Origin of the sequence: Frondihabitans sp. 4ASC-45 (assembly GCF_049472575.1) — a bacterium.
Classification (GTDB): domain Bacteria; phylum Actinomycetota; class Actinomycetes; order Actinomycetales; family Microbacteriaceae; genus Frondihabitans.
Genome location: NZ_JBCEBN010000005.1, coordinates 1 through 57,671 on the forward strand (window position 1 = coordinate 1; position 57,671 = coordinate 57,671).

The window sequence follows — 57,671 nt, forward strand, 5'->3', positions numbered from 1 at the left end:
GAAGAAGGCGTCGCCGGCGGGCATGTCGTCCATCCTAAAGCCGCGCGGCGGTGCGTTTCGGCGTGTGGGAGGGTGTTCCCCGCCGGTCGGCGGGTGTTGTTGAGAGTCGGCGGGCGCTCCCCGCCGGTCGGGGGGGGGGGCAACAACACCCGCCCACTCACCGTCAGCAACAATCAACGAGCGGCGAGCGCCCCCTGGTACAGGTCGCGCTTCGAGAGACCCGTCGCGGCCGACACCTCGGCGGCGGCCTCCTTCAGGCGGTCACCGGCAGCAACGGCCGCGAGCACGAGAGCGACGCCGGCCGAGAGGTCGACGTGACGGGCCGCGGATCCTTCGATCACGATGCAGATCTCACCCCGGACCCCCTCGGCAGCCCAGGCGACGAGCTCGGCCGCGGTGCCCCGCTTGACCTCTTCGTGCAGCTTCGTCAACTCGCGGCAGACGACGACGCGCCGCGACTCGCCGAGCGCCGACGCCACGTCGACGAGCGAGTCGGCCAGGCGGTGCGGAGACTCGAAGAAGACCATCGTGCGGCGCTCGCCCTCGAGTTCGCCGAGCACCCGCAGACGATCGCCCTGCTTGCGCGGAAGGAAACCCTCGAAGGTGAAGCGGTCGGTCGGCAGCCCTGAGACGGCGAGCGCCGTCAGCACGGCCGACGGGCCGGGAAGAGAGGTGACGGTCACTCCGGCGGCGGCCGCCGCTTCGACGAGCGGGAACCCAGGATCCGAGATGGCCGGCATCCCGGCATCGGTCAAGACGAGTACGTCGGCGTTCCGCGCCAGCTCCACGACCTCGGACGCTTTCTCGCGCTCGTTGTGCTCGTGCAGGGCGATGAGCCGCGGGCGGTTCTCGACGCCGAGGGCGCGCATCAGGTGGATGGCCGTGCGGGTGTCTTCCGCCGCGATCACCTCGGTGTTCGAGAGGGCCTCGATCAGGCGCCGGGAGGCGTCGCCGAGGTTGCCGATAGGAGTTGCCGCGAGAACGATCACCCGCCCATTCTCCTTCGTCGGGCCATCTACGATGGCCGAATGACATTTCGGCCGAGCGGCGACTTCGACCAGCTGGTCGGAAACGCGCCCGTCGAAGGCCCCGGCGGCGAATCCCCCCACGGTGCCGAGCCCGACCTGATCGAGCGACCGCGAAAGCCGGTCGCGCATCGCTGGGGGCTCACGCCGATCGACGCCTGGTGGGGTCGCGTACTCTCGACCCCCGCTCGCCAACGCGCCTGGCGCTGGGGCGGCCCGGCACTCGTCACCCTGATCGCCGCGCTGCTGCGCCTCTGGCACCTCGGCCACCCGAACACCCTGGTGTTCGACGAGACCTACTACGTCAAAGACGCCTGGAGTCTGCACAACCTCGGCTACGAGGGCACCTGGCCGGGCGACGTCGACTCCAAGTTCGCGGCCGGGCAGACCGATCTCTTCACGAATTCCGCCGAGTTCATCGCCCATCCGCCCCTCGGCAAGTGGCTGATCTCGCTCGGCATGGCCGTGATGGGGCCGGCGAATCCGGCCGGGTGGCGGTTGAGCACGGCGGTGGCCGGGATCCTTGCCGTCCTCCTCATCACGCTAATCACGCGGTACCTGCTCAAATCCGACGTGCTCGGAGTGCTGGCGGGGTTCTTCTTCGCCATCGACGGTCAGGCGATCGTGATGTCGCGGGTGTCGCTGCTCGACAACTTCGTGATGCTCTTCGCGTTGCTCGCATTCGGGGCCGTTCTGCTCGATCGCGCGCACAGCAAACGACGTCTGGACGCCTGGGTTCGACGAAGGAATGCTCGGGGGCGCGACCTCGCCTGGGGGCCGACGCTGTGGAACAGGCCGTGGCTGATCGCGGCCGGAATGATGCTCGGTGCCGCCTCGGGCGTGAAGTGGAACGGCATCTACTTTCTCGCCATCTTCGCGCTCTACACGGTGGCCGTCGACATGATGGCGAGGCGTCGTGTCGGAGTCGAGCTGTGGGGCACGGGAACGCTCATCACGCAGGGTCCGGCGACGTTCCTGCTGATGGTGCCCGCGGCGGCAGTCACCTACATCGCCACCTGGACGGGCTGGTTCGTCACCCGAGGCGGCTGGAACCGCACCTGGCTCGAAGACGGCAACGGGGCCACCCCGTGGAAGGGCCTGCTCGCCTGGGTGCCCGACGTCGCGCAGAACTTCTGGCATTACCAGGCGAGCATCTACGCGTTCAACGTCGGGCTGTCGACGGCGCACCCCTACCAGGCCAACCCGCTGACCTGGCTGCTGATGCAGAGACCGACGAGCATGTTCTACCTCGGCCTGTCAGAGGGCCAGAACGGCTGCACGGTCGACCGCTGCGGCCAGGCCATCAGCGGCATCGCGAACCCGCTGATCTGGTACGCCGCCGTGCTCGCCTGCGTCTACCTCTGCTACCGGCTGGCGCGCTACCGCGAGTGGCAGTCGGGGGCCATCTTGATCGGCGTCGCCGCCGGCTACCTGCCCTGGATGATGTACCTCAACCGGACGGTGTTCCAGTTCTACACGATCGCGTTCGAGCCCTATCTCGTCATGGGGCTGGTGGCCGCTCTGGGCATCATCCTCGGCAAGCGCACCGACGATCCGCTCCGACGCCTGAGCGGGATCCGCGTCGTGGGGGTGATCGTGATCGTGGCAGTCGTGCTGACGATCTTCTACTACCCGATGTGGACGGCGACCCAGGCGCCGTGGACCTTCATCAACCTGCACTACTGGGTGCCGAGCTGGAAGTAGCCCGCTGGCCCCTGGTCCGCGTGCAAATTCGAAGGAAAAACGCGCCTCGGCGACCGGAAACATGCCGATCCGGGGCCTCCAGCGCGAGTTTCTCCTTCAAATTCGGGCAACGGCGGCGAGCTGCTCCTCGAACTCGGGCACCGAGCCGACCGGCAGCCGGCACACGAAGTCGCGGCAGACGTAGGCCGTCGCGGCAGCTCCAGCACCGGCGGCGAGCACCCGCCCCTCGAACAGCTCGAACCCGGCGGCCGACCACTCTGCCGCCTGAGCTTCTGTCACGACGGCCACGACGGCGCCGGGCCGTCGCACTCGTCGGGCGGAGTCAGCGAGCGAGCCGTCGGATCCTTCGCTCCCGTCGGTCACGACGACGACCTGAACCGCAGGATCCGACAGCGCGACACCGACCGACAGGATCGCCCCGAAGGCGGTCGGGTTCTCGAGCGCCAGGTCGTGCACCGAGCGAACGGCGCGCGCGGCGGCCTCCCGGTATCGGGCATCGGCCGTGAGCTGCGAGAGGGTCAGGGCCGCCGAGGCCATGGCCGACAGGCCCGACGGGTACGCGCCCTCCGACGGGTCGCTCGCGAGCTGGAGCCCCTGCGCGGCGAGCACCGGGTCTCCGCCGCCGGGAGCCGCGAACACGCGTGCACCGCCGGATTCCGGGAGGCACTGCTCGACGAGGTCGCGCGCAGCCGTGGCATACGACACCTCGCCGGTCGCTGTTGCGAGCCGCAGCAGCCCGTCGGCGAGCATGCCGAAGTCTTCGAGGGTCGCGACGGCGTCGGAGGCACCCCGCTCGGACGTCGCCCGCAGCAGGACGCCGTCGGTCGACACCGAAGACCCGAGGATCCGATCCGCCGCCGCTCGTGCCGCCGCGATCAAGTCGGCTCGCCCCTGCCGCACCCCGGCCTCTGCCAGCGCGCCGATTGCGAGGCCGTTCCACCCCGTCAGCACCTTCTCGTCGACCTTCGGCGGTGTCGCCGCGGCCCGGCCGTCGGCGTCCAGCGCGTAGTAGCCGCCCTCGCCGAGGTCGCTCTCGCTGTCTTGGGCCGACCCGAAACCACCGCCCGGCCGCTGCAGCGTCGTCAGCAGGAACTCGGCGATGCCCGCGGCCACGTCGGACGATCCGACGCGGGAGTAGGCGTCGAGCAGCACGGCGTTGTCGTAGAGCATGCGCTCGTAGTGCGGCTCGTGCCAGTCACGCCGGACGGAGTAGCGGAAGAAGCCGCCCTCCACCGGGTCGCGGAGAGGCGACGCGGCCATGGCGTCGAGGGTGCGTCCGACCAGCGCTCGCGCGGCCGGTGCGGCCGGCGACGAACTCGTCGCTACGTCGACGAGCAGGCGCTGGACCGGCGCGATCGGAAACTTGGGGGCGCGACCGAAACCACCGAACTCGTCGTCTTCGAACGACGCGAGTCGGGCGACGATCGCCTGGATCTCGTCTGCCGTGACGTCGGATCCTGCGTTGTCGCCCGTGCCTGCGCCTGTGGTCGTCGACGCTGCGGCGAGCGCCGCGGCGATCTCACCGGCGTTCTGCTCCACCTCGTCGCGGCGGTCGGTCCAGGCCTCCGATACGGCATCGAGCACCTGACGGAACGACGGCGTGCCCTGCACCGGAACCGGCGGATAGTAGGTGCCCGCGAAGAACGCGCGGCCCTCGGGGGTGACGAAGACGGTCAGCGGCCAGCCGAGGTTGCCGGTGAAGGCGCCCGCCGCCGCGAGATAGCTGGCGTCGACATCGGGGTGTTCCTCGCGGTCGACCTTGATGGCGACGAAGCGCTCATTGAGGCGCGCGGCCAACTCGGGGTCGGAGAAGCTCTCGCGGGCCATGACGTGGCACCAGTGGCAGGTCGAATAGCCGATCGACACCATCACGGGAAGTCCGCGGCGGGCGGCCTCCTCGAACGGGGCGGCTCCCCACGCGTGCCACGCGACGGGGTTGTCGGCGTGGCTGCGGAGGTACGGGCTGATGGCGTCGCGGAGCTCGTTGGGCACGGGGCCACGCTACGCCGCCGGCCTGGCACCGGCTTTGGCCTCACCTACGCCGAGCCATTGCGACACCACCTTTCGGCCCCACCACCGCCGATGGGCGGCACCCTTCCCGAAACCCGGTGTCGCGCCCTGCCTCACGACGAGGGAACGTCGCGATACCCCTCCCCCACGTACTCGCTCAGCGGCCGGATGAGCGCGTTCGCACCGCGCTGTTCGACGACGTGCGCCGTCCAGCCGGCGACCCGCGCCGCGACGAACAGCGGCGTGAACACCTCGGCGTCGAACCCGAGCAGGTGGTAGGCGACGCCCGACGGGTAGTCGACGTTCGGCTTGAGGCCCTTCCGGTCAAGCACGCCCTGCTGAAGGGCGTCGTAGAGGTCGCGCAGCCGCTCGTTCTCCTGCCCGGGGCGCTCGTCGAGAAGCCGCCCGAGAGCAACCTCCATCGTCGGCACGCGACTGTCGCCGTTCTTGTAGACGCGGTGCCCGAACCCCATCAGGGTGCGCTTCTCGGCGAGGGCCGCATCGAGCCAGGCGTCGACCCGGTCGGGGTCGTGGATCTCTTCGAGCAGAGCCAGTGCTGCCTCATTTGCACCTCCGTGGAGCGGGCCCCTGAGCGCGCCGATCGCGCCGACGAGGGCCGAGTGCAGATCGGAAAGAGTCGAGGCGATCACGCGAGCCGTGAACGTCGACGCGTTGAACGAGTGCTCGGCGTAGAGGGTCATCGACACGTCGAACGCCTCGACGTCGCGCTTGTCGGGCTCTTCGCCGAAGACGAGCCAGAGGAAGTTCGCCGAATACCCGAGGTCGTCGCGGGAGTCCAAAGGATCCTGCCCTCGTCGTCGACGCTGGTCGTACGCGATCAAGGCCGGGATCTGCGCGAAGACCCGAAGAGCCCTCTCGTAGGTCTCGTCGGGCGACGGCTTCGCCGGTTCAGGATCCAGGGTGCCGAGTGCACTCACGGCCGTCCGCAAGACATCCATCGGGTGCGTGGACTTCGGCAGCGAATCGATCAGCGAGCGGAGGGTCGGCTCGAGCGCCCGGGCACCGCGCTCGGCAGAGCGGAACGCCTCCTTCTCGGAAGCGGTCGGAAGCTCACCGCGCCAGAGCAGCCACACGACGTCTTCGAACGGCACGGCACCGGCGAGCTGCTGCACCGGATACCCGCGATAGAGAAGGGAGTTCGAGGCGGCGTCGACTTTGGAGACGCGGGTCTCGTCGACGACCACGCCGTTCAGGCCCTTGTGGATTTCAGGTGCGGTGTCGGTCGATGCGGATGTCGTCATCGGTCACTCCTTCGTGAGGTCGAACGTGTAGATCGAGTCGTCGAACTGCGAGTAGCCCTCGTAGTCGATCAGGTCGTACAGGTCTCGGCGGTGCTGCATCCGGTCGAGGAGCGCCGCCTGCGTGCCGGCGGCGGCGATCTCGTCGAGACCGCGCTCGGCCTCGCCCATGGCCAGGCGCAACAGCGTGACCGGGTAGATCACGATCTTCACCCCCGCGCTCGCGAGCTCGTCGGCCGTGTGCAGCTCGCCCTTGCCGAACTCGGTCATGTTGGCGAGGATCGGCACGTCAAGAGCATCGGCCATCGCCTCGAACTCACGGAGCCCCTCGAGCGCTTCGGGGAACACCGCGTCGGCGCCCGCGTCGACGAGGGCCTTCGCCCGATCCACGGCCGCCGCGAGACCGTCGACGGCGCGCACATCGGTTCGGGCCATCACCAGGAAGTTCGGGTCGCGACGACCGTCGACCGCGGCGCGGATCCGCTTGACCGCCGTCTCGGCGTCGACGACGCTCTTGCCGTCGAGGTGCCCGCAGCGCTTCGGATTCACCTGGTCTTCGATGTGCAGGCCGGCGAGCCCGGCGTCTTCGAGCGTCTGGACTGTGCGCGCGACGTTCATCGGCTCGCCGAAGCCGGTGTCGGCGTCGACGATCGACGGCAGGTCGGTCATGCGGGCGATCTGCCCGGCCCGGGTGGCGACCTCGGTCAGGGTCGTCAGGCCGATGTCGGGCAGGCCGAGGTCGGCACTGATCACGGCACCCGAGATGTAGACGCCCTCGAAGCCCTTGCGTTCGATCAACCGAGCGCTCAGCGGGTTGAAGGCACCCGGCAGCCGCACCAGACCCGGGCCGTCGAGTGCCCGCCGCAGGGCGACGCGTTTGTCGGCAGCCGAGACCGAGGAGTACAGCACTACAGCAACCCCTCGCGCACGGTGAGCCCCTTGAAGTAGGCCGAATCGGGCATCACGGTCAGCCCGCCGAGCTCGTCGGCGGTCAGCTCAGGAAGACGCTCGGCCAGGTCGATGAAGGCGTCGATCGACGACGAATCGAGGATCCCACTGGCCAGGGTCCGGAACTTCGCCACGTAGTCCGCTCGCTGGAACGGCCGTGCTCCCAGGGGATGCGCATCGGCCACCGCGATCTCCTCCACGAGGGTGCCTCCGTCGGTGAACGTGACCTCGATGCGTCCGCCGAATGCCTGCTCGGCCGGGTCGAGCGAGTGGTAGCGGCGAGTCCACTCGGGGTCTTCGACCGTCGTGATGGAGCGCCAGAGAGCAACCGTGTCGGCGCGGGCGGCCCGCTCCGGGGCGTAGGAGCGCTCGTGGTGCCACTCGCCGTCCTGCAGCGCCACGGCGACGATGTAGGGGATGGAGTGGTCGAGGGTCTCGCGGCTAGCGGTGGGGTCGTACTTCTGCGGGTCGTTCGCACCGGAACCGATGACGCGGTGGGTGTGATGGCTCGTGTGCAGCACGATGCTCGCCACGCGCGCGGGATCGCGGAGTTCCGGGTGCTCGCGGCCGAGTCGGCGGGCAAGGTCGATCCAGGCCTGCGCCTGATACTCGGCCGAGTGCTCTTTCGTGAAAGTGTCGAGGATGGCGCGCTTCTGCTCGCCCGCGGCCGGCAACGGCACCGAGTAACCCGCCTCGACGCCGTCGAGAAGGGTCGCGATCACGCCGTCTTCGCCCTCGTAGATCGGTGACGGGCTCGTCTGGCCGCGCATCGCGCGGTCGATCGCCTCGATCGCCTGCTTCCCGGCGAAGGCCGGCGCATAGGCCTTCCAGGTGGAGATGAGGCCCTTGCGCGACTGCCGCGTCGCGGTGGTCGTATGGAGGGCCTGGCCGATCGCCTGGTAGATCGTCTCGGCATCGAGGCCGAGGAGCGTGCCGAGGCCCGCTGCAGCGCTCGGGCCGAGGTGCGCGACGTGGTCGATCGTGTGGCGGTGCAGGCTGATCGCCCGAGCGAGGTCGACCTGGATCTCGTACGCGGTCGCGATGCCACGCACCACGTCGGATCCTGAACGGCCCGCGTGCTGCGCGACAGCCAGCAGCGGCGGGATGTTGTCGCCCGGGTGCGAATATTCGGCGCTGAGGAAGGTGTCGTGGAAGTCGAGCTCGCGGACGGCGACGCCGTTGGCCCAGGCGGCCCATTCCGGGGCGAAGCGGAGGGTCGGGTCGGTGCCGAATACGGTTGCTCCCCGGCGCTTGGGGTCTGTCGCGGGGCTGATCGGATGTGCCCCGGCCTGGGCGCGCGCCGCAACCACCGACGCGCGACGAAGCGACGCGGTCGCTACCGCCGCGTTATCGATGACGCGGTTGATGATCATCTCGGTGACGTCGTCGGCGACGGGCACCGGGTCGACGGCCAGCTCGGCGAGCTGCCAGGCGAGCTCCTGCTCTTTGGGGAACCCCTCGTCGCTTCGGTGGACGCGGACCTCGACGTCTCTCACGCGTGAGCCGGGGCGAATCGCTGGACGAGCTCGCGCTTGAGGACCTTGCCGCTCGGACCGAGGGGCAGGGCGTCGAGCACGTGCACGACGCGGGGGTACTTGTAGGCCGCGATCTCTTCGGCGACGAAGGCAATGAGGTCGTCCGGGGTCGTCGTGCTTTCGGGCGCCAGGACAACGGCCGCCTCGATCTCTTGACCGTGGGTCTCGTGAGGCACACCGAACACGGCGGCCATGCGCACGTCGGGGTGGCTGGCGAGGACTTCTTCTACCTGCCGGGGATACACGTTGTAGCCGTTGCGGATGATCATGTCTTTCGTTCGGTCGACGATGGTGAAGTAGCCGTCGTCGTCTTTGGTAGCGAGGTCGCCCGTGCGGAACCAGCCGTCGACGATCGCCTTCTCGGTGTCGTCAGGGCGGTTGAGGTAGCCGTTCATGATGTTGTGGCCGCGCACGACGATCTCGCCGATCGAGCCGTTCGGCATGAGCACGATGCTGTCGGAGACGCTGGGGTCGGCGACCTCGACGTCGACTCCCCAGATGGCCGTGCCGATCGTTCCGGGACGCGGCGTGCGGCCGACGTGGTTGAAGGTCGCGACCGGCGACGTCTCGGTGAGGCCGTAGCCCTCGTGGATCTCGGCCCCGAAGATCTCGCGGAACCGATCGATGATCGCGACGGGAAGCGCGGCACCCCCGGAGATCGCGTATTTGAGACTCGGCCGCGACTCGGTGCGGGTCGCCGCGTCGAGCAGAGCCATGTACATCGTGGGGACGCCCATGAAGATGTCGCAGTGCTGCTCGACCATCACCCGGAGGGCCGTGTCGCCGTCGAACTTCGGCACCATCACCATGGTGGCGCCCGCCCGGAAGGCGACGTTCATGGTGCAGGTCTGGCCGAACGTGTGGAACAGCGGAAGCGCACCGAGAAGGCGATCGCCAGCTTCGATCTTGAACGTGGAGAGAAGCAGAGCGTTGGTCTGCTCGAGGAGGCTGAAGTGCGACCCCTCGGCGCCCTTGGGCTGACCCGTGGTGCCGCTCGTGTACAGGATCGTCGCGGTGTCGAACGGATCGCGGGGCACATACGTGTCGATCGGCTCGGCCGCCTCGGCGAGCGCCTCGAGGCGATCGAAGCCGGTGACGAGATCGGGCGGTGCCAGAACGGTGACCACGTCGACGCCGGCGAGACCGGCGCCGGCCGCCCCTTCGCCGAGGAGTGGTGCGGCGCAGACCAGCATGGCCGATCCGCTGTCGTGGAGGACGTATTCGATCTCGTGCTGCTTGAGCAGAGCGTGGATCGGAACGGCCACTGCCCCGAGCGAGAGAATCGCGTAGTAGACGCGGGGGAAGTCGGTCGCGTTCGGCACGAGCATGGCGACGCGGCTGCCCTCGGTGACGCCCTTGGCCCGGAGAGCGCCGGCGTAGGCGCGGGTCTCGGCCCACAGCTCGGAGTAGGTCGTCTCGGTCGGGCCGACGACGACGGCGACCGCATCGGCGTGGCGATCGGCCGACTCTTTGAGGATGGAAGCGACCGACGCGGTGGCACGAGAGGGGGAGGTGCGGGAACTACTCATTGGAGCTCCAATTTCGTCTTCGTTGACGACTCGGGTTCGAGCGGTGATCACAGCATACGGATCGCTCCTGATCGTCGCGAGCGCCTCATTCGAAATCCCAGATCGCCTCCTGCCAGTCGCTCCATTCCGATCGACCGCACTGCTCAGGGGGTCGAGTCGACGTAGCGGCGGTAGGCCCGCGTCACAGCAGCCACAGCGGCGTCGACCCGAGGCTGAAGCCACGGCCAGGCGAACCAGACGCCCACTGCACAGGTCAGGAGCGCGAAGAGCCGCGAGACCCAGAACAGACCGTCGGCCGCGATCTGCACGTCTCTCGGGGCGAGAGCGGCGAGGGCGACGTACGGAAGCACGGAGGAGACGACCGCAACGAGAGCGAGCGCGACCAGGCCGTTCCGAGCGCGGGCAGACGCGTCGGGAGCTCGACCAACCAGGATCGCGCCAGCGACGAGAAGAACCAGCGCCGCAAGCTCGACCACCAGGAAGGCCCATGAAAACGCCTGAAAGGCCGGCGACTCGAACGTCTCGGAGGGCACGCTGCCGAAGCTCGATGCGATGCCTGTCGCGAGCGAGAGCGAAGCCGCTCCCACCAGTAGCAGCCGCACCGCCCTGCCGGAGCCGAAGACGCCCGCCCTCCCGGGGAGCCCCAGGGCAAGCACCGCAAGCCCGACCGACCAGGCCAGCGCCCCGAGAAGGAAGGCACCTGAGACTCGACCTGCCCCCACCGACGCGACGCCTGCCAGGAACACCGCCCCGCCGCCGACGAGGGCCACGACCGGTTCCGCTTTCAGCTCCACTGCCTCCATGCGCGCCAGCATGGCATAAATATCGCGTATCGGCGACCCCCGGCCTACCCCGCCCTCTTCTGCAACTTCAGGAGCGCGAAGGGCTCCCCCAGCGTCTGACTCTGCATCAGGTCGTCTAGACGACGACCGTCTTCCGACCGGATGAACCGCCTTGCGCTCTTCTTTCGTACCGGGTCGGCACTCCGGGCGTCCCATGCGCTGTCGAGAGCGCACTCCAGCAGGTCGGCCTGGGCATGGTCGCCCGCCAGGCGCAGCCCGACCAGATGCCGACGAGCTGCGGCGAGTTCGTCTCGGAAGCGAGCCTCGTCGAGACCTCGGTAGCCGCCCGAGCGTTCGCGCGTCACGAAGTCGTTGCGCACGAGATTCTCGAGCACCTCCCGTGCGTGCGAGGTCGGGATGCCGAGCCGGCCGGCCGTCCGCTGCGTGAGGTCTTTCTCGCTCGTCACGCCGGTGAGGAGCAGGTCGAGCAGGTGCAAGACGGCGGGGCTGAGCAGGAGGATCAGGGCCCGGCGGTCGGGCGACATCATCACGCGCGCGCCCCCTCGGCTGCTCCGACGGCCGAGACGTGCCCGAGACTCCGGGCCTCGAGCCTCGCGGCGTGCCGACGACCTGCCGCCGACGCGCGAAACTGCGCCGCGCTGAGCCGTTTCGCCGGATCGGCGCTGCGGGTGTTCCAGGCGGCGTCCAGCGCCACGAGGATGTCGTCGACCTGGCGCCCCTCTCCCTTGGATCGCAGCCATTCCAGCTGATCCATCGCCTTCTCGAAATGCGCGGCGAAGTCGTCGAGCCCGAGATCGGCGATCTCGGTGAGACCGGCCCGCCCGATGTACCCGACGCCGATCAACCCGTCGAGCACCGCGGCGGCGTGCTCGACCGTGACGCCGATGCGCTCGGCGGCCCGCGCGGCTATCTCGGACTCGGAGGTGAGGCCCTCGTGCACGAGGTCGAGACAGTAGACGCAGACGGGATCGGTGAAGACGATGAGGGCTTGGACGCCCTCTGAACTGGAGTCGAACGAAGAAGTCATGCGACGAGGATGGCAACCCGGGCGACTCCCCCGCTGGCCCCGACCACCACCCTGTGGATAACTCCTCACCGACCCGCGCGCGGTAAGCTGGAGGGCTCATGATTCCTGCCATCACCTTCCCCCCGGAGCTGCCGATCTCGCAGCGTCGCGACGACATCGCGGCTGCCATTCGAGACAACCAGGTCGTCATCGTGGCGGGTGCGACAGGCTCGGGCAAGACCACCCAGCTGCCCAAGATCTGCCTCGACCTCGGTCGCGAGATGATCGGCCACACGCAGCCGCGCCGTATCGCCGCCCGCACGGTCGCGGAGCGCATCGCCGACGAGCTCGGCAGCGAGATGGGCGCCCTCGTCGGCTACCAGGTCCGGTTCACCGACCATGTCAGCGACGCGACCCGCATCAAGCTGATGACCGACGGGATCCTTCTCAACGAGATCCACTTCGACCGTGACCTCACCAAGTACGACACGATCATCATCGACGAGGCCCACGAGCGCAGCCTCACGATCGACTTCCTGATCGGCTATCTCAAGCAGCTCCTGCCCCGCCGCCCCGATCTCAAGCTGATCATCACCAGCGCGACGATCGACCCGGAGTCGTTCTCGAAGCACTTCGACGGCGCCCCCATCATCGAGGTCTCCGGCCGCACCTATCCGGTCGAGGTGCGCTACCGGCCGTTGGTCGCCGATGAGGTCAGTGCTGACGGAGAAACCGAAGGATCCAGCACCGACCCCGATGACCTCGACGCCCGGGGCGACCGACCGGCCCGAGCCGACGACCGCGACTACCTCCAAGGCATCAACGACGGCCTCGACGAGCTGGCCCGCGAGAGCTCCGGCGACGTGCTCGTCTTCCTCTCGGGCGAGAACGAGATCCGCGACGCCGAGGAGTCGATCCGCGGCCGCAACCTGCCCTTCACCGAGGTGCTTCCCCTCTACGGCCGGCTGAGCGCCGCCGACCAGCACCGCGTCTTCGAAACCAGTCGCACCCCGGGAACGCGTCGGCGCATTGTCCTCGCCACCAACGTCGCCGAGACGAGCCTCACCGTGCCCGGCATCCGCTACGTCATCGACGCCGGCACCGCGCGCATCAGCCGGTACTCGACCCGGGCCAAGGTGCAGCGCCTGCCCATCGAGGCGATCTCGCAGGCGAGCGCCAACCAGCGATCCGGCCGCTCCGGCCGCACGAGCGACGGCATCGCGATCCGCCTCTACTCCGAGCAGGATTTCGAGAAGCGACCGGAGTTCACCGAGCCCGAGATCCTGCGCACCAACCTGGCTGCGGTCATCCTCCAGATGATCTCGCTCGGCCTCGGCGCGATCGAGAAGTTCCCCTTCTTGCAGCCGCCCGACTCGCGCGGCATCAAAGACGGTGTCGACCTGCTGCGCGAACTGCGCGCCGTCGAGTCGCGGGGTGCGACCGACGAGCCGCGGATCACCCGGCTCGGCCACCAGATCACGCGCCTGCCGATCGACCCCCGTCTCGCGCGCATGGTGCTCGAGTCGAAGCAGCACGGCACCACCCGCGAGGTCATGGCCATCGTCGCAGGGCTCAGCATCCAAGATCCGCGCGAGCGTCCGCTCGAACGCCGCGCCCAGGCCGACCAGCAGCACGCGCGGTTCACCGATCCGTCGGGCGACTTTCTCAGCCTGCTCAACCTCTGGAACTACCTCGAGGAGCAGCAGAAAGACCTCGGCTCGAGTGCGTTCCGCCGCCTGTGCAGGGCCGAATACCTCAACTACCTCCGCATCCGCGAGTGGCAAGACGTCTACCGCCAGCTCGTGCGCGCTTCGAAAAACCTCGGGCTCCACGTCGGCGAGCCGAGCGCCAACCCCGACGGCGTGCACAAGTCGCTCTTGGCCGGGCTCCTCAGCCAGATCGGCCTGAAAGACCTGCAGAAGAAGGACTACGTCGGTGCGCGCCAGTCGCGCTTCGTCATCTTCCCCGGATCGGCTCTCGCAAAGAAGCAGCCGAACGCGATCATGGCCGCCGAGCTCGTCGAGACCTCACGCCTGTTCGCCCGGGTCGCCGGCTCGATCGATCCCGCGTGGGCCGCCCCGATCGCGGGCGACCTGGTCAAGCGGAGCCACTCCGAACCGCACTGGGAGAAGAAGCAGGGCGCGGTCGTCGCCTTCGAGCGGGTCACGCTCTACGGGGTGCCGATCATCCCGCGCCAGCGAGTCCAGTTCAGCCGCATCGACCCCGTGTATGCCCGCGAGCTCTTCATCCGGCACGCCCTCGTCGAGGGCGACTGGGAGTCGCACCAGAACTTCCAAGACGCCAACGACCGCCTGATCGACGAGCTGACCGAGCTGGAGGAGCGCACCCGCCGCCGCGACATCCTGGTCGACGGCGACGCCGCGTTCGAGTTCTACCACCGCCGTATCCCCGCCGATGTCGTCTCGACGCGCTCGTTCGAGGGCTGGTGGCGCAAGGCCCGTGCCGAGACCCCCGACCTCCTCACCATGCACGCCGACGACCTCCTCGGCGACGACGAGCCCGAGGTCGACGAAAAGGCCTACCCGACCACGTGGCGGCAGGGCGACCAGGCGCTGACCCTCCGCTACCGCTTCGAGCCGGGCTCGCACGACGACGGCGTGACCGTGCTCGTGCCGCTACCCCTGCTGGCATCGCTCAAACCGGTCGGCTTCGACTGGCAGGTGCCGGCGTTCCGCGACGAGCTCGTGACCGCACTCATCAAGTCGCTGCCGAAGCAGCTGCGCAAGAGCGTGGTTCCTGCAGGCGACTGGGCTGCGAAGATCACCGCGGAACTGCCTGACGAACCGCAGGATCCGCAGGTCCCGTTCACAGCCACCGTCGCGGGCGTGATCAAGCGACTTACCTACGCCCCCGTAGCTGAGACCGACTTCGATGTGTCGCGCGTGCCCGCTCACCTGCGCATGACGTTCGCGGTGGTCGACGAGAAGGGGCGTGTGGTCGGGATCGACAAAGAGCTCGGCGCGCTGCAGCGCTCCCTCGCCGCCGACACGCGCCGCAGTGTGGCCCGGGCGACCGAGACCGCTCCCGCCTCTCGGGTGACGATCCAGCGCGACGGCATCACGAAGTGGGATTTCGACGACCTTCCCGCCTTCGTCGACACCAAGCACGGCGACACGACGATCCGCGCCTACCCGGCGCTCGTCGATGATGGCGCGTCGGTGTCGATCCAGCTCATGGCCACGGCCGCCGACCAGGCTCTGGCCACCCCGCGCGGAGTCCGGCGGCTGCTCATGCTCGGCACCCCGTCTCCGATCGCCTATGTGCAGCAGCACCTGACGAGCGCTGAGAAGCTCATCCTCGCGACCAGCCCGTACCAGAACACCGCCGCGCTTTTCGCGGACTGCCTGACGGCGGTCGTCGACGACGTGCTGTACCGGGTGAAGCCCGACGGCATCATCTTCACGAAGAAGGAGTTCGAGACCGTGCGCGACCGGGTGTCGGGAGCCGTGATGGATCAGATGTTCCAGACCGTGTCGCTCGTCGCCCGCACGCTGACGGCCGCTCGCGACGCCGACAAGGCGCTGAAGCAGGCGACAAACATGGCGCTCCTGCCGGCGCTGACCGACGCGCGCGAGCAGCGGTCGCGCCTGCTCTACCCCGGCTTTGTGTCGGCCACCGGTATCGCGCAGCTGCAGCGCGTGCCGGTCTACCTCGTCGGCATCCAGCGCCGCGTGACGAAACTGCTCGAGAACCCCGCGCGCGACCGCGCCTGGATGGTCGAGGTGCAGCAGGCGCAGCAGCGGTACGTCGATGCGGGTGGGGCTTTCCCGCCCGCGGCCTCTGCACCGGCGCCACTCGTGCGGGCGCGCTGGATGATCGAGGAGTTCCGGCTGTCGCTTTTCGCGCAAGACCTGCGACCGGCCGAGTCGGTGTCGTTGCAGCGGATCCAGAAGGTGCTCGCGACGGCGTCGGCCTGACCCTGCCCTGCCGAATTTGAAGGAGATCCGGCCCCGGCGAGACCGATTCATGCCGATCGGCGGGGTGCCAGCCCGGGTTTCTCCTTCGAATTCGGAACGCGCCCGCCCGCACCGCCCCGCTAGCCTGGCCGAATGCGCGCAACCGTTCGAGACGTGGCGACCCGGGCCGGGGTCAGCCCGAAGACCGTCTCCAACGTGGTCAATGGCGTCGTGTTCGTCCGGCCCGAGACGCGCGAGCGCGTCGAGGCCGCCGTCAAAGAGCTCCAGTACGTGCCGAACCTCAGCGCACGCGGCCTCCGCAACGGGCGCACCGGCGCGATCGCCCTCGCGTTCCCCGACCTCGGCACCATGTACACCGCCGAAATGCTGCACTGGTTCGTCGAGGTAGCCCACGAGTTGGGCTGGGCCGTGCAGCTCGAAGAGACCGGTCGGCGCCCTGAGCGCGAGCGCGAGCTGCTGTCGCGGGGCCGGGAGCACCTCGTCGACGGCCTCGTGCTCAACCCGGTCACCCTGGAGGCCAGCGCCATCGTGGGTGCCGACTCGCTCCCGCCGGTGGTGGTGATCGGCGAGGTCGAACAGACCCTCGTCGACCAGGTGTCGGTCGACTCGATCTCCGCCGCGCGTGACATGACCGCGTACCTGCTGAGCCTGGGGCACCGCCGCATCGCTGCGGTGGGAGCCGTGGGGCCGGCGTTCAACAGCGCCTCTAATCGACAGCGAACCGAGGGCTACCGGCAGGCGATCGCAGCAGCCGGGCTTCCGTCGGATCCTGCGCTCGAGCTCTCGGGCGAGTGGTCGCCCGAGTCGGGCCGTCACATGGTGCTCGAGGCGCTCGACCGGGGGCTCGACGTCGACGCCTTCTTCTGCTTCACCGACTCGATGGCCCTCGGGGCGCTGTCAGCGCTGGCTACCCGTGGCATCAGCGTGCCGGGCGACGTCTCGGTGGCGGGCTTCGACGACATCGCTGACTCGCGGTTCTCGACGCCGCCGCTGACCACCGTCACGTTCGACAAACGGGCCTTCGCCGACCAGACGCTGAGCCTGCTCGCCGCTCGGGTGTCGGATCGGACCCTGGCGCCGCGTTACGTCGCGATCCCGCACGACATCGTGTCACGGGCGTCGACCCGCACGCGGCACTGAAACCGCCCGTGGGCCGTTCGCAGGCTGCATGAGAACCGCCCGCGGGCTGTTCTCATGTAGCCCGCGAGCGACGATTCGCGTAGAGCACTTGACGCAGGGTTACAACGATGTAATAGTCGTCACCAGCGCAGCGCGGCGCAGTCGACACTCCCCCGACGGCGGCACCGCAGAGCACCAGTTGCCCACCGACAAGGAGGTCGAAATGGCACCCCGTCCATCGTCCACGTTCACCCGGCGCAGTCTGCTCACCGCGGGTCTCGCAACGGCCGGAGCGGTGGCCCTCGCCGGCTGCTCCAGCACCCCGCTCGGCGCGGGCCTCTTCGGCTCGCCACTCAACCCCGAGCAGCTCATCTTCTGGAACCTCTTCGGCGGCGGAGACGGCAGCCGCATGCAGACCATGGAGGCCGGCTACCGCAAGGCCAACGGCGGCACCAAGTCGCTGCAGGCCACGGTCTTCGCCTGGGGCAACCCGTACTACTCGAAACTGACCCTCGCCACGGTCGGCAACAAGCCGCCGGACGTCGCGGTCGCCCACCTCACCCGCGCGAAGCCGCTCTACGACGGCGACATCCTCGAGCCCATCACCGACGCCGACCTCGCCTCCGTCGGGCTCTCGGCCGACTCGTTCAACGCCAAGTCGTGGGACGCCCAGAAGACCGACGGCAAGAACATCGCGATCCCCCTCGACACCCACCCGCTGGTGATGTTCTACAACAGCGACGTGATGAAGAAGGCGGGCCTCCTCGACAGCGACGGCAAGCTGAAAGACCTCACCGGGCTCGACACCTTCGAGGCAGCTCTCGCGGCCATCAGCAAGGTGACCGGTGGCACGGCGATCACGGTCGCCAACGTCAGCGAGACCGCGACGCCGTGGCGCGTGTTCCAGACGCTGTACTGGCAGATCACCGGGGCCACCCCCTTCCTCTCCGACAACGGCTCCAAGATCACGGTCAACGACGACGCCTACGCGAAGGTCATGGAGCGGATCGCTTCCTGGGTCAAGAAGGGGTGGCTCAACAAGGGCCTCGACTACGCCGGTGCTCAGACTGCGATGTTCACGGGCAAGTCCGGTTTCTTCCTCCAGGGAGAGTGGGAGATCACAACGGCGCAGTCGATCAAGGGCCTCAAGTTCGGCATGGTTCCCGTGCCGACCCTGTTCGACAAGCCGGCCGCGCAGGCCGACTCGCACACGTTCGTGCTCCCCCGCAAAGACCGCACGCCGGCCCAGCGCAAGCAGGCGATGGTGTTCATCAAGTCGATGCTCGACCAGAGCCAGACCTGGGCGATGGGCGGTCACGTTCCCGCCTACCTGCCGACCCTCGACAGTTCGGCGTACAAGACCCTCGAACCCCAGGCCGACTACTCGAAGGCGGCTGAAGACGCTGTCTACGACGACCCCGCCTGGTACGGAGGATCCGGCTCGACGTTCGAAGTGACAGTCGGTGCTCAGCTGGCTCTCGTCCAGCAGCTCTCGAGCTCGCCGCAGGCCGCACTGTCGGCCATCAAGGGCCAGCTCAAGGTCTACACCAACACCCCCAGCCCGCTGTGAATCCCCGCACCCCGACCCCAGGAGGTACAACGTCGTGACCGCCGCTCCCGCTCTCACCCGCCGCGCAGCGGCCGCCCCAGAAGCCCGACCGAAGAGGCACTCTGTGCTCTCGCGCGGCGACGGCCGCGGCGCGTGGCTGTTCCTCGCCCCGTTCGGTCTCTTCTACCTGGCGTTCCTGCTCGGGCCGACCGTCTGGATGTTCGTGACCAGCTTCTTCAACACGTCGACGGTCCGCACCGGGCTCGGGTCGTTCGCGGGTTTCGCGAACTACGCCGAGATGCTCGGTCGCGCGGATTTCTGGAGCTCGATGTGGCACACGCTGCAGTTCACGCTCTACACGACGCCGCCCCTGGTGGTCCTGGCGTTCTTCCTGGCCATTCTCACCAACCGGGTGCGCCGCGGGCAGTGGTTCTTCCGCCTCGCGTTCTTCCTCCCGTACATCCTGCCGTCGGCGACCATCTCGCTCATCTGGGTGTTCATCTTCACGCCGGGGTCGGGCCTCTGGGCGAGCGCGCAGAGCATCTTCGGCATCACTCCGGGAGCCGGCGTGCTGGCCAGCCCGAACACGGCCATGATCGGCATCGCGATAGCCACGATCTGGTGGACGCTCGGCTTCAACTTCGTGCTGTACCTGGCCGGTCTGCAAGAGATTCCGCGCGAGCTGTACGAAGCCGCCGCGGTCGACGGAGCGACGACCTGGGAGCAGATCCGCTACATCACGCTCCCGCTGCTGAGCCGCACCACGACTCTCGTTCTGCTGCTGCAGATCGTCGCCAGCCTCAAGATCTTCGACCAGGTCTACCTGATGACATCCGGCGGTCCCGGTATCTCGACGTCGGTCGCCCTGACGCTCGTCACGGGCACGGGCTTCACCGACAACCGTCTCGGCGCTGCCTCGGCCGCGTCCGTCCTCCTCCTCATCGTCATCATCGCGATCGCCGTCATCAGGCAGCTCGTCGACCGCGCGGCAGTCCGAAAGGCGGCCTGATCATGGCCCTCACCACAGCTCCCGAACGCCGCACCAAGTCGCCGCTGTCTGCGGCGGCCCCGGCGGCCCGCCCGACCGGCGCCCGCATGGGCACGAGCGGTCGCACCTTCGGCATCGTGTCGGCGATCGTCCTGACCGTCTTCGCGATCGTCTGGCTGATCCCGAGCGTCTTCGCTCTGAAGACCTCGCTGTCCGACAACGGCACCGCGGCCCTCGGTGCGAACGAGATCCTGAAGACCTGGAACCCGACGCTCCACTCCTACGCCGCGCTGTTCCAGGCCGGAGACATCTGGAACTGGTACCTCGCCAGCGGAGTCACGAGCGTCGTCACCGCGGCGATGACCGTGCTCTTCGCCTCGATGGCCGCCTTCGCCCTGTCGCGGTTGAAGTTCCGCGGCCAGAACGCCGTCTTCCTGCTGATCATCCTCGGCATCATGATCCCGAGCCAGGTGCTCATCGTGCCGATCTTTCAAGAGCTCGGCGCCGTCAACCTGCTCAACACCTACTGGTCGGTCATCTTCCCGCAGGTGCCCGCCGTCATCGCGGTGTTCATCTTCAAGCAGTTCTTCGACGGCATCCCGAGAGAGCTCGAGGAGGCGGCTCGCATCGACGGCGCCGGCCTCTGGAAGGTCTACTGGTCGGTCATCATGCCGCTGTCCCGCCCCGTGATCGCGGCCGTGATCATCCTCACCTTCGTCGGCGTCTGGAACAACCTGCTCCTGCCGCTGTTCGTCCTCTCCAATCCGAACCTGATGACCATCCCGGTCGGTCTCGCCACCGTCCAGGGCAGCTTCGGTCAGCGCTACGCCGACATCCAGGCGGGCGCCCTCCTCGCGGCTCTGCCGCTGGTCATCCTCTACCTGGCGTTCCAGCGTCAGATCGTCGAGGGGATCACGGGTTCCGGCCTCAAGGGCTGACCCCGAGTTCGATACGCGACGGGCGCAGGATCCGCAGCACCGGGATCCTGCGCTCTCGTTTCTTCTGCACCACACCACCCACCACCCACGTAAGGATCCCTATGCCCTCCGCGCGCATTGTCATCGACCGCGACTTCACGATCGGACCGGTGCCCCGCCGCCTGTTCGGCTCGTTCGTCGAGCACATGGGACGCTGCGTCTACACCGGCATCTACGAGCCGGGGCACCCCGAGGCCGACGAGCGCGGCTTCCGCCAGGACGTGCTGAAGCTCGTCAAGGAGCTCGGCCCCACGGTCGTCCGCTACCCCGGCGGCAACTTCGTCTCGGGCTACAACTGGGAAGACGGCGTCGGCCCGGTCGAGGAGCGCCCGCGCCGCCTCGACGGCGCGTGGCACACCGTCGAGACCAACGCCTTCGGCCTGCACGAGTTCGTCGAGTGGTCGAAAGACGCCGACGTCGAGGTGATGGAGGCGATCAACCTCGGCACCCGCGGCGTCGACGCGGCCCGTGAGATCGTCGAGTACGCGAACCACCCCGGTGGCACCGCGCTCTCCGACAGGCGCATCGCGAACGGTGCGAAGGACCCCTTCGACATCAAGCTCTGGTGCCTTGGCAACGAGCTCGACGGCCCCTGGCAGATCGGCCACAAAACCGCCGAGGAGTACGGCCGCCTCGCGCAGGAGGCCGGCAAGGCCATGCGCTTCGTCGACCCGTCTATCGAGCTCGTCGCGGTCGGCTCGTCGAACTCGGGCATGCCGACGTTCGGCTCGTGGGAGCACACGGTGCTGTCGCACGCCTACGACGAAGTCGACTACATGTCGATGCACGCGTACTACCAGGAGCACGACGGCGACGCCTCGTCGTTCCTGGCCTCGGCCGTCGACATGGACTACTTCATCGAGTCGGTCGTCGCGACGTGCGATGCGGTCCGGGCGAAGCGCAAGGCCAAAAAGTACATCAACCTCTCGTTCGACGAGTGGAACGTCTGGTACCAGACCGGCCTCGAGACCGACGACCAGCCCGGCGCCGTGTCACAGTCGTGGCGTGAGCACCCCCGCCTGATCGAGGACACCTACAACGTGACCGACGCCGTCGTGGTGGGCACGCTGCTCAACTCGCTGCTGCGGCACGGCGACCGCGTGTCGATCGCGAACCAGGCGCAGCTCGTCAACGTGATCGCCCCGATCCGCTCCGAAGAGAACGGTCCGGCGTGGAAGCAGACCATCTTCTGGCCGTTCGCCCGCATGGCGGCTCTCGCGCGCGGCGAGATCCTCCGCACCGCGACCACGAGCGACAAGGTGTCGTCGAAGCAGTTCGGCGACGCCGACCAGGTCGATGTCAGTGCCACGTTCGACGAGCAGAACGGTCGTGTCGCGCTGTTCCTGGCGAACCGCGGGCTCGACGAGGCGGCCGACGTCACGGTCGCGCTCAACGGCTTCGTCGGCGGCCGGGTGCTTCGCGCCGAGCTGCTCGAGATCCCGTCGGGTGGCACGCGCCTGACCGCGAACACGCTGGACGCTCAGGACGCAGTCGGCCTCGTGCCGCTCGACGGAGTCGTCGTCGACGGCTCGACCGCGACGCTGCGCCTGCCGGCTCTCTCGTGGGCGGTCGTCGAGATCGAGGTCTCGAAGGGCTAGAAACGCAGGTGCATCACGTGTAGGCCGACGGCTGCGGATCAGCATGCGCCGAGCGTAGTGCCCGGGTTCGGCGGTACCCCGACACCTCGATGCGTCTGCAGTCTGTTGGCCGTCATCGAGTGCCGCCTAATGCCGTCTGCGGCCTGGCCTCCCCGGCATATGGCGTCACTCGGGGCGCCGACGGTGACGCCGATCGGCGGACGAGCGGCCTGACGCGGACGATGTCGGCGGAGCACGGCAGGATGGAGTCATGCTCCTCACCTGCGACGACGCCTGGTTCGGCGGCTGGCGCGGGCCCAGCGCGCTGACCATCGAAGCCGGGCGGCTGCGATACGCCGGGCCGGCCGACGCGCGTGCCAGCGACCCGGGCAGCGACCCCGATAGCGACCCCCGGAGAGCAGAGCCCGACGGCCACCTCCGCGGCGTCGTGCTCGCCCCCTTCACCGACTCGCACGTGCACCTCGGCCTGATCGACGCCGGCGCCTTGGTCGCCGGTGGCATCGGGCGCGTAGTCGATCTCGGGTGGGATCCCGCGCAGGCGCAGAGCTGGCCGAGCCTCGGCGCCGACCCCGAGAGCGGCTGGCCCGAGGTGTCGATCGCGGGCCCGCTGCTCGGAGCACCCGGCGGCTACCCCAGCCGCTCGGCGTGGGCTCCGGCAGCGGCGGCCGTCGCCGTCGCAACCAGCGACGACGCGAAGCACGTGATCGACGACGTGAGAGCCGTCGGCGCGAGCATCGTCAAGATCACCCTGAACTCCGACGCCGGCCCCGTCTGGAGCGACGAGACCCTCGACGCCGTCGTCGGTGCCGCCCACGACGCCGGCCTCCCGGTCGTCGCCCACGCTCAGGGCCTCGGCCAGACCCGCCGCGCGGCCCGAGCCCGCGTCGACGCCCTGGCCCACACCCCGTTCTCGGAGCGCCTCGACGACGACCTCCTCGACGACCTCGCCCGCTCGATGACCTGGATTTCGACGCTCGCGATCCACGCCCGCCCCTCCGGCGCCAACGGCCAGGGCGGCGACGCCTACGACATCGCCGTCGACAACCTCGCCCGCTTCCACGCCCGCGGCGGCTCCGTGCTCTACGGCACCGACCTCGGCAATGGCGAGCTGCCGCTGGGGCTCAACGGCGTCGAGCTCGCGGGGCTCAGCGCCGCCGGGCTGACGCCCGACGCCGTGCTGGGTTCGCTGACGCCGGGCAGCGGTGAGCCCGGCTACGACACGCGCCTTGTGACGTGGATGCCCGATCGACCCGCGACGATCGCCGATCTGGCGACCAGTCGGATCCTGACTTTGCCCGCCCTCGTGAGAGAAGCCGAATGACGCACCCGACCATCGCCCCCGACAGCAGCCACTCCGATGAGAGCCACCTCGACGCCGCACCGCTCGACGCAACCGACCCGCTCGCGCACTTCGCCGAGCGCTTCGTGCCCGCCGAGGGCGTCGTCGCCTACCTCGACGGAAATTCGCTCGGCCGACCGCTCAAGGCCACCGGCGAGCGCATCGCGTCATTTCTCGCCCACGACTGGGGCACCCGCCTGATCCGCTCGTGGGACGACCAGTGGATGGACGCACCGACGTCGCTCGGTGACCGTCTCGGATCCTTGGCGCTCGGCGCAGCCGCCGGTCAGACCGTGATCGGCGACTCGACGACCGTGCTGCTCTACAAACTGCTGCGCGCCGCTCTCGATCACGGGCAGAAGTCGGGCCGCGATGAGATCGTCATCGACGACGACCAGTTTCCGACCGACCGGTTCGTGGTCGAGGGCATCGCGCGCGAGCGCGGCGGCTCGATCCGCTGGGTGAGCGTCGACCCGACTCTCGGCGTGACTCCCGAGCTGGTGGCCGAAGCGGTCTCCGAGCGCACGGCCGTCGTGCTCGTCAACCACGTGTCGTACCGGTCGGGCTACCTGGCCGATCTCACTGAGATCACGCGGATCGCGCACGACGCCGGGGCACTCGTCGTCTGGGATCTCTGCCACTCGGCGGGAGTCGTGCCGATGTCGCTCGACGACTCGGGCGTCGACCTCGCCGTCGGCTGCAGCTACAAGTTCTTGAACGGCGGCCCCGGCGCTCCGGCCTTCGCCTACGTGCGCCGAGAGCTGCAGGAGGTTCTCGAGCAGCCGATCCAGGGCTGGATGGGCGCCGCCGACGTCTTCGCGATGGCCGCGTCGTACGAGCCCGCGCCGAGCATCCGCCGCTTCATCAGCGGCACTCCCCCGATCGTCGGCATGCTCCCGCTCCGCGACATGCTCGATCAGATCGACGAGGCCGGAATCGAGGCGATCCGCACCAAGTCGCTCGCTCTCACCGACTACGCCTTCGTTCTGGTTGACGAGTGGCTCGTGCCGCTCGGGGTGCGTGTGGCGACCCCCAGAGACACCAGGATCCGAGGGAGTCACGTCACGGTCACACACCCGGCGTTCCACGAGATCCTGCCGTCGCTCTGGCAGGCCGGGGTGATCCCCGACTTCCGCAATCCCGACGCTCTTCGCCTCGGTCTCTCGCCGCTCTCGACCACCTTCGCCGAGGTGCGCGCTGGCGTCGCTGCAATTCGCTCCGCCCTCGCATAGGGCGCCCGTGAGACCTCAAATCTGACCGTCTAGCGGCGACAGGATCGGTTGTTTCTGAGGTCTCACGACCAGGCTCGAGTGGCACAGTGGAGGCATGACTTCCGGCGACGCCTTCGAACCCGACCAGCGACATGCAGCCAACGCGACCTCCTTCGGCGCGGCCGCCGACGTCTACGAGCGAGGGCGCCCGTCGTACCCGGCAGAAGCCGTCGAGTGGCTCCTGCCTGAGGGCGCCCAGCACGTCGTCGACCTCGGGGCCGGCACCGGCAAGCTCACCCGACTGCTGGTCGAACGGGTGCCGCGTGTCACCGCCGTCGAGCCGTCCGAGAAGATGCGCGAGACGCTCATCCGTGCCGTGCCTGGGGCGCAGGCGCTTCCGGGATCGGCCGAGCGCATGCCGGTCGACGGCGAAAGCGCCGATGCGATCTTCGCCGCCCAGGCCTGGCACTGGGTCGATCCCGAGCGCGCCGTCCCCGAGGCGGCCCGTGTGCTGAAACCCGGCGGCGTCCTCGCCCTGCTGTGGAACATCCGCGACACGAGCACCCCGTGGGCCGCGGCTCTCGACGAGATCATCGACGCGGCGTCCGAGAGCGAGCTCGAATCCGAGGATCCGCGCGTGGGCCCGCCCTTCCTCCCCGTCGAGCGGCGCGACGTCGCCTGGGTCAACCCGATGACGCACGACGAGGTCGTCGCCATGGTGGCCTCACGCAGCTACGTCATCACGCTGCCCGAGGCCGAGCGGGAGGCGCAGCTCGCCCGGGTGCGCGAACTGCTCGAGACGCACCCCGACACCGCGGGCCGCGCGACGGTCGATCTGCCGTACGTGACGCGCTGCTCGCGGGCCGTGCTCCCCGCCTGACTGCTTCAAGCCCAGTAAGGTCGCTCCGTGCCCGCTCGCCGTACTCTCGCCATCATCGGCATCGTCGTCGTGCTGGCCCTGTTCGTGAGCATCGGCATCGGGGCGATCCTCGTGGCCGGTCGCGAGTTCTCGAAGACCGACCCCCAGCGCACCGTGTCGCCCTCCCCCACTCCGACGTCGACGATGGCGCCCTGAGACCAGCGGCACCCTGAAGCCGGCAGGTCAGACGCCCGAGTAGCGGTGCTCGGGCCGCCCGGTGGTGCCGTAGTGCAGCCGCATCCGGGCCAGCCCCTCGGCCGACAGGGTGGCGAGGTAGCGCTGTGCCGTCGCTCGGCTCACCCCGACGCGCTCCGCGACCTCTGCCGCCGACAGCTCGACGTCCGGGGAGAGCACGTCGAGCACACTCCGCTCGGTCGCCGCGCGCGACGGTGATCCCGCTTTCGAATCGCCGGAGTGCAGGATCCTCAGGCCCCGCTCGACCGCCTCCTGATCGAGGGTTCCGCGGTCGTCGAGCACGTTGCGGAACCGCAGGTACGCGCGGAGTCGCTCGGCCAGCAGGTCGGCCGAGAAGGGTTTGATCAGGTAGGCGAGAGCTCCACGGCGAAGGGCCGACCGGACGGTCGCCGGATCGGAGGCGGCGCTCACCACGAACACGTCGGTGTCGAGGGTGCGGAGCAGGTCGAGCCCGGAACCGTCGGGCAGGTAGACGTCGAGCAGCACGAGGTCGACCGCTGTTTCCGCGACGACGCGCCTCGCCTGGGCCGCCGTGCCCACGGGGGCGAGTGCCCGGAATCCGGCAAGCTCGTCGACCTGCCGACGATGCAGGTCGGCCACGTAGAAGTCGTCGTCGACGACGAGGACGACGAGATCGGGGTCGTTCACGAGAGACCTCCCGGGGTCATGACGGCGACGAGGCGGGCGCAGAAGATCGCGCCGTGATCGTCGCCACCGGCGGATGCGAGCCACACGTCTCCGCCGCTGCGACGAGCCAGCTCGCGCGACAGGGGCAGACCGAAGCCGAGGCCGTGCGCGGGATCCTTCGCCCCCGGTCGGGGAGGCGTGTCGGTGGGGCCCGGCCGCCGCTCGAACGGATCCGTTGAGGCAGCACTCGGCCTGAAACCGCGGCCGGAGTCCATCACCGAGAGGTGCAGATCGGAGCCGTCGTCGAGCACTTCGATCTCGACCCACGCCGGGCTGACGTCGCCCGCTACCGCCGCGGCGACCGCGTTGTCGATGAGGTTACCGAGCACGGTCGTGACGTCGCCCGGCTCGGCGACGACGCCTGCGACGAGCGTCTCGGCACCGAGCTGCAGCAGCACGCCGCGCTCGGCTGCCTCGACGCCCTTCGCCCCGAGGAACGCCTGCAGATACGGCTCGGTCAGCCGGTCGGCGTGCTTCACGGGATAGCGGAGCGGCCCTCGCTCGAGAACGTCGGCGAGGTAGCCGCGCGCCTGCTCGACCTGACCGATCTCGAGCAGCCCCGACACCGCGTGCAGGCGGTTGGCGAACTCGTGCCGCTGAGCCCGCAGGGCCGTCGTCATCGCACCGACCGCGTCGAGCCGGCGCGAGAGCGCCTCGACGTCGGTCCGGTCGCGGACGACGGCCACGACCCCGAGATCATGGCCGTCGCGCGCAACGCGGCGCACATCGACGAGCAGCACGTGGGCGCCGACCACGAGCGTGCTGTCGCCCTCGGACGACGGCGAGCCGAGGATCCGACGGAACTCACCCGGAAGCGAGGCCTCCTCGATCGGGTGACCCGTCGGATCCTGAATTCCGAGTAGCGCGGCCGCCCTCTCGTTGCAGACCGTGACCACGCCCGTCGGTGACACCGCGAACACCCCCTCCCCGAACCCGCCGAGCACCGCCTGCTGGTTCTGCACGAGTGACACAAGGTCTTCGGGCTGGAGGCCGAGCGTGAGGCGAACCAGGCGTCGGCGGATAAGAATCGACGCGACGATGCCGATCAGAAGTGCGAGCAGGCCCACTCCGAAGACAGGAATCGCGTCGCGCATCAGCGAGTCGTACACGCGGGCTCGGGCGAAGCCGACGCTGACCTCGCCGACGGGCTTCGAGTCTGCCCCGGCACCGGACGCGTAGATCGGTACCTTTGCGCGGGCCGACTCGCCCAGGGTGCCACGATCCCACGACACGGTCTCTTCGCCGCGGAGGGCCGCTGCCGCACTCGTGCTGACGAGCTCGCCGATCCGGTCGACGTCGGGGTGGGCGAGACGGATTCCATTGTCGTCGGTGACGACGACGAACAGCGCGCCCGTGCGGCGGGCCGTGTCGAGAGCGCCCGCCTGGACGGGACCGTCGGCCAACGCCGCGCGATCGAGGTCGGTGCCGTCGACGCTCAGTCGAGCGACCTCGCTTCTCAGGTCGGTGTCGCTGGCGACGCTCTGTGCGATTGCCAGCGCTGTCGATTCGGCACCGGTCTCGAGGCGGTGCACTGCGATGCGGAAGAAGACGGCGCTGGTGAGACCGACCACGACGATCACGACGACGAGCTGGAGCACCAGCAGCTGCGTCGCAAAGCGCGCACCGCGGCGGGCGGGTCGTGCCGTCTCCGGCCTCGTCGTGTCAGCGTCGATCACGCGACCCAGCCTAGGCACTCTCGCCCCACCCACGTGAGCAGAATGCGCAGAATGCGGCCAACGCGCTGTACTCGACCAATGCGCAAAAGCACGACGCAGCCACGCGACCCCCCTAGCGTGCTGGGAGCACACCACCGGACAAAGGAGTCCTCGCAATGCTCGTCCTCCTCGGCTACGGCATGGTCATCGCCTTCATGGTGCTGATCATGACCAAGCGCCTCTCGCCCATGCTCGCTCTCATCATCGTGCCGACGATCTTCGGCCTCTTCACCGGGGCCGGTCTCGGGCTCGGCGACATGATCCTCGAGGCCATCGGCACGCTCGCGCCGACGGCGGCCCTGCTCATGTTCGCCATCATGTTCTTCGGGCTGATGATCGACGTCGGGCTCTTCGACCCGCTCGTCCGCTTCATCCTGCGGGTCACCGGCAACGACCCCGCGAAGATCGTGCTCGGCACAGCCCTGCTCGCTGGCGCCGTGTCGCTCGACGGTGACGGATCGACGACCTTCATCGTCGTCACGGCCGCAATGCTGCCGATCTACCTGCGTCTCGGCATGAGCCCCGTCGTGCTCACCTGCGTCGCCGGTCTCACCAACGGCACGCTGAACATCGTCCCGTGGGGCGGCCCGACGGCACGCGCCGCAGCGGCACTCAAGGTCGACGCCGCCGACATCTTCGTGCCGCTCGTGCCCTCTCTCGTCGTGGGCCTGATCCTCGCGTTCGGCTTCGCCTGGATCCTCGGCCTCCGCGAACGCAAGCGCCTCGGGCTGGTCGAGCTCGGCGAATCGAAGGTGCTCTCCGCCGGTCGCGCCGCCGGCCGTGTCGGGAAGTCGCGTGCTCTCACCCTGGCCGGGGGCGACGGATCCTCGATGTTCACGAGCTCGACGGTCGCTCTCGGGCTCCGCGGCGGAGTGGCCGATGGGCGTCGCGCGGGTGCCGACGGCACCGACGAGGTGGGCGACGGCGAAGGATCCGGCCCACGCGGTGAGGCTTCAGGAACCCTGGCCGACACGATGCTCGATCCCGACCGCCCCACGCTCCGCCCGAAACTGATCTGGTTCAACCTCGCGCTCACGGTCGCCGTGATGGTCGTGCTCGTGCTCGACGTCGTGCCGCTCGCCTACGTCTTCATGGTCGCGACCGCCATCGCCCTTTTGGTCAATTTTCCGCAGGTGAAGAGCCAGTCGGCCGAGATCGTGGCCCATGCGCCGAGCATCGTCGGCGTCGTGTCGATGGTCTTCGCCGCGGGCGTGCTCATCGGGGTGCTCGACGGCACCGGCATGGTCGATGCGATGGCCGACTGGCTGGTGCGGGTGATCCCCGACTCGATGGGCCCGTATCTCGCCGTCATCACCGGCGTGCTGAGCCTGCCGCTGACCTTCTTCATGAGCAACGACGCCTTCTACTTCGGCATCCTGCCCGTGCTGTCGCAGAGTGCTGCCGCGTTCGGCATCACCCCGGTCGAGATGGCCCGCGCGTCGGTAGTCGGGCAGCCGGTGCACCTGCAGAGCCCGCTCGTGCCGGCCATTCTGCTGCTGGTGTCACTCGCGAACGTCAACCTCGGCGACCACCACCGGAAGGTGCTCTGGCGTGCGGCCGTCGTGGCCTTGGCGATGCTCGCGGTGGGCGTGATCGTGGGGTGTATTCCGTTCGGCTGAGCTTGCTCGGGCTCAGGGTTCCGACGCACTGCACTACCCGACGCCAAACGGCCAAAACCACCTGCCGCGGCAGGTGGTTTTGGCCGTTTCGTGTCTTCTAGCGAAGAGAGCCGACTTGTTAGAAGTCCCAGTCTTCGTCTTCGGTGGTCTCGGCCTTGCCGATGACGTACGACGAGCCGGAGCCCGAGAAGAAGTCGTGGTTCTCGTCGGCGTTCGGCGAGAGGGCCGACAGGATTGCCGGGTTCACGTCGGTGACGTCTTTCGGGAACATCGGCTCGTAGCCCAGGTTCATCAGCGCCTTGTTGGCGTTGTAGTGCAGGAACTTCTTGACGTCTTCGGTCAGCCCGACCGAGTCGTAGAGGTCTTGGGTGTACTGCACCTCGTTGTCGTAGAGCTCGAACAGGAGATTGAACGTGTAGTCCTTGATCTCTTGCTTGCGCTCGTCGGAGGCGCCCTCGAGCCCCTTCTGGAACTTGTAGCCGATGTAGTACCCGTGCACGGCCTCGTCGCGGATGATGAGGCGGATCATGTCGGCGGTGTTGGTCAGCTTGGCGCGCGACGACCAGTACATCGGCAGGTAGAAGCCCGAGTAGAAGAGGAACGACTCGAGCAACGTCGAGGCGACCTTCCGCTTCAGGGGGTCGTCGCCGGTGTAGTAGTCGAGAACGATCTGGGCCTTCTTCTGAAGGTTGACGTTCTCCTCCGACCAGCGGAACGCGTCGTCGATCTCGGGGGTCGACGCGAGGGTCGAGAAGATCGACGAATAGCTCTTGGCGTGCACCGACTCCATGAACGCGATGTTCGTGTAGACCGACTCTTCGTGCGGCGTGATCGCGTCGGGGATCAGGCTGATCGCGCCAACGGTGCCCTGAATCGTGTCGAGCAGGGTCAGCCCGGTGAACACCCGCATGGTGAGCTGCTGCTCTTCGGGGGTCAGCGTGTTCCACGACTGCACGTCGTTCGACAGCGGGATCTTCTCGGGCAGCCAGAAGTTGTTGACCAGCCGGTTCCAGACCTCGACGTCTTTGTCGTCGTGGATGCGGTTCCAGTTGATCGCGCTCACGGCACGCACGAGCGGGATGCTCTTGCCGATGGCGTGGGCCGGGTCTGTAACAGTCATTTCAGGATCCTGTAGTCGTTATGCGATCAAAACGGGGGAAGACAACCGCGGGTGCGCCACACTCGGCGCCGCACCCGCGGCCGTCAGAGCAGGCTGAGCTCGTCAGCGTGCCGGGGCTTTACAGCATGCAGCTGACGCAGCCGTCGACCTCGGTGCCCTCGAGTGCGAGCTGGCGAAGACGGATGTAGTAGATCGTCTTGATGCCCTTGCGCCATGCGTAGATCTGCGCCTTGTTGATGTCGCGAGTGGTCGCGGTGTCTTTGAAGAACAGCGTGAGCGAGAGACCTTGGTCGACGTGCTGCGTTGCCGCGGCGTACGTGTCGATGATCTTCTCCGGCCCGATCTCGTACGCGTCGGTGTAGTAGTCGAGGTTGTCGTTGGTCATGAAGGGCGCGGGGTAGTAAACGCGGCCCAGCTTGCCCTCCTTGCGGATCTCGATCTTCGACGCGATCGGGTGGATCGACGACGTCGAGTGGTTGATGTACGAGATCGACCCGGTCGGCGGCACAGCCTGGAGGTTCTGGTTGTAGATGCCGTGCTCCATGACGCTCTGCTTGAGTGCGCGCCAGTCGTCTTGCGTCGGGATCGTCACGTCGGCGTCGGCGAACAGCGCGGCGGCGCGGGCCGTCGAGGGCACCCACTCCTGCTCGGTGTACTTGTCGAAGAAGGATCCGTCGGCGTACTTCGAATCTTCGAAGCCCCCGAAGGTGACTTTGCGCTCGATGGCAATCCGGTTGGATGCGCGGAGGGCGTGGAACAGCACCGTGTAGAAGTAAATGTTCGTGAAGTCGATCGCCTCTTCGCTGCCGTAGTGCACGCGCTCGCGTGCCAGGTAGCCGTGGAGGTTCATCTGGCCGAGGCCGATGGCGTGCGACGAGTCGTTGCCGACCTCGATCGAGCGGACGGAAGCGATGTGGCTCATGTCGCTGACCGCGCTGAGGCCGCGGATCGCGGTCTCGACGGTGCGGCCGAAGTTGTCGCTGTCCATCGACAGGGCGATGTTCATCGACCCGAGGTTGCACGAGATGTCTTTGCCGATCTCGTTGTACGAGAGGTCTTCGTTGAAGGTGGTCGGCGTGTTGACCTGGAGGATCTCGGAACACAGGTTCGACATGTTGATCCGGCCCTTGATCGGGTTGGCCTTGTTCACCGTGTCTTCGAACACGATGTACGGGTAGCCCGACTCGAACTGGATCTCGGCGATGGTCTGGAAGAACTCGCGAGCGTTGATCTTGGTCTTCTTGATGCGGCTGTCGTCGACCATCTCGCGGTACTTGTCAGAGATGGAGATGTCGCCGAAAGGAACTCCGTACACGCGCTCGACGTCGTACGGCGAGAAGAGGTACATGTCTTCGTCTTTTTTGGCGAGCTCGAAGGTGATGTCGGGCACGACCACGCCGAGGGACAGCGTCTTGATGCGGATCTTCTCGTCGGCGTTCTCGCGCTTGGTGTCGAGGAACCGAAGGATGTCGGGGTGGTGAGCGCTCAGGTAGACGGCGCCAGCGCCCTGGCGGGCTCCGAGCTGGTTGGCGTAGCTGAAGCTGTCTTCGAGGAGCTTCATGACGGGGATGATGCCCGACGACTGGTTTTCGATCTGCTTGATCGGGGCGCCGGCCTCACGGATGTTGGAGAGCGACAGGGCCACGCCGCCACCGCGCTTGGAGAGCTGCAGCGACGAGTTGATGCCGCGCGAGATCGACTCCATGTTGTCTTCGATGCGAAGCAGGAAGCAGCTGACGAGCTCGCCACGCTGCGCCTTGGCCGTGTTGAGGAACGTCGGCGTCGCGGGCTGGAAGCGCCCGGCGATGATCTCTTCGACGAGGTCGACGGCGAGCTTCTCGTCGCCCTGGGCGAGGCCGAGAGCCGTCATCACCACGCGGTCTTCGAAGCGCTCGAGGTAGCGCTTTCCGTCGAACGTCTTGAGGGTGTACGAGGTGTAGTACTTGAAGGCGCCGAGGAAGGTCTGGAAGCGGAACTTCTTGGAGTAGGCGAGCTCGTTGAGCTTCTCGATGAAGTCGAACGAGTACAGGTCGATCGTGGCCTGCTCGTAGTACTGGTTCTCGACCAGGTAGTCGAGGCGCTCCTTCAAGTTGTGGAAGAAGACGGTGTTCTGGTTCACGTGCTGCAGGAAGTACTGCTTCGCTGCCTCGCGGTCTTTGTCGAACTGGATTTCACCGTTCGGGCCGTAGAGGTTGAGCATGGCGTTGAGCGAGTGGTAATCCATCCCGCTGTTCGGCCCGGCGATTACCTCGAGGTCGTCGACTGCTGTGTCCAAAATCGATCCAATCCTTCTTGCACTGCTTGTACGTCGTCTGGCGTGCCGAAGACCTCGACACGGTAGAGCAGGGGCACTTGGCACTTGGCGGCGATGATGTCACCGGCGAGGCAGTACCCCTCTCCGAAGTTGGTGTTCCCGGCCGCGATGACTCCGCGGATCAGGTTTCGGTTGCCCTCGTCGTTGAGGAACCGGATGACCTGCTTGGGAACGGCACCTCGCCCTTCGCCGCCACCGTAGGTGGGGAGGACGAGGACGTAGGGGTCGCGCGCCTGAAGCGGCTCTTCATTGGGGAAGAGCGGAATGCGCTCAGCGGGGAGCCCTAGCTTCTCGACGAATCGGGCGGTGTTGCCCGAGACGCTCGAGAAGTAGATGAGGTGAGTCGACGTCGTCGCGAGTTGCACGGCCAGACTCCTCTCGGTCGGTGGGGAAAGAAACGCGCTCTAGGCGATCGCGGCGGCGAGGCCGGCGATCTTGTCAGGGCGGAATCCGCTCCAGTGGTCTTCGTCGGTGACGACGACGGGCGCCTGGAGGTAGCCGAGTGCCTTGACGGTCTCGAGGGCCTTCTCGTCGACGGAGACATCGAAGATCTCGTACTCGATGCCCTTGTTGTCGAGGGCGCGGTAGGTAGCCGTGCACTGGACGCAGGACGGCTTGGTGTAGACGGTGATCGCCATGGTTCTCCCCTAGAAAAGAAGTGCGGTGGGTGGTGCCGAGTGGTGTTTGCTCGTGTGCTTCGATACTACATCTAGGGGCCGACATCGGGAGACACAACTAGATGATGTGTTACACCGCTGTAATTACCCGAGGACGATTATCCACAGGGGTTCTCCACAGAAGCCCCGGCTTATCCCCGGAAAATCGGCGTTGTCCACACCTTCCTCCCCACCACCGACACTCGGATCTGTGGATAACCATTTGCGCCTGGGCGCCGTCCCCAGTTCGGGGCACGGCGTGTCGCGACCTGCGACGCAAGGCCGGCAGTGGAACGCAACCAGCGTCGGATCCTCGGCCGTTCTGGGGCGTGGAGGAGCGTGGCGGAATGTCGACGCGGATCCGTAGACTTGTTCCCTTGTGGGCGCCTATTCGAATCTTCTGAAGACGCCGGGAGTCGCACGGATCATCGCCGCACAGCTGACTGCCCGGTTCCCGTTCGGCATGCTGTCGCTGGCGTTCCTGTTGCACGTCGAGCACCAGACCGATTCCTATGGCGCCGCGGGCGTGGTCCTCGCCGCGACGAGCGTCGGCCAGGCCATCTCGGGCCCCCTCACCAGTCGCTGGATGGGCATCTGGCGCATGCGACCCGTGTTGCTGCTGACGCTCGTGGTCTGCCTCACGAGCCTCCTGGTATTCGCACTCGCTCCGCTGACTCTTCCCCTCTATATGGTCGTCGGCTTCTTCGCCGGGCTGAGTGTGCCGCCGATCCAGCCCGCCGTCCGCACCATCTACCCCAAGATGGTCAACTCGACGCAGCTCACTCCCCTCTTCTCGCTCGACGCCTCCGCCCAAGAGATCATCTGGGTCGCGGGCCCCGTCGTCACCACGTTCGTCGGCACGCAGATCGGCACCGTCTACGCGATTCTCGTGGCCGCGGCGTTCCTCATCGGTGGTGGAGCCTGGTTCATCGCGTCTCCCGAGGTGGGCCGTGTGCGCATTCCGCAGAGCAAGCGCGCCTTCGGCAAGGTGCTGCTACGCCCGACCGTGCTCCTGTCGACAATGACCGGCTTCCTCCTGATCGGCACGTGCGCCGCGGTCGAAGCCGGAGTCATCTCGGCGTTCGGCGACGGCAGCCCCAACTCCGGCTTCGTGCTTGCCATCTTCGCGATCGGGTCACTCGTCGGCGGTCTCCTCCTCGGTCACCTCGCCGTCGGGCCGTGGTCGCTGCCGATCCGCATGCTGATCGTGTTCGTCGGCATCATCCTGACGATCGTGATGCCGACGTCGTTCGTCTGGCTGTGCGTCACCCTCCTCATTGCCGGCGTCGGCATCGCGCCCGCTCTCGCCGTGATGTTCGCGATCATCTCGTCGAGCGTTCGTTTCAGCGACACCGCCGAGGCGTACGGCTGGTCGGGCACCGGGCAACTGATCGGCGCTGCGATCGGCTCGGCCATCGCCGGCGCCCTCATCGACTCGAAGGGGACGGTCGGCGGACTCTACGTCGCCGCCGCGTTCGCACTGGTCGGGGTGCTCGTGCCCGTCGTCTTCAAGCGCTGGCTGCCCGATCTGCGCGGCACCGATGCGAGCCCGCTGGCCGACACCGAGCCGGTGCCGATCCAGACGAGCTGACGCGGTCAGTAAACCGGCCCGCCTTCGAATTTGAAGGAGATCTGTGGTGGCGCCCCCGACGGATCCTTGATTCTTCGTCGTACGACAGGCGTTTCTCCTTCGAATTCGAGCCCGCCGTCGAACCCTGGCGGTGCGGCAACCCTGCGCGGCGATAATCGAGTCATGACTCTCGACGCGGTCCCCAGGATCCGGCTCAACGACGGCAACACCATCCCGCAGCTCGGTCTCGGGGTCTACAAGGTCGACGACGACGAGGCGGAGCGCAGCGTCGCGGCCGCCCTCCAAGCCGGCTACCGCCACATCGACACCGCCGAGTACTACGCCAACGAGGCGGGCGTCGGGCGGGCACTCGCCTCATCCGGCATCGCGCGCGACGACGTCTACGTGACGACCAAGGTGTGGAACGACCAGCAGGGCTTCGACTCGACCCTCTCGTCGTTCGACCGCAGCATGGCGAAGCTCGGCCTCGACGTACTCGACCTCTACCTGATCCACTGGCCGGCACCCCGCCAAGACCTCTACGTCGACACGTACCGCGCTCTCGAGCGCCTCCGTGAGGAGGGGCGCGTCCGGTCGATCGGCGTCTCGAACTTCCAGGTGCACCACCTCGAGCGCCTGCTCGGCGAGACCGACGTCGTGCCCGTGATCAACCAGATCGAAGTGCAGCCGTGGCTGCAGCAGCGCGAACTCCGCGACTTCGGCGACACTCGCCACATCGTCACCGAGGCGTGGTCGCCGCTGGCGAGGGGCAGGATCCTCGACGAACCCGTCCTCACCACGCTGGCGAGCGCCCATGGAGTGTCGGTCGCCCAGCTCGTGATCCGCTGGCACCTGCAGTCGGGGCTCGTCGTGATCCCGAAGTCGGTCACACCGTCGCGGATCGCCGAGAACATCGACGTGTTCGGCTTCGAGCTCTCAGCCGACGAGATGGCGTCGATCGCCGCGCTCGATGCCGGCGAGCGCGTGGGGTCGCACCCGGACGAGGTCGGCTGATTCCGCAACTCGCCGGCCAGGTAGCGCGCCGACCCCATTGCAAATTTGAAGGAGATTTGGGCACGCGACCCCGCCGGATCCTGATGTTTTCGTTGCCGGCCGCGCGTTTGTCCTTCGAATTTGCAAGCGAACGGCCGGCCAGCAGCGAGCGCAGGATCCGACGGCGCAGCTCCCAGCCCCAGCCCCGGTACCGTTGCAGGGCACGCGCACTGCACACCGAAAGCGGCAGTGATGCCGGACGACCAGGGCTTGCCCGAGGTCCGGCACCGCTGACGCTTTCGGAGAAGAAGAAGAGCACAAGGAGCACCCATGACGATCACCGCCGCAGCAGACGGTTCCGCCCTCGGCAACCCCGGGCCCGCCGGCTGGGCCTGGTACGTCGACGACTCGCGATGGGCGGCGGGCGGCTGGCCGCGCAACACGAACAACGTGGGTGAGCTGACGGCTGTGCTCGAGCTGCTCCGCGCCACCGCCGACGAAGACGACGACCTGCACATCCTCTGCGACAGCCAGTACACGATCAAGGCGTGCACCGAGTGGCTGCCGGGCTGGAAGCGCAAGGGCTGGCGCAAGGCCGACGGCAAACCGGTGATGAATGTCGAGATCATCAAGGAGCTCGACGCGGCCCTCCAGGGTCGCCGCGTGAAGTTCGAGTGGGTCAAGGGGCACATCGGTCACCCAATGAACGAGGCCGCCGACATCCGGGCGCGCACGGCGGCAGAGGCATTCCAGCGCCGGAGCGAGGTGCCGCACGGCCCCGGGTGGCCGGGCCGGCCCGTGACGACGGTCTCGGATGCGGCTTCCGCGGATCCTGAGCCCCCGGCCACGCTCTTCTAGGACGCCGCCCGACGTCTCGCGGACTCCCCGCGCTGCCGCGGCAGGTCGCCTAGTCCGCCATAGGTCGTGCGGACACACGCCCCGCCCGCGAACTACCCGCCGACCGGACCCACAGCGGTCACCCGCACGACCGCCTCGCCCTGCTCGTTCGATTCGGCGAGGTCGACGGTCGCCGAGATGCCCCAGTCGTGGTCGCCCGCGGGATCCTCGAAGATCTGTCGCACCAGCCACTGGGTGGCGCCCTCCTCGACGACGAGCATCGCCGCACTGCGGGCACTCGGCCCGGTGCCGACCGCGTCGTACTCGTCGTAGTACCGGTCGAGCGCGGAGCCCCAGGCGTCGACGTCGAATCCGGCCGCGGCATCGAGTGCGCCGAGAGCCTCCGCGTCATCGAGAGCCGCGAGCTGCACCCTGCGGAACATCTCGTTGCGGACCAGCACGGTGAAGGCCCGATGGTTCGCGGTGAGGGTGCGGAGGGTCGGCGGCACGATCGCCTCGTGCGACGTGACCTCGGTCGGGTTGACCATCTCTTCCCACTCGTCAAGCAGAGACGAGTCGACCTGCCGCACGAGCTCACCCAGCCATTCGATGAGGTCGAGCAGTTCGTCGGTCTTGGCCTCGTCGGGAATCGTCTGCCGCATGGCGCGGTAGGCGTCGGAGAGGTAGCGCAACACGAGACCCTCCGAGCGCGCGAGCCCGTAGAAGTTGACGTAGTCGCCGAACGTCATCGCCCGCTCGTAGAGGTCGCGGACGACCGCCTTCGGTGACAGCTCGAAGTCGCCGATCCACGGCTGAGACCCCTTGTAGGTCTCGAACAGCGCACCCAGCAACTCGTCGAGCGGCTTCGGCCAGGTGATCTCTTCGAGGCGCTCCATGCGCTCCTCGTATTCGATGCCCTCCCGTTTCATCTCGGCCACCGCCTCGCCGCGCGCCTTGAACTGCTGCTGCGAGAGGATCGGCCGTGGGTCGTCGAGCGTCGACTCGACCACCGACACCATGTCGAGTGCGTACGTCGGCGACTCCGGGTCGAGCACCTCGAACGTCGCGAGGGCGAACGGCGAGAGGGGCTGGTTGAGCGCGAAGTTCGGCTGCAGGTCGACGGTGAGCTGAATGGTCGGACGGGGCGAAGGATCCGCGGCACTCGCGACCCCGGGCACCTGCTCGACCACGCCGGACTCCCGCAATGCCCGGTAGATCGCAATCGCCTGCCGGGCGAGGGCGTATTTCTGCGCCTTCGTCGAGTGGTTCTCGAACACCAGCGACCGGACGTTGCCGAACACGTCGCCGCCGCGGGCGATCACGTTGAGAAGCATCGCGTGGGTGATCTGCATGCTCGACGTGAGCGCTTCGGGTTCGGCCTCGACGAGTTTGAAGAACGAGGGCTCGCCCCACGAGACGAACCCTTCGGGGGCCTTCTTGCGCACGATCTTGCGCTTCTTCTTGAGGTCGTCACCGGCCCGTTTGATCTGGGCGAGGTTCTCGATCTCGTGCTCGGGCGCCTGAAGGGTGACCGTGCCTGCGGTGTCGTAGCCCGCTCTGCCCGCCCGGCCGGCGACCTGGTGGAACTCACGAGCGCTCAGCTGCCGCATGCGCGTGCCGTCGAACTTCGTCAGCGCGGTGAGCAGCACCGTGCGGATCGGCACGTTGATGCCGACGCCGAGGGTGTCGGTGCCGCAGATGACGCGCAGCAGACCGCGCTGAGCCAGTTGCTCGACGAGGCGGCGGTACTTCGGCAGCATGCCGGCGTGGTGAACGCCGATGCCCGCGCGCACTAGCCGGTTGAGGGTCTTGCCGAAGCCGGTCGAGAAGCGGAAACCGGCGATCAACTCGGCGATCTCGTCGCGCTGCTCTCGCGTTGCGATCTTGATGCTCGACAGAGCCTGCGCGCGCTCGAGAGCGGCCGCCTGCGAGAAATGCACGACGTAGATCGGGGCCTCGCCGGTGCTGAGGAGCTCCTCGACCGTCTCGTGCACGGGAGTCGTGGCATAGAAGTAGTGGAGCGGAACGGGACGCTCGACGCCGGTGACGAGGGCGACGGGCTTGCCGGTGCGGCGCCCGATGTCGTCGCTGATCGTCTCGACGTTGCCGAGCGTCGCGCTCATCAGGAGGAACTGCACGTCGGGCAGAAGGAGCAGCGGCACCTGCCAGGCCCAGCCGCGCGAGGGGTCGGCGTAGAAGTGGAACTCGTCCATGACGACCTGCCCCACCTCGGCCGCCGGGCCGTGCCGCAGGGCGAGGTTCGCCAGGATCTCGGCGGTGCAGCAGATGATCGGAGCGTCGGAGTTGACCGACGAGTCACCGGTGACCATGCCGACGTTCTCGGGGCCGAACAGCTCGACCAGCTGGAAGAACTTCTCGCTGACGAGGGCCTTAATCGGGGCCGTGTAGTAGCTGCGTTTGCCTGTCGCAAGCGCTGTGAAGTGGGCACCGGCAGCCACCAGCGACTTGCCGGTGCCGGTCGGTGTCGAGAGGATCACGCTCGCACCCGACACGAGCTCGATCATGGCCTCGTCTTGAGCGGGGTAGAGCGCCCTGCCCGACTCCTCGGCCCAGCCGGCGAAGTCGGTGTAGACCGTGTCGGCGTCGTAGCTGCCGTCGCCGTGCGTGTCGTTCGGCCCGTAGTACTCGGACAGGAGGGCTTTGAGGGGGTACTCGACAGTCGGCATGGTGTCTACGATCCTGCCGTACTCCCCTGCACGGTGCCGGATCGCGTGGGCCGGGCTTGTGGAGTGGGCGGGTGTTCCCGGCGAGTGGGCGGGTGTTGTTGAGGATCGGCGGGTGCTGCAGCACCCGCCGACGCCTAAGAACACCCGCGCACCCGCGCGAGCCCGCCGCGGCGCAGCCGCCAATAAATCCGAGAATGCGCCCCCGTCAACGAGCCGCGAGGCTCGGACTGGGGGCGCATCGACACGTCCCTGGCGGGCGACCGAGCGGAATCGGATCAGGTGACTGCCGCGCGTTCGAACCAGTTGATGGACGTGCTGCCTCGGTAACCAGCCGAAAGCTTTCCTAAGCTATATGCCAACGCATACGACCAACGGGTGATCATCGGGTGATAGATCGGGCGGGTGTGGGTACTTATGCCTACACGGGGCACAGAATTCAGCGTTTCGGGGCACAAGGTGGCTGGACGATCCGACAACCAAAGGATCCGGGGCGCGCCCACACCCTCCAGGCGCCGAGTGGCCCGTGTCAGCTGGCGAGGATCGCCGCCCGAGCGGCCGCGTGCTCCGACTCGGTGATGATGCCGCGCGCCCGGAGGCCGTCGACCTCGCGAAGGCGCTCCTCGAGCGTCAACGTCGGGGGTGGTGTCGGCAGTGGTGTCGGAGCATCCGCCGAGGCAGTTGCTCCGGAGGCGTCATCTGCGGAGGCAGCACCCGACCCGACCTTCTGCGCCTGCAGCGTGTCCAGGGCCGCCGCACGGATGTCGTTGTCGAGCGTCAGCGGGTTCTTGCCCTGCTGGGCGAGCTTGACGGCCCGATAGATGGCAAGGCCGATCCCGATCACGATGATGATCACGATGATTGTGAAGATCGCCGAGAACGCCTGTCCCGGCCCCGACTGCATCAACGGGTCGCTGCTGCCGCCAAACGGATCGGAGCCGTCGATGAACGGATCGTCGGCCGAGCCGTCGCCGGTCGTCAGAGCCGGATCGAAGGCCGAGGCGAAGACCATCGCGTGCGTGAAGAGTTCCCCCATGCGCTGATTGAAGCGCGCGGAGCCCCGGCGGCGCAAGTCGAGTGCCCCGTCTCAGACCCCCCACAACGGGCCGCCGGATCCTGGGCTCCCCCGTCTGCGATGCTGTAGAACGAAAAGATGCGGTTCTCGCCGCCCACCCCCACTCAGAAGGATCGACGATGTCGTCAGCCCCTACCCCCGTCCGCGTCGCTGTCACCGGCGGTTCCGGCAAGCTCGGCCGTGCGGTCGTGCGCGATCTCGCCGAGCACGGCTACGAGGTGGTGCTGCTCGATCGCGTGCCGTCGCCCGATCCCGTGCAGGGCGTCTCGTTCACCCGCGTCGACCTCTCCGACTACGGGCAGGTGCTCGAGGCGCTCACGCACATCGACGACCGCTACGACCACATCGACGCAGTCGTGCACCTCGGGGCTATCCCGGCGCCGGGGCTGGTGCCGAACGCGGCCCTGTTCACGAACAACGTCACGTCGAGCTACAACGTGTTCGCGGCTGCTCGCGCCGCCAAGATCCGCAACGTCGTCTGGGCCTCGAGCGAGACGCTCCTGGGTCTTCCCTTCGCCATCGACCCGCCGTACATCCCCGTCGACGAGAACTACCCCGTGCGCCCCGAGTCGTCGTACTCGCTGGGCAAGGCCGTCGACGAAGAGATGGCGCGGCACTTCACCCGCTGGGATCGCCAGCTCAAGCTCATCGGCCTGCGCTTCTCGAACGTGATGGACGACGCCGACTACGAGGCGTTCCCGTTCGACGACGACCCGGAGTCGCGCTCGTTCAACCTGTGGTCGTACATCGACCACCGCGACGGCGCTCTCGCTGTGCGTCTGGCGCTCGAGTCGGATCTCGTCGGATTCGAGGCGTTCATCATCGCCGCGTCCGACACGGTCATGAACAAGCCGACGGCCGTTCTCGCCGACCAGTTCCTGCCCGACGTCGAGCGTCGTTCAGCCGTCGAGGGCACCATGCCGCTGCTCTCGAGCGACAAGGCCCGCGACCTGCTCGGCTTCGTGCCCGAGTACTCCTGGCGCGGCTGGGGCGATCGCTCCGGCAAGTAGCGCGAGTGCGTGACTGTCCCCGATCTGCTGATGTCAGGGCTCTGCCATCAGCAGATCGTGGACGATCACCCGGTTGTGTGAACGGGTCAATGATCAGCGGGTGAGAAACTCAGGATCCCGCCCACCACGAGGTCACGCACCTGCGGCAGCAGCTCAGCCCGCAGGTCGGCCTCCGGCGCCTCGAGCAGCTGCGCGAGGGCGCCCACGATCGCCCCGACGCTGAGCTCGCCGTCGCTGGCCCCGACAAGCGCCGTCAGGGCCGTGCCCGCGTCGACGGTCCGCCCGAAGCCTCCGCCCTGCCGCAGCGTGATCACCGTCGGGTCGTCGTTGCCCGGCCAGTAGTGCCGCTCCTCCGTGACGTCCCCGGCGACCTGCATTGTCGTCTGCGCGAGGTCGTCGTCCGACAGGGTGCGCAGCCGGTCCAGGGCGTCGAGCGTCGCACCGAGATGGGCGCCCAGCCCCACGTCGGAGCGGACGAGGGAGCCTCGGAGACTCTCGATCCGTGTCTCGGGCCGCGCCGCGGGATCCTTCGGTCTTCTGAGCGTGACGTACCCGAAGCCGACCTCGACGACGCCGCGCGCATCGAAGTCATCGAGCCATGCCCCATAGAGCCGCTCGAATTCGGGGCTGCCGGGTCTCGTGCCGCCATCGCGGATCCAGGTCTCGGCATACGACGCAGGATCCTGCGCCTCGCGCTCTACCACCCAGACGTCCACCGCAACACGACCGCGCTCGGCCCAGTCCCCCACGCTGAACGGACCTCGCTTGTCGCTCGTCGCAGCACCCGTCTCCCAGTTTCCGAGCAACTGTGCGATGCCGCCCGGCGCGAGGTGCTCTCCTGCCTGCTCAACAACCGTCGCGACGAGCGCATCGCCGACCATGCCGCCGTCGCGGTACTCGTAGGCGGGAACCCCGTCGACGCGCGGCGTGATGACGAACGGCGGGTTCGACACGATGTGGTCGAACGTCTCGCCGGCGACCGGCTCGAACAGGCTGCCGAGGCGGAACTCGATGCCGTCGATCAGGTTGAGCTCGGCGTTAAAGCGGGCGAAATCGAGGGCGCGCTCCGAGATGTCGGTCGCCACGACGTGACGCGCGTGCCGGGCGGCGTGCATCGCCTGAATGCCGCAGCCGGTGCCGAGGTCGAGTGCCCGATCGACCGGTCGGGCGATCATGAGACCGCTCAGAGTCGCGGAAGCGCCGCCGATGCCCAAGACATGGTCTTCGCGAAGGGCCCCCTGCAGGGCGAGCTCACCGAGGTCGGAGGCGATCCACCAGTGCGCTTCGCCGGAGGCATCCGTGAACGAGTAGGGGCGCAGATCGACCAGGGCGCTGACCATGCCGCTGTCGTCGCGTGCCACGAGCTCGAGTTTGATCGCGCCGTCGAGTCCGAGCGTCGGCAACGCGGTAGCCACGGCATCGGCGGGCTGCGGGTAGCCGAGTACGAACAAGAGCGCCAGGGTGTCAGACGCGCGTTCTGCAGGCGTCTCCGGGATCCTCGAAGCCAGCGCCCGTCGCGCCGCGATCCGCTCGCCCCGGAACAACGCAGCACCGCCCTGAGCGCCCCAGGCCCCGGCACCGCTCAGATGCGACACGGTGAAGAGGGAGGTGGAGAGGTCGGAGCGGAGGCGGGAGATCAGGTCGGAGCGCACCGGTCCATCCTGCCGCACTCCCTTCGTCGGTCGGCGCGGGCTCTCCTAGTCGCGTATCGCAGGCTTAGTCGCGCTCTTTCGCGACTAACCCTGCGATTCGCGACTAGGTGCGAGCTAGTCGGCCCGGCAGGAACGGCAGCAGCGGCGCCCGGTAGCGGATCGTCTTGGTGCCCTGCTCGACGATGAGCTCGGCGGCCCCGAATCGCCAGAGCCGATTGAAGAGGAACACGCCGATCGTGTCGCCCGGCTCGACCTGCCAGGTGCCGACGCCCCACTGCGCCGGCTGGCCGCGCCCGTCGATCACGACGGTCGGCTTCGGATACCACCCGATCGGCGGCTTGGCGAGGGCGAGTTCGATGCGAAGCGTCTGCGATTCGGGCACGCGTTCAGCCTAGGTGTCGGTGGCTTCCGCCCCGCCTGTAGCGCCAACGAAGCGACCAGACCAGCACATGCAAATGGCCCTCCCGTAAGGAAGAGCCATTTGCAGGGTGGAGCTAAGGAGATTCGAACTCCTGACCTTCTCATTGCGAACGAGACGCGCTACCAACTGCGCCATAGCCCCAAACTGCTCCTCAACGATATCACCCCGTCGGCGGCGCTACCGACACAGTCAGCAGGCGCCATCCAGTCCGGCAGTGACTCGACCGAGGCGGGCCGGCCTCCCCTGAGAAGCGTTTTGCGGGCCGTCAAATTTGATGGACATCAAAACGCGGCACCACTTCGATCCGCGTCGAATTTGATCGCGCGCAAAACGCCTCCACGGAGGTGCCACCTCCCGCTCAGCCAGCCTCCACCTCAGCGAAGGCGCCCACGACACCGGAATGCGATTAGGACACCGCCGAAAGGCAGCGCCGCCGCCGAAAGGTAGTGCCGCGACAGGAGAGCGGTGTCGGCGCGAAAGGTCAGACCGCGCGACGACGCTGCAGAACGTCGTCGAGGCTGAGCTGCTCGATCTCGCCCTCGTCGTAGAAGCCCATGCGCGCGAAACGGCTCGTGGCAGCGGGTGCTTCGGCAGCAGGCGCGACAGCAGGCTCAGGATCCGCGGCAACCGCCGCAACCACCGGCGTCTCCCGGGCCGACCCAGCCGACCCCACGGACCCCACCGACCCCACGGACCCAGCCGACCGCGCCGACCGCTGCGCCTGCAGCGCCGCTTCCGCCCGCGCCACCTCGCGCAGAGCTTCGCGCTGGGCGTCCTGGCTCGCGGCCTCCTGCTCCTGGCGCAGGGCTTGCTCCTGACGTAGCGCCTCCGCCGAAGCGGCCGCGGCCTCCTGCAGAGCGGCGGCATCGGCCGCGTTCGTCGCACTGCCCGCGACCGCTGCCGAGCGAGCCAGCGCGCGCGCCGAACCCCGTCGCAGATACAGGGGGCGGGGCATGGCGACGGGAGTCCACTGTCGTGACGCGGTCTCGGAACGCGACCCCGCAGGATCCTGCGCTTCGGCCACGACCCCGTCCGCTGCCTGCGACGGGGCGAAGTCGTGGAACGCCTGCGCCACCGGAGTCGCCGAAGCGGTCACCGCGGGCGCGACTCGGGCTCGGCGTGCGCGGGCGCGCGACACCGCCGACAACTGCCCGAGCATGACGACCGAGCCCGCTCCGGCGATGGTGCCGGCGACGAGGAGGAGCCACGCCGACGGAAAGCCGACGATGCCGGCCACGAAGGCGATGAGGGAGGCGACGAGCACGAGCGTCGACACGAGGCGGGTGCGGCGGAGACGACGCGCGGCAAGAGCCGGTTCGGCGTCGGCGGCGCGGAGAACGGGAGCGGTCGCGGCGAGTTCACGGGTGACCGCACGCTGGCGGGCTGCCTCCTGAGCGCGGCGGATGGCCTCGCGCTTCGACTCCTCGGAGCGGAGGATCTTCTGCGCCGTCGCGACGGACTTGGCATTGGCTTCCACGCGGACCTCCTCGGGCAGCTCGGCGGTCTGCGCGAGAATGCGCAGCGTCTGCTGCAGGCGCACCGCGTTGCGCTCGGTGGCGAGGTACTGCTGACGTTTCGCCCACGACGGGATCAGGTAGACCAGCCAGAGCACTGCGACCAGCCCGAGGACAATGCCTCCACCCCACGACCCGATTCCCATGCTGGCAAGGGTAGGAGGGCGGTGCGTGCCAACCCGGCTGATCGCGGGGTGTGTCGAGCCGCCACTGCCGAACTAGTAGCTGCGAGCGGCCTCGTCGAGGGCGTCGGGGGGCACGGATCCTTGGCCCGGAGGAATCCGGCCCTCGTGCCAGCGGCGCAGGACCCCCTCGGAGACCTCCTCGGCGACCAACCCGAAGCAGAAGTGGTCGCGCCACTCGCCGTTGATGTGGATGTAGCGGCGACGCAGGCCCTCGTAGCGGAAACCGAGCTTCTCGACCACCCGGAGGCTGGGGCCGTTCTCGGGTCGGATGCAGATCTCCATCCGGTGCAGGCCGAGGCGCTGGAAGCAGTAGTCGGTAGCCAGCGCGACGGCCGTGGGCGTGGCGTTGTGGCCGGCGGCCGACTCTGTGACCCAGTAGCCGATCGTCGCGGAGGCGAGCGAGCCGTAGGTGATCCCCGACACGTTGAGCTGTCCGACGAAGCGCCCGTCGAGCTCGATGGCGAACGGCAGACCGAGGCCCGCGCGCGCATTGGTCTGCAACGAACGGATGCTCGACCGCACGTCGATCGTCGTGAAGCCGTGCGGGTTCGTGGCCTCCCACTGCCTGAGCCAGGAGCGGTTCTCCGCCAGCGCCCGGTCGAGGTCGCGTGCGTCCCGCAACCGCAGGGGTCGGATTCCGATGCGCCCCGACACCAGCGTGGGGATGGTCGTCACTTGGTTGCCAATGGTTCTCGGGAGGTGGGGCCCCTGTCAGGGCCGCACCCACGTGGTGTCCGGGTTGTCGTCAGGCCCGGGTCAGGCCTTTTCGAGGCCTGCCGTGAAATCGATCAGCCACGATTTGAGGTCGTCGCCGAGGTCGTCTCGGTCGCTCGCGAGCTGCACGATGGCCTTGATGTAGTCGAGTTTGTCACCGGTGTCGTATCGGCGCCCGCGGAACACGACGCCGTAGACGCCGCCGGTCCACTCTTCGGCGGCAGCCATCTTCTCGAGAGCGTCCGTGAGCTGGATCTCGCCGCCCTTGCCGGGCGCCTGCTTCTCGAGCACGTCGAAAACCTCGGGGCGCAGCACGTAGCGGCCGATGATCGCGAGGTTGGAGGGGGCTTCGCCCTGCGGGGGCTTCTCGACGAGACCGGTGATCTTCACGACGTCGTCTTCGTCGGTCTTCTCGACCGTGGCGACACCGTAGAGGTGGGTCATCGACTCGGGCACCTCGAGGAGGGCCACGACGCTGGCGTTCTTCTGACCCTGGACCTCGATCATGCGGCTGAGCAGCGGGTCGCGCGCATCGATGATGTCGTCACCGAGCAGGACGGCGAACGGTTCGCGGCCCACGTGCATGGAGGCGCGGAGGACGGCGTGACCGAGGCCGAGCGGGTCGCCCTGGCGCACGTAGTGCATGTCGGCGAGGTCGGTCGACTGGTTGACCTTGGCGAGTTTCTCGTGGTCGCCCTTCTTGCGAAGCGTCTCTTCGAGCTCCGACACGTGGTCGAAGTGGTTCTCGAGCGCGTTCTTGTTACGACCGGTGATCATGAGCACATCGGTGAGGCCGGCCGAGACGGCCTCCTCGACGACGTACTGGATCGCCGGCTTGTCGACGACGGGGAGCATCTCCTTTGGCATGGCTTTGGTTGCGGGAAGAAAGCGTGTGCCCAACCCTGCTGCTGGAATGACGGCTTTAGAAATCGTGAAACCCATGCCGCTCAGCGTATCTATTTCCTGCGTTACGGAGCGGTTAAGTTTGGTCTCCGGTCGTCTTCGACCGGGCGGTTACGATTGCGGGCATGACCGATCTGGTGTCCGATGCCAAACGAGCCCTCCGAAAAGAACTGCGCTCCCGGCGCCGCATGATGACCGACACGGAGGCCGACTCGTCGACCGAGGCGCTGACCGAGCACCTCATCGGCCTCGCCACCGAACTCGGCATCACCTCGATGTCGGCGTATCTCTCGGCCTCGTTCGAGCCCAACACGCGCCCGTTCCTCAACTGGGCCCACAACCGCGGCATCCGGGTGCTCTACCCGATCACCCGCGAAGACGGATTGCTCGACTGGGCGGTCTCGACCGACTTCGAATCCGAGACCGAGGGTCTCTTCGGCCTGCCCGAGCCGATCGGCGAGGTGCTGAGCCCGATGGCGATCAACGACGTCGACCTGATCATCGTTCCGGCAGCGCAGATCGACCACACCGGCATGCGCATGGGCTGGGGCAAGGGCTACTTCGACAAGACGCTCGGGTCGATGGAGAAGCGCCCGCCGGTTTATGCTGTGGTGTTCGACTCCGAGTACGTCGAGTCTGTGCCGAGCGAGAGGCACGACCAGCCCGTCGACGGCGTCGTCACCCCTTCCGGCATCGTCCGGTTCTGATTCCGCTCCACCCTTCTCTTTTCCCCCGAGGCTCCGAGGTCCTGTGCCCACCTACAGCTACCGCTGCACCGAGTGCGGCAACGCGTTCGACATCCAGCAGTCTTTCTCTGACGACTCGCTCACGGTGTGCCCCGTCTGCTCTGGCAAGCTCCGCAAGATCTTCTCGGCCGTCGGCGTGACCTTCAACGGGTCGGGCTTCTACCGCACCGACTCGCGCGCCAAGCCGTCCGAGGGATCGGGGTCGGGTTCGCCCAAGACGCCGAGCAAGAGCGCAGGATCCGACGGATCCTCGTCCGGCACGGCGTCCGGCAGCGCGGCAGCGCCGTCCAAGCCCGCCTCCTCCGGTTCGGGCTCGGGGTCGGGCTCCTCGAGCTCGGGCTCCTCCGGTGGCGGTTCGTCGCCCTCGAAGTAACGCGGATACCCTCGGTCTGGTTGAGTCGACGGAGATTCACGTCTTTTCCGTCTACCTCGAGGAGCACCCGTGAAGGGCTTCAAAGAATTCATCCTGCGCGGCAACGTCATCGATCTGGCCGTCGCCGTCGTGATCGGTGCCGCCTTCACGGCGATCGTCACCTCGCTCGTGACCAACATCTTCAACCCGCTCATCGGCGCTCTCTTCAACGCGTCGATGCTCGACGATGCGCTGAAGGTCGACATTCCCACCGTGGGCGGCGGCAAGCCCGCAACGCTTCTCTTCGGTGCGGTGCTCGGTTCCGCGATCAACTTCATCATCATCGCCGCGGTCGTGTACTTCTGCCTCGTGCTCCCCGTCAACTCCCTGCTCAAGCGCTCGTTCGCCAAGCAGAAGGCGGACGAGGGCAAGCCGCAGGAGGTGCCGCCGACAGACGTCGAGATCCTCAGCGAGATCCGCGACCTGCTGCGCGCGCAGAACACCTCACTCGGCGACACGCATGGGTCGCACGCCGCCCCCGTCGCTCCCCCGACGGCCACCGGCACCACGGGCGTCCCCGGAATGCCCTCGGCCTGAGCGCCCGTTCAGCTCTGCAGTGCTTCGGTCGGCGGGATTCGCGCGGCCCGCATGGCGGGATACAGCCCGGCCAGGGCTCCGATCACGAGCGTCGCGCCCAGGCCACCGGCCAAGACGACCGGCGGGATCGAAATCGGCCAGCCGTTGCCCACGGCGAAGGCGGCCGTGACTGCCGCCCCGATCACGATGCCCGCCACGCCGCCGAGAAGGGACAGGAAGAGCGCTTCGGCGAGAAATTGTCGCCGGATGTGCGGACGAGCTGCTCCGAGCGAACGGCGGAGGCCGATCTCACGGCGGCGTTCCAGTACCGAGATGACCATCGTGTTGGCGACGCCGATGCCGCCGACCAAGAGCGCCACCGACCCGAGGCCGACCAGCAGGCCGGTGAAGGCCTGATCGGAGGCCTGTTTCGCCGCCAACGCGTCGGAGGGACGACCGACGGTGACGTCGGAGGGAGACTGGGGCGCGACCGTGCCGGGAATCAACTGCCGCACACTGTCGATGCGCTCCTCGTCGGCCCGGATGTAGACCGAGGTCGGGTGCACCCGCTCGCCGCCATTCGCCGAGGTGCCCTGCTGTTCTCCGACAAACACTGAGGTATCGATCTCGGGGGCGAGCTCGACGCGCTCGAGGATTCCCCCGACGGTGTAGACGTCGTCGCCGAGCAGGATCTGCTCGCCCGGTCGGGCCACTCCGAGCTTCTCGGCCGACTTCGCGCCGAGCACCACCACCGGATACCGGCTGGTGCCGTCGGTGAGCCACGAGCCGGCGGCGAGATGCCCCCCGACCACCCGGAGCAGATCGGACGATGCCGTCATGACGCCGAGCCCGTTCGTGTCGGTCTTCAGCGTGGCTGCGCTCCGGTAGGCGTGGAGGTCGACGAGGAGACCGGTCGTGCCGACGGATTCGACGCCGTCGACGCGTTGCACGAGTCCGCCGACGCCGAATGGCAGGGGCTGCTCCTCGCCGAAGACGGAGGTTCCGGGCGCGACGGTCAGCAGGTTGGTGCCCAGGCGGTCGAGGGTGGCGCTCAGCTGTGCCTGACTCGACGACGAGATGCCGACGACCGCGATCATGGCCGCGATGCCGATGGCGATGCCGAGAGCGGAGAGGATCGCGCGGGTGGGCCGGGCGATGAGGCCGGAGAAGCCGAGGCGGTAGACATCGGACGCGAGGAGGCGCGAGTGCATCGGCGTCTCGCGGACGGCCGAGACGCTCACGGTGTGGCTCCCGCGGTGACGACGACCCGCTCGGAGGTCGACGAGCTGTCTGCGGTGAGTCGACCGTCGCGGATCATGATCCGGCGGGGCAGCTTTTCGGCGAGCGCATTGTCGTGAGTGATGACGATGATCGATGTGCCTTCGCCATGCAGTTCGTGCAGGAGATCGACGATGCCGGCCCCCGACTTCGAATCGAGGTTGCCGGTGGGTTCGTCGGCCAGCAGCAGCGGAGGACGGTGGACCACGGCGCGGGCGATGGCAACGCGCTGACGTTCGCCTCCCGACATCTGGTTCGGTCGATGGCCGAGGCGGTGACCGAGGCCGACCCGGTGGAGCGCCTCGACCGCCCGGATCCTGCGCTCTCGAAGCGGGACGCCCGAATACAGGAGCCCGTTCGCCACGTTGTCGGTCGACGTCACGCCCTCGCTGAGGTGAAACTGCTGAAACACGAAGCCGATCCGGTGGGCGCGGAGGCCGGAGAGCTGCGCGTCGGTCTGCCCGACCACGTCGACACCGTCGATGAGCACCGTGCCCGCCGTCGGGCGGTCGAGGGTGCCCAGCACGTTCAGGAGGGTCGACTTGCCGGAGCCGGACGGGCCGACGACAGCGAGCATCTCGCCGCGCTCGACCGTGAGAGAAACGTCGTCGAGGGCTCGGGTGGGTGGTTTGCCGTACTCGCGGCTGACTCCGCGGAGCTCGATGACGGCGCTCATGTCGGCACCACGACCTTGTCGCCGGCTTTCAGCGCGCCGCCCGTGACTTCGACCCGCTCGCCGGCGAACAGGCCGACGGTGACGGGAACCGACTTGGTGGCTCCGGCCGTGCCGATGACCTCGACGACGAATCCTCCGTCACTCGCGGCGCCGAGGGCCGTCACCGGAACGGACAGCACGTCTTTGCGGGTCTGCGAGACGAAATCGACCGTGACGTCGACTCGATCGAGATCGCCGATCTTCGACGAGTCCAAGGATCCGATGGTCACGGGGGTGGTCGTCGTGCCGTCGTCGTCGGTGACGGGGTCTCCGAGAGCTTCGACCTTGCCTGCCACCCGTGGCCCCGTGGGTAGAACGACGGTGACTCTGCCGCCGAGCCGCAGAAGCGGCGACCCCACGGGCAGGTTGACGGTGACGATCTTGGTCGTGCCTTGGGTGTCGTACACGGGTGTGCCAGGGCTCACGGTGCTGCCGACGGGCAACTTGCGTTCGGAGACGACCTGGTCGCCCAGCCCGAACCAGATGCGCCCCTGCTCGATGGTGCCCGTGACCTTCTGTCCGGTGTCTTTCTGCCACTTCTCGATGGCGACGCGGGTGTGCCAGTCGAAATGTCGGGTGGCCACTTCGTCGAGATAGCCCCAGGCGAAGAGGTTCTCTTCGAGCTGCTGAATGTCGGGGCCGTCGTCCATGCCCTGTTCGAAGGCACGCCACTGCGGTAAGACACCGCTGAAGTAGACGACGGGTGTGTTGTCGACGCGGTAGAGGTCATCGCGGGGCTTGATGACGTCGCCGACGCTCGGAATGCTCGTCAGAGTACCCTCGGGGCCGCCCGGCACAGTCACGCCGGGGGTTCCGTGCAGCTTGCCCTGCTTGGTGCTCGTCCCGTTGAGGTCGCCCCGCTCGACGGTGGCGGAGCCTGTCGAGAGCGATCGACTGAGAGCGTCGGCGTCGGCGGGGCGTTCGCTGCCCTGGGCCAGGAGGACTCCTCCTGTGCCGAGGACGGCGGCTCCGGCAATACATGCCGTCACCACCAGGATTCGTCGGCGGTTCATATCTGTGGTCCTGTCTGTCTGTTGCCGCGGGTTTGAGAAATCGTCAGCCCGGTGTCGGTGTCGGTTGTGCGAGAAGGAGCCGCCAGCGATCTGCCCGGCCAGCTTCGTCGCTCGGTCTCAACCAGCACGATTGAAGCCCTCTGGCGGTGGCGCGATGTCACACTTCTTGAGAGTCGAGGCAGGGACCCCGGAGAGGTCGACCGCGCCGGTAGTAGGAACGTCGACGCCCTCTTTGCGGAGGCAGTCGTCTTGGGCATCGCGGTCGCGCTTCGCCTGCTCGTCTTTCTCAGCGCCGGGCCGCTTGCCGAATTTCTTCTCGACTGTCTTGGTGCAGGCCGTGGAGTCGGCCGTCAGCGATTCTGGTGTCTCGCCCTCGCCCAGGCTGAAATCTTGCGATCCATCGGCCTTCGGATCGGCGTACTCGTGCCCGGCATCGCGCACGCAACGGGCAAATTCGAGCTGCCAGTCTTGGAACGACGCTGTTTTCTTCTCGACGGAGTTGCCGCCCGTCGAATCGGAGTCGGCGCTCGAGCAGGCGGAGAGCCCGAGGAGGAGAGGGGCTGCGACGAGCCCGAGGGCCAGGGGCGCGAGAGGGTTTCTCATGATGGCGACTTTCTGATCGGGGCGACGACGCTGGTGCGACGCCGATCGCAGGGAGCGACAGGACCCAGTTCATTGCTTCGACCGCATCGACAGCGTCAAGAAAAATGTTTATTTCATTTTGACATGTCGACATCTAGGCTGAGGGCGACCCAGAACCCGACAGGGAGCAATCAGTGCGTGTGCTCATCGCCGAAGACGAGATCTATCTCGCCGAAGCCATCCAGACCGTGCTCGCGCGAGAGGGCATGGCCGTCGACGTCGTGCACGACGGCGACCAGGCTCTCGAGCGTCTCGCTGTCAACGATTACGACGCCGTGGTGCTCGACCGCGACCTACCCGGCACTCACGGCGACGACGTCTGCCGCACCGTAGTGGCGGGTGAATCCGGTTCGGCAGTTCTCATGCTGACCGCGTCCGGCCATCTCGACGAGAAGGTGGCGGGCTTCGAGCTGGGCGCCGACGACTACCTGACCAAGCCCTTCGCGTTCCCGGAGCTCATCGCTCGTCTCCGGTCGCTGGCCCGGCGCCCGCGAGAGGCGCGCCCGCCGGTCTTCGAAGCGTCGGGGGTCAAGCTCGATCCCTTCCGGCGCGAGGTCTACCGCGACGGCCGCTACGTCAAGATGACCCGCAAAGAATTCGCAGTCCTCGAGGTGCTGATGGCCGCCTCGGGAGGTGTCGTCAGCGCTGAGAGGCTACTCGAGAAAGCATGGGACGAAAACGCCGATCCGTTTACGAACTCCGTGCGCGTGACCATCTCGACGCTGCGTAAACGGCTCGGCGAGCCGTGGGTGATCGAGACGGTTTCGGGTTCCGGCTATCGATTCACGAACACGCCGAGGGCTCTATGAGAACCGGCTCTCGGCTCCTCCGTCTTCTGGCGCCGAACGCCAGTGCCCGGCTCCGGCTCACGATGGCCTTCACACTCCTGGTGACGGCCGTGGGCGCCGCCATCGTCATCTCGATCTACCTCGTCATGACCTACGTGCCCACGTACCGCATCCGCAGCACTGAGAGCGACGTCTCGCCGAGCGAGGAGCCGTTCGCCCCCACCGGGCTGACCGAGGGCACGACGACCCGGCCGTCCACAGACTCGGTCGCTTTCCTGAGCGTCGCCACCGAAACCGACATCCTCCGCACCCTGCTCACCACATCCCTGATCGTCTTCGCGGCCGTGCTCCTCGTCGGGGTCTTCTGCAGCTGGATCGTCGCGGGCCGTGTGCTGCGACCGGTCGAGCAGATCACCGAAGCCGCCAGGCGGGCCTCCTCCGGCAGCCTCGACCACCGCATCGAACTCACTGGGCCGAACGATGAATTCCGCCGCCTGGCCGAGACCTTCGACGACATGCTCGAGCGACTCGACCGCTCGTTCGAGGCGCAGAAGCGGTTTGCCGCCAACGCCTCCCACGAACTCCGCACTCCCCTCGCCACGACGCAGGCCATCCTCGATGTGGCCCTCCTCGATCCCTCGAGAGTCGAGGTCGAGAGCTTCTGTACCAAACTGCGAGAGACCAACTCCCGCAATATCGCCATGGTCGAGGCGCTGCTCGCATTGTCGGACGCCCGGGCAGGAACGACCGCCGGTGAGCGGGTCGAGCTCGACGACGTCGCGCGCGAGGTGATCGACACGGCCCGCGCCGATGCCGAAGCCAGGGGAATCGATGTGCACTCGGCCGTCCTCGGATCCTCGGTCACCGGCGATCCCGCCCTGATCCGCATGCTCATCGGCAATCTCGTCGCCAATGCGATCCGCTACAACGTGACCGGCGGCCACATCTGGATCACCGTGTCGGGCGGCCGTATCCGCGTCGAGAACACGGGGGTACCCGTCGCAGACGACGACCTCGCTCGCCTCAGCGAGCCGTTCTTCCGCTCCGCGGGCCGGATCGCAGGATCCCACGGGCTCGGCTTGGCACTCGTCGACGCGATCGCGACGGGGCACGGCGCGCACCTCGACATCTCGGCGCGCGACACGGGCGGCCTCGTCGTCGAGGTCGGCTTTCCTCGCTGACGCCGATCAGCGCGCTTGAGAATTAGGACGGCCGGGCCAGCCGGCACGACCCGCTACCAGTGCGGCGGCTTGTCGGCCTTGAGTCGGGAGTCGTTGTCGCCCGAATCGCGGCGCCGGTCGGCGGGGGCCGGGTTCGGGTCGGATCCGGGAGCGGGGTCGGTGGTCACACGGCGGCCGGAGCGACGCTGACCGCGCACCCGAGAGGTGGCCTGCGGGGGTGCCGCGGGATCCTGAAGGTCGTCGTCGGCCATGGCTCAGGCGTGGTTGACGTGCGAGCGGGCCCCCACGACCGGTGCCTGTTGGATGGGCACCGGCTGCGTGTGGGTCGCCCCGATTCCGAGCACGTCAGCGATGCGGGTCGCGACGGCGTCGGGGTCAGTGAACAGCTGGAAGGCGTGCACGCGCACGTAGTGCCAGCCGAGACGGCGAAGGATCTCGGGGCGCTCACGCAAGGACTCACGGAGGCTCGAGGTGACGAGCGTCGAGTCGGTCTCGATGGTGACGCAGACGCCGTCGTTCGCGCAGACAAGGCCGAGCTTGCCGCGGTGTCCGAGCGCCACGGGAATACCCTTGGCCTCGAGGCGCCGAGCGAGGTCGACCAGCATCGGATCGGAATCATCGGGAACGTGCTCGGCCGTCGTGCGGACCTGCACCTCGCTGAGGATCTCGGAGAGCGCGACGGTGCCGTGCCCCATGCGGTCGGCGTCGATGTGCGACGGCTGGAAGCAGGTGACGATCACCATCGAGCGGCGGGCCCGGGTCATGGCCACGGCGAGGAGTCGCTCTCCGCCCGGCTGCCCGAGCGAACCGAAGTCGCTGAGGACGCGGCCGTGCGGCGTGCGGCCGTAGCCGATCGAGAAGATCACGTGATCGCGACTCTGGGCGACACTCTGCTCGAGGGTCGCGACGACGAAGGGCTCGCGGCGGTCGCCGATCACGAACTCGGTCAGGTCTTTGTGCCCGCTCACGGCAGTGAGAACGGCCTGCTGCACCCGGATGGCGTGCTTCGCACTGGCGGTGATGACCATCAGCGACTCGGTGGGACGCGAGCGGGCGTGCTCCAGGACGAGCGCGACGACCCGGTCGACCTCGGCGTCGACGCTTTCGACGGCACCGGACTCGGGGTCGGGCACGGCGGTGCCGCCCGACACGTAGTCGAGGGCGATGCTGCCGTGACCGAGGAAGCTCCCGGCCCACGGAAGCGACTCGATTCGGCCTCCGTAGAAGCGGCGGTTGACGAGCTCGGCGAGGTCTTCGCCGCCGGCACGATAGCTGCGGGTCAGTGACAGCGTCGGCAGCAGGGTCGAGAGACGAGCGAGAGCCGACTCTTCGTGCAGCTGCTCGAGGCGCGACTCGGCGGTCGCGACGGCGTCGAAGTCGTCACCGGACTCAGGATCCGTCGGCGCGCGTTTCACGACTCGGGCCGGCGCCTCGTCGACGTACGGCGCGATCGCGATCGAGAAGTCGGACGGCGTCTCGGTCACGGGGTCGCCGAAGGCCACGGTCTGCTTGCCGCGACGAATCGCGCCCACGTTCTCGGCGAGGGTGGTGGCCCCGGCGTCGACGAGTATCACCGTGTCGAACGGCACGGTGTCGGCGATGCGGTGTACCTCGTAGGGCGAGGCGATCCAGACCGGTGCGACGGAGCGCGAGAGGTGCGGGGCGGCGTCTTGCAGCATGCGACTGGAGACGTTCGGGTGCTGCAGCAGACGCTTGAGCTGCGCGGCCTCTTCGGGCCAGTCGACGAGACCGAGCTTCCAGTTCTCGGCGAGCTGCCATCCGAGCGACTGGGCGCTTCCGGCGGCGTGCGCCTCGTCGACGAGACGGAAGTCTGCTTCGAGCCGGTCGAGCATGCCGGTGTTGGCACCGAGCAGCGCCCGATCGGCCTCGAGGAGCGACTCGAGAGCGGAGCGCCACCAGGCGAGCTCGAGCTCGGCGGCGACCTGCGCCTCGGGCACGTGCCGGTTGGCGAGGTCGGTGATGAGCGGCGAGAGCTCGAGGTCGCGCAGAGTCGTCATGAGCTCGGTGCGCTCCTGCAGGTTGCCGAGCACGTCGCTGTCGGCGGCCAGCACCTCGAGCTTCTGCTGCAGCTCGTCGATGCCGATGGCCTCGAGGAGGTCTTCGCCGGTGAGCCCGAGCGGCTTGTCGAGCTGCGCCAGGTCGTCGGCGACGTGGCGATAGAGCGAGATGGTGTCGGTGACGCCGGTCGGCACCTCGGGCGGGGTGCCGGCAGCGACGTAGCGCTGCCAGAGGATGCGCTGCTGCTGCACGCGCTCGAGCGCCTCGTGGAGATCGGCTACGTGCATGCCCGGGCGCACATACTCGCGGGCGAGTTTCTTCAGACGGCGGCGATCTCCGCCGGACATCTGCCCGTCGCGACGCCCCGAGGTCGCTTCGACGAGCTCGGCGACGCTGCGCTCGAAGACGACGGGGAGGAACTTGTCGAGGGTGTCGCGGACATCGGCGAGCAGGCGCAGGTAGATGCCGAGCTCGTGGATGCTGACGAAGGGACGCATGCGCGTCGCGCCAACGACCTCGTTCGCCCGCTCGAGCAGGTGCGGCACGTCGCGATGGAAAAGGTTCTTGGCCAGTTGGTGGGCCTGGCCGGCGGTGGGCCCGGATCCTGCGCCGTCGTCGAACCGCGCGCCGTACCAGGGCGAGTCGCCCGGCCCGTAGAGGAACTCGCCGAGGTTGGCCGCGTTGACCATGGTCTCGGCGACCCGACCGCGGCCCTCGACCATGGACTCGACACTCTTGCGACTCAATCGCGCGGTGGTCGCCGGAGAGGCCGGAAGCAGCGCGAGACGCGCGAGTTCGGTCAGGCAGTCGAGAACCGAGACGCCGAGCACCGGGTCTTTGCGGCTGAGCGCACCGCGGTAGTCGACGAGCACCCGGCGCAGGCGCACGAGAGCGTCGTCGACCTCGGCCATACCGGGCTGCTTGGCCTTCTCGTTGCGGCCGATTGCTCGGATCACATCGCGGCGCAGCGTGGTCGGAGAGACGGCGACACCGTTCAGGCCGATTTCGGAGAGGCGCGACGAGATGGCCCCGAGCGTGGC

Annotated in this window: 49 protein-coding genes and 1 tRNA gene (1 of these 50 running past the window's edge); 21 read left to right on the forward strand and 29 right to left on the reverse strand. The window is 67.9% G+C overall.

The genetic code is table 11. From position 1 onward, the window contains the following. Nucleotides 1-173: 173 nt before the first annotated feature. Nucleotides 174-989, reverse strand: a complete 816-nt coding sequence (gene rsmI / locus VH571_RS09200) for a 16S rRNA (cytidine(1402)-2'-O)-methyltransferase (protein ID WP_055963435.1) — start codon at nt 987-989, stop codon at nt 174-176. Nucleotides 990-1,028: 39 nt separating this feature from the next. Here rsmI and VH571_RS09205 point away from each other — a divergent pair, with 39 nt between their 5' ends. Beyond that, nucleotides 1,029-2,729, forward strand: coding sequence for a dolichyl-phosphate-mannose--protein mannosyltransferase (locus tag VH571_RS09205; RefSeq protein WP_423264292.1), 1,701 nt, complete (start codon nt 1,029-1,031; stop codon nt 2,727-2,729). A gap of 96 nt (nt 2,730-2,825) precedes the next feature. Here VH571_RS09205 and VH571_RS09210 read toward each other — a convergent pair whose 3' ends face one another. The 8 genes from VH571_RS09210 to VH571_RS09245 all read right to left on the reverse strand — a co-directional run bounded on the left by VH571_RS09210 (nt 2,826) and on the right by VH571_RS09245 (nt 11,840). After that, on the reverse strand, nt 2,826-4,721 hold the full coding sequence (locus VH571_RS09210) for a thioredoxin domain-containing protein (protein WP_423264293.1): 1,896 nt from the start codon (nt 4,719-4,721) through the stop codon (nt 2,826-2,828). A 131-nt stretch (nt 4,722-4,852) separates the two neighbouring features. Further along, nucleotides 4,853-6,001 carry a bifunctional 2-methylcitrate synthase/citrate synthase gene (locus tag VH571_RS09215; protein WP_423264295.1) on the reverse strand — a complete coding sequence of 383 codons (1,149 nt, stop codon included), beginning with the start codon at nt 5,999-6,001 and terminating at the stop codon, nt 4,853-4,855. A gap of 3 nt (nt 6,002-6,004) precedes the next feature. Beyond that, nucleotides 6,005-6,907 (reverse strand): methylisocitrate lyase, encoded by a 903-nt coding sequence (gene prpB, locus VH571_RS09220; RefSeq protein WP_055963448.1) that lies wholly within the window; start codon nt 6,905-6,907, stop codon nt 6,005-6,007. After that, a complete protein-coding gene (locus tag VH571_RS09225; RefSeq protein ID WP_423264296.1) occupies nt 6,907-8,442 on the reverse strand; it encodes an MmgE/PrpD family protein in 1,536 nt (511 codons plus the stop codon). Before VH571_RS09225 ends, prpB begins: the two co-directional genes overlap by 1 nt. After that, nucleotides 8,439-10,010 carry a long-chain-fatty-acid--CoA ligase gene (locus tag VH571_RS09230; protein ID WP_423264299.1) on the reverse strand — a complete coding sequence of 524 codons (1,572 nt, stop codon included), beginning with the start codon at nt 10,008-10,010 and terminating at the stop codon, nt 8,439-8,441. Before VH571_RS09230 ends, VH571_RS09225 begins: the two co-directional genes overlap by 4 nt. Before the next feature lie 143 nt (nt 10,011-10,153). Then, nucleotides 10,154-10,825: a hypothetical protein gene (locus VH571_RS09235; RefSeq protein WP_423264300.1), complete on the reverse strand. Its 672-nt coding sequence runs from the start codon at nt 10,823-10,825 to the stop codon at nt 10,154-10,156. Nucleotides 10,826-10,857: 32 nt separating this feature from the next. Continuing rightward, nucleotides 10,858-11,343, reverse strand: coding sequence for a hypothetical protein (locus VH571_RS09240; protein ID WP_123943073.1), 486 nt, complete (start codon nt 11,341-11,343; stop codon nt 10,858-10,860). Next, entirely contained in the window at nt 11,340-11,840 is a 501-nt protein-coding gene (locus VH571_RS09245) for a hypothetical protein (protein WP_423264301.1), read from the reverse strand. The genes VH571_RS09240 and VH571_RS09245 overlap by 4 nt, the downstream gene beginning before the upstream one ends. A 98-nt stretch (nt 11,841-11,938) precedes the next feature. Here VH571_RS09245 and hrpA point away from each other — a divergent pair, with 98 nt between their 5' ends. The 10 genes from hrpA to VH571_RS09295 all read left to right on the forward strand — a co-directional run bounded on the left by hrpA (nt 11,939) and on the right by VH571_RS09295 (nt 25,613). Then, complete coding sequence (gene hrpA / locus VH571_RS09250) at nt 11,939-15,757, forward strand: ATP-dependent RNA helicase HrpA (protein ID WP_423264302.1); 3,819 nt, start codon at nt 11,939-11,941, stop codon at nt 15,755-15,757. Between the two features lie 132 nt (nt 15,758-15,889). Then, nucleotides 15,890-16,897, forward strand: coding sequence for a LacI family DNA-binding transcriptional regulator (locus VH571_RS09255; RefSeq protein WP_423264303.1), 1,008 nt, complete (start codon nt 15,890-15,892; stop codon nt 16,895-16,897). Between the two features lie 202 nt (nt 16,898-17,099). Next, nucleotides 17,100-18,446: an extracellular solute-binding protein gene (locus VH571_RS09260; protein ID WP_055963472.1), complete on the forward strand. Its 1,347-nt coding sequence runs from the start codon at nt 17,100-17,102 to the stop codon at nt 18,444-18,446. 34 nt (nt 18,447-18,480) lie between these two features. Beyond that, nucleotides 18,481-19,434: a carbohydrate ABC transporter permease gene (locus tag VH571_RS09265; RefSeq protein ID WP_423264304.1), complete on the forward strand. Its 954-nt coding sequence runs from the start codon at nt 18,481-18,483 to the stop codon at nt 19,432-19,434. A gap of 2 nt (nt 19,435-19,436) precedes the next feature. Continuing rightward, nucleotides 19,437-20,351: a carbohydrate ABC transporter permease gene (locus tag VH571_RS09270; RefSeq protein WP_423264305.1), complete on the forward strand. Its 915-nt coding sequence runs from the start codon at nt 19,437-19,439 to the stop codon at nt 20,349-20,351. Nucleotides 20,352-20,452: 101 nt separating this feature from the next. Further along, complete coding sequence (locus VH571_RS09275) at nt 20,453-21,988, forward strand: alpha-N-arabinofuranosidase (protein ID WP_423264306.1); 1,536 nt, start codon at nt 20,453-20,455, stop codon at nt 21,986-21,988. 250 nt (nt 21,989-22,238) lie between these two features. Continuing rightward, nucleotides 22,239-23,309: an amidohydrolase gene (locus tag VH571_RS09280; RefSeq protein WP_423264307.1), complete on the forward strand. Its 1,071-nt coding sequence runs from the start codon at nt 22,239-22,241 to the stop codon at nt 23,307-23,309. Beyond that, nucleotides 23,306-24,559, forward strand: coding sequence for a kynureninase (locus VH571_RS09285; RefSeq protein WP_423264308.1), 1,254 nt, complete (start codon nt 23,306-23,308; stop codon nt 24,557-24,559). Before VH571_RS09280 ends, VH571_RS09285 begins: the two co-directional genes overlap by 4 nt. A 94-nt stretch (nt 24,560-24,653) precedes the next feature. Continuing rightward, nucleotides 24,654-25,418 (forward strand): class I SAM-dependent methyltransferase, encoded by a 765-nt coding sequence (locus VH571_RS09290; RefSeq protein ID WP_423264309.1) that lies wholly within the window; start codon nt 24,654-24,656, stop codon nt 25,416-25,418. 27 nt (nt 25,419-25,445) lie between these two features. Continuing rightward, nucleotides 25,446-25,613 carry a hypothetical protein gene (locus tag VH571_RS09295; protein WP_423264312.1) on the forward strand — a complete coding sequence of 56 codons (168 nt, stop codon included), beginning with the start codon at nt 25,446-25,448 and terminating at the stop codon, nt 25,611-25,613. Nucleotides 25,614-25,640: 27 nt separating this feature from the next. Here the strand turns inward: VH571_RS09295 and VH571_RS09300 are convergent, their stop codons facing one another. Both VH571_RS09300 and VH571_RS09305 read right to left on the reverse strand, forming a co-directional pair. Further along, complete coding sequence (locus VH571_RS09300; protein ID WP_423264314.1) at nt 25,641-26,300, reverse strand: response regulator; 660 nt, start codon at nt 26,298-26,300, stop codon at nt 25,641-25,643. After that, on the reverse strand, nt 26,297-28,015 hold the full coding sequence (locus VH571_RS09305; RefSeq protein ID WP_423264315.1) for an ATP-binding protein: 1,719 nt from the start codon (nt 28,013-28,015) through the stop codon (nt 26,297-26,299). Before VH571_RS09305 ends, VH571_RS09300 begins: the two co-directional genes overlap by 4 nt. Before the next feature lie 155 nt (nt 28,016-28,170). On the opposite strand from VH571_RS09305, the gene VH571_RS09310 reads away from it, so the two are divergent. Further along, a complete protein-coding gene (locus VH571_RS09310) occupies nt 28,171-29,673 on the forward strand; it encodes a CitMHS family transporter (RefSeq protein WP_423264316.1) in 1,503 nt (500 codons plus the stop codon). 118 nt (nt 29,674-29,791) lie between these two features. Here VH571_RS09310 and nrdF read toward each other — a convergent pair whose 3' ends face one another. From nrdF to nrdH, 4 genes are all read right to left on the reverse strand, one after another. Beyond that, nucleotides 29,792-30,793, reverse strand: a complete 1,002-nt coding sequence (nrdF, locus tag VH571_RS09315; protein ID WP_370275181.1) for a class 1b ribonucleoside-diphosphate reductase subunit beta — start codon at nt 30,791-30,793, stop codon at nt 29,792-29,794. Between the two features lie 118 nt (nt 30,794-30,911). Further along, a complete protein-coding gene (gene nrdE, locus VH571_RS09320) occupies nt 30,912-33,017 on the reverse strand; it encodes a class 1b ribonucleoside-diphosphate reductase subunit alpha (protein ID WP_055963499.1) in 2,106 nt (701 codons plus the stop codon). 20 nt (nt 33,018-33,037) lie between these two features. After that, a complete protein-coding gene (nrdI, locus tag VH571_RS09325) occupies nt 33,038-33,478 on the reverse strand; it encodes a class Ib ribonucleoside-diphosphate reductase assembly flavoprotein NrdI (protein WP_423264493.1) in 441 nt (146 codons plus the stop codon). Nucleotides 33,479-33,511: 33 nt separating this feature from the next. Continuing rightward, nucleotides 33,512-33,745 carry a glutaredoxin-like protein NrdH gene (gene nrdH / locus VH571_RS09330; protein ID WP_055963503.1) on the reverse strand — a complete coding sequence of 78 codons (234 nt, stop codon included), beginning with the start codon at nt 33,743-33,745 and terminating at the stop codon, nt 33,512-33,514. A 397-nt stretch (nt 33,746-34,142) separates the two neighbouring features. On the opposite strand from nrdH, the gene VH571_RS09335 reads away from it, so the two are divergent. From VH571_RS09335 to VH571_RS09345, 3 genes are all read left to right on the forward strand, one after another. Continuing rightward, a complete protein-coding gene (locus tag VH571_RS09335) occupies nt 34,143-35,354 on the forward strand; it encodes an MFS transporter (RefSeq protein WP_055963506.1) in 1,212 nt (403 codons plus the stop codon). A 162-nt stretch (nt 35,355-35,516) separates the two neighbouring features. Further along, a complete protein-coding gene (locus VH571_RS09340) occupies nt 35,517-36,347 on the forward strand; it encodes an aldo/keto reductase (RefSeq protein ID WP_123943103.1) in 831 nt (276 codons plus the stop codon). A 309-nt stretch (nt 36,348-36,656) separates the two neighbouring features. Next, nucleotides 36,657-37,184, forward strand: coding sequence for a ribonuclease H family protein (locus VH571_RS09345; RefSeq protein ID WP_123943105.1), 528 nt, complete (start codon nt 36,657-36,659; stop codon nt 37,182-37,184). A gap of 92 nt (nt 37,185-37,276) precedes the next feature. Here VH571_RS09345 and VH571_RS09350 read toward each other — a convergent pair whose 3' ends face one another. Both VH571_RS09350 and VH571_RS09355 read right to left on the reverse strand, forming a co-directional pair. Continuing rightward, entirely contained in the window at nt 37,277-39,850 is a 2,574-nt protein-coding gene (locus tag VH571_RS09350; RefSeq protein ID WP_423264318.1) for a DEAD/DEAH box helicase, read from the reverse strand. Nucleotides 39,851-40,376: 526 nt separating this feature from the next. Then, on the reverse strand, nt 40,377-40,883 hold the full coding sequence (locus tag VH571_RS09355; protein ID WP_423264320.1) for a hypothetical protein: 507 nt from the start codon (nt 40,881-40,883) through the stop codon (nt 40,377-40,379). A 158-nt stretch (nt 40,884-41,041) separates the two neighbouring features. On the opposite strand from VH571_RS09355, the gene VH571_RS09360 reads away from it, so the two are divergent. Continuing rightward, nucleotides 41,042-41,932, forward strand: a complete 891-nt coding sequence (locus VH571_RS09360) for an NAD-dependent epimerase/dehydratase family protein (protein ID WP_423264321.1) — start codon at nt 41,042-41,044, stop codon at nt 41,930-41,932. 86 nt (nt 41,933-42,018) lie between these two features. Here VH571_RS09360 and VH571_RS09365 read toward each other — a convergent pair whose 3' ends face one another. The 6 genes from VH571_RS09365 to galU form a co-directional block, all read right to left on the reverse strand. Next, entirely contained in the window at nt 42,019-43,584 is a 1,566-nt protein-coding gene (locus VH571_RS09365; RefSeq protein WP_423264322.1) for a DUF7059 domain-containing protein, read from the reverse strand. Between the two features lie 103 nt (nt 43,585-43,687). Then, nucleotides 43,688-43,966 (reverse strand): hypothetical protein, encoded by a 279-nt coding sequence (locus tag VH571_RS09370; protein WP_423264323.1) that lies wholly within the window; start codon nt 43,964-43,966, stop codon nt 43,688-43,690. Nucleotides 43,967-44,073: 107 nt separating this feature from the next. Continuing rightward, nucleotides 44,074-44,146: transfer RNA gene (locus tag VH571_RS09375), tRNA-Ala, on the reverse strand. 340 nt (nt 44,147-44,486) lie between these two features. Then, the gene (locus VH571_RS09380; protein WP_423264324.1) at nt 44,487-45,665 is read right to left on the reverse strand and encodes a hypothetical protein; all 1,179 of its coding nucleotides are present in this window, start codon (nt 45,663-45,665) and stop codon (nt 44,487-44,489) included. 72 nt (nt 45,666-45,737) lie between these two features. Continuing rightward, nucleotides 45,738-46,379 carry a GNAT family N-acetyltransferase gene (locus tag VH571_RS09385; protein WP_423264325.1) on the reverse strand — a complete coding sequence of 214 codons (642 nt, stop codon included), beginning with the start codon at nt 46,377-46,379 and terminating at the stop codon, nt 45,738-45,740. Between the two features lie 81 nt (nt 46,380-46,460). Then, nucleotides 46,461-47,360 (reverse strand): UTP--glucose-1-phosphate uridylyltransferase GalU, encoded by a 900-nt coding sequence (gene galU, locus VH571_RS09390; protein ID WP_055963530.1) that lies wholly within the window; start codon nt 47,358-47,360, stop codon nt 46,461-46,463. Nucleotides 47,361-47,446: 86 nt separating this feature from the next. Here galU and VH571_RS09395 point away from each other — a divergent pair, with 86 nt between their 5' ends. From VH571_RS09395 to mscL, 3 genes are all read left to right on the forward strand, one after another. After that, a complete protein-coding gene (locus VH571_RS09395; RefSeq protein WP_423264326.1) occupies nt 47,447-48,028 on the forward strand; it encodes a 5-formyltetrahydrofolate cyclo-ligase in 582 nt (193 codons plus the stop codon). A gap of 43 nt (nt 48,029-48,071) precedes the next feature. Beyond that, nucleotides 48,072-48,440: an FmdB family zinc ribbon protein gene (locus VH571_RS09400; protein WP_423264327.1), complete on the forward strand. Its 369-nt coding sequence runs from the start codon at nt 48,072-48,074 to the stop codon at nt 48,438-48,440. A gap of 69 nt (nt 48,441-48,509) precedes the next feature. Further along, nucleotides 48,510-49,016: a large conductance mechanosensitive channel protein MscL gene (mscL, locus tag VH571_RS09405; protein WP_423264328.1), complete on the forward strand. Its 507-nt coding sequence runs from the start codon at nt 48,510-48,512 to the stop codon at nt 49,014-49,016. 8 nt (nt 49,017-49,024) lie between these two features. Here the strand turns inward: mscL and VH571_RS09410 are convergent, their stop codons facing one another. The 4 genes from VH571_RS09410 to VH571_RS09425 all read right to left on the reverse strand — a co-directional run bounded on the left by VH571_RS09410 (nt 49,025) and on the right by VH571_RS09425 (nt 52,604). Next, nucleotides 49,025-50,236 (reverse strand): ABC transporter permease, encoded by a 1,212-nt coding sequence (locus VH571_RS09410; protein ID WP_423264329.1) that lies wholly within the window; start codon nt 50,234-50,236, stop codon nt 49,025-49,027. Continuing rightward, nucleotides 50,233-50,949: an ABC transporter ATP-binding protein gene (locus VH571_RS09415; RefSeq protein WP_423264330.1), complete on the reverse strand. Its 717-nt coding sequence runs from the start codon at nt 50,947-50,949 to the stop codon at nt 50,233-50,235. The genes VH571_RS09410 and VH571_RS09415 overlap by 4 nt, the downstream gene beginning before the upstream one ends. Beyond that, a complete protein-coding gene (locus VH571_RS09420; protein WP_423264332.1) occupies nt 50,946-52,001 on the reverse strand; it encodes a peptidoglycan-binding protein in 1,056 nt (351 codons plus the stop codon). The genes VH571_RS09415 and VH571_RS09420 overlap by 4 nt, the downstream gene beginning before the upstream one ends. 117 nt (nt 52,002-52,118) lie before the next feature. After that, entirely contained in the window at nt 52,119-52,604 is a 486-nt protein-coding gene (locus VH571_RS09425) for a hypothetical protein (RefSeq protein ID WP_423264333.1), read from the reverse strand. 173 nt (nt 52,605-52,777) lie between these two features. Between VH571_RS09425 and VH571_RS09430 the strand changes: the two genes are divergently transcribed. Together VH571_RS09430 and VH571_RS09435 are read left to right on the forward strand one after the other, a co-directional pair. Then, a complete protein-coding gene (locus tag VH571_RS09430) occupies nt 52,778-53,452 on the forward strand; it encodes a response regulator transcription factor (protein WP_423264335.1) in 675 nt (224 codons plus the stop codon). Further along, nucleotides 53,449-54,612 carry a sensor histidine kinase gene (locus VH571_RS09435; protein ID WP_423264336.1) on the forward strand — a complete coding sequence of 388 codons (1,164 nt, stop codon included), beginning with the start codon at nt 53,449-53,451 and terminating at the stop codon, nt 54,610-54,612. Before VH571_RS09430 ends, VH571_RS09435 begins: the two co-directional genes overlap by 4 nt. Before the next feature lie 53 nt (nt 54,613-54,665). Here VH571_RS09435 and VH571_RS09440 read toward each other — a convergent pair whose 3' ends face one another. Beyond that, nucleotides 54,666-54,863 carry a hypothetical protein gene (locus tag VH571_RS09440; protein ID WP_423264337.1) on the reverse strand — a complete coding sequence of 66 codons (198 nt, stop codon included), beginning with the start codon at nt 54,861-54,863 and terminating at the stop codon, nt 54,666-54,668. Nucleotides 54,864-54,866: 3 nt separating this feature from the next. Then, a protein-coding gene (locus VH571_RS09445; RefSeq protein WP_423264338.1) for an AAA family ATPase crosses the window boundary here: on the reverse strand, nt 54,867-57,671 show its 3' portion. Its footprint extends 1,056 nt past the window's final position; only the last 2,805 of its 3,861 coding nucleotides appear in the window; the start codon falls outside the window, past its right edge — the gene reads right to left on this strand; its stop codon occupies nt 54,867-54,869.

Bases quoted from the DNA above. Each gene is read 5' to 3' on its own strand.
- VH571_RS09205 (WP_423264292.1), top strand. From the start codon at position 1,029: ATGACATTTCGGCCGAGCGGCGACTTCGACCAGCTGGTCGGAAACGCG.
- VH571_RS09215 (WP_423264295.1), bottom strand. From the start codon at position 6,001: ATGACGACATCCGCATCGACCGACACCGCACCTGAAATCCACAAGGGC.
- VH571_RS09230 (WP_423264299.1), bottom strand. From the start codon at position 10,010: ATGAGTAGTTCCCGCACCTCCCCCTCTCGTGCCACCGCGTCGGTCGCT.
- VH571_RS09235 (WP_423264300.1), bottom strand. From the start codon at position 10,825: ATGCTGGCGCGCATGGAGGCAGTGGAGCTGAAAGCGGAACCGGTCGTG.
- VH571_RS09245 (WP_423264301.1), bottom strand. From the start codon at position 11,840: ATGACTTCTTCGTTCGACTCCAGTTCAGAGGGCGTCCAAGCCCTCATC.
- hrpA (WP_423264302.1), top strand. From the start codon at position 11,939: ATGATTCCTGCCATCACCTTCCCCCCGGAGCTGCCGATCTCGCAGCGT.
- VH571_RS09255 (WP_423264303.1), top strand. From the start codon at position 15,890: ATGCGCGCAACCGTTCGAGACGTGGCGACCCGGGCCGGGGTCAGCCCG.
- VH571_RS09260 (WP_055963472.1), top strand. From the start codon at position 17,100: ATGGCACCCCGTCCATCGTCCACGTTCACCCGGCGCAGTCTGCTCACC.
- VH571_RS09270 (WP_423264305.1), top strand. From the start codon at position 19,437: ATGGCCCTCACCACAGCTCCCGAACGCCGCACCAAGTCGCCGCTGTCT.
- VH571_RS09275 (WP_423264306.1), top strand. From the start codon at position 20,453: ATGCCCTCCGCGCGCATTGTCATCGACCGCGACTTCACGATCGGACCG.
- VH571_RS09280 (WP_423264307.1), top strand. From the start codon at position 22,239: ATGCTCCTCACCTGCGACGACGCCTGGTTCGGCGGCTGGCGCGGGCCC.
- VH571_RS09285 (WP_423264308.1), top strand. From the start codon at position 23,306: ATGACGCACCCGACCATCGCCCCCGACAGCAGCCACTCCGATGAGAGC.
- VH571_RS09290 (WP_423264309.1), top strand. From the start codon at position 24,654: ATGACTTCCGGCGACGCCTTCGAACCCGACCAGCGACATGCAGCCAAC.
- VH571_RS09310 (WP_423264316.1), top strand. From the start codon at position 28,171: ATGCTCGTCCTCCTCGGCTACGGCATGGTCATCGCCTTCATGGTGCTG.
- nrdF (WP_370275181.1), bottom strand. From the start codon at position 30,793: ATGACTGTTACAGACCCGGCCCACGCCATCGGCAAGAGCATCCCGCTC.
- nrdE (WP_055963499.1), bottom strand. From the start codon at position 33,017: ATGGATTACCACTCGCTCAACGCCATGCTCAACCTCTACGGCCCGAAC.
- nrdH (WP_055963503.1), bottom strand. From the start codon at position 33,745: ATGGCGATCACCGTCTACACCAAGCCGTCCTGCGTCCAGTGCACGGCT.
- VH571_RS09340 (WP_123943103.1), top strand. From the start codon at position 35,517: ATGACTCTCGACGCGGTCCCCAGGATCCGGCTCAACGACGGCAACACC.
- VH571_RS09345 (WP_123943105.1), top strand. From the start codon at position 36,657: ATGACGATCACCGCCGCAGCAGACGGTTCCGCCCTCGGCAACCCCGGG.
- VH571_RS09350 (WP_423264318.1), bottom strand. From the start codon at position 39,850: ATGCCGACTGTCGAGTACCCCCTCAAAGCCCTCCTGTCCGAGTACTAC.
- VH571_RS09355 (WP_423264320.1), bottom strand. From the start codon at position 40,883: ATGGGGGAACTCTTCACGCACGCGATGGTCTTCGCCTCGGCCTTCGAT.
- VH571_RS09360 (WP_423264321.1), top strand. From the start codon at position 41,042: ATGTCGTCAGCCCCTACCCCCGTCCGCGTCGCTGTCACCGGCGGTTCC.
- VH571_RS09380 (WP_423264324.1), bottom strand. From the start codon at position 45,665: ATGGGAATCGGGTCGTGGGGTGGAGGCATTGTCCTCGGGCTGGTCGCA.
- galU (WP_055963530.1), bottom strand. From the start codon at position 47,360: ATGGGTTTCACGATTTCTAAAGCCGTCATTCCAGCAGCAGGGTTGGGC.
- VH571_RS09395 (WP_423264326.1), top strand. From the start codon at position 47,447: ATGACCGATCTGGTGTCCGATGCCAAACGAGCCCTCCGAAAAGAACTG.
- VH571_RS09415 (WP_423264330.1), bottom strand. From the start codon at position 50,949: ATGAGCGCCGTCATCGAGCTCCGCGGAGTCAGCCGCGAGTACGGCAAA.
- VH571_RS09420 (WP_423264332.1), bottom strand. From the start codon at position 52,001: ATGAACCGCCGACGAATCCTGGTGGTGACGGCATGTATTGCCGGAGCC.
- VH571_RS09425 (WP_423264333.1), bottom strand. From the start codon at position 52,604: ATGAGAAACCCTCTCGCGCCCCTGGCCCTCGGGCTCGTCGCAGCCCCT.
- VH571_RS09435 (WP_423264336.1), top strand. From the start codon at position 53,449: ATGAGAACCGGCTCTCGGCTCCTCCGTCTTCTGGCGCCGAACGCCAGT.
- VH571_RS09440 (WP_423264337.1), bottom strand. From the start codon at position 54,863: ATGGCCGACGACGACCTTCAGGATCCCGCGGCACCCCCGCAGGCCACC.